The organism is Cellulomonas persica (genome assembly GCF_007989825.1).
Classification (GTDB): Bacteria; Actinomycetota; Actinomycetes; order Actinomycetales; family Cellulomonadaceae; genus Cellulomonas; species Cellulomonas persica.
Genome location: NZ_BJUA01000008.1, coordinates 113,118 through 170,788 on the forward strand (window position 1 = coordinate 113,118; position 57,671 = coordinate 170,788).

Annotated in this window: 47 protein-coding genes and 1 riboswitch (2 of these 48 cut by a window edge); of the genes, 25 read left to right on the forward strand and 22 right to left on the reverse strand. The window is 73.6% G+C overall.

The genetic code is table 11. The features are described from left to right. A protein-coding gene (locus CPE01_RS16425) for a CE1 family esterase (protein ID WP_222592899.1) crosses the window boundary here: on the forward strand, positions 1–246 show its 3' portion. The gene continues 1,026 nt to the left of window position 1, outside the view; only the last 246 of its 1,272 coding nucleotides appear in the window; its start codon lies beyond the left edge, outside the window; its stop codon occupies positions 244–246. A gap of 148 nt (positions 247–394) precedes the next feature. Here CPE01_RS16425 and CPE01_RS09715 read toward each other — a convergent pair whose 3' ends face one another. Next, the gene (locus tag CPE01_RS09715) at positions 395–1,156 is read right to left on the reverse strand and encodes an exonuclease domain-containing protein (protein WP_146806448.1); all 762 of its coding nucleotides are present in this window, start codon (positions 1,154–1,156) and stop codon (positions 395–397) included. A gap of 197 nt (positions 1,157–1,353) precedes the next feature. Between CPE01_RS09715 and CPE01_RS09720 the strand changes: the two genes are divergently transcribed. Next, on the forward strand, positions 1,354–2,478 hold the full coding sequence (locus CPE01_RS09720; protein WP_146806449.1) for a GuaB3 family IMP dehydrogenase-related protein: 1,125 nt from the start codon (positions 1,354–1,356) through the stop codon (positions 2,476–2,478). A gap of 107 nt (positions 2,479–2,585) precedes the next feature. Here CPE01_RS09720 and CPE01_RS09725 read toward each other — a convergent pair whose 3' ends face one another. The 5 genes from CPE01_RS09725 to CPE01_RS09745 form a co-directional block, all read right to left on the reverse strand. Next, positions 2,586–3,104, reverse strand: a complete 519-nt coding sequence (locus CPE01_RS09725; RefSeq protein WP_146806450.1) for a PH domain-containing protein — start codon at positions 3,102–3,104, stop codon at positions 2,586–2,588. 87 nt (positions 3,105–3,191) lie between these two features. Then, entirely contained in the window at positions 3,192–4,043 is an 852-nt protein-coding gene (locus CPE01_RS09730; protein WP_246783847.1) for an ABC transporter ATP-binding protein, read from the reverse strand. Beyond that, entirely contained in the window at positions 4,040–5,116 is a 1,077-nt protein-coding gene (locus CPE01_RS09735) for a FecCD family ABC transporter permease (protein WP_371861992.1), read from the reverse strand. The genes CPE01_RS09730 and CPE01_RS09735 overlap by 4 nt, the downstream gene beginning before the upstream one ends. Then, positions 5,113–6,168, reverse strand: a complete 1,056-nt coding sequence (locus CPE01_RS09740; RefSeq protein WP_146806451.1) for a FecCD family ABC transporter permease — start codon at positions 6,166–6,168, stop codon at positions 5,113–5,115. The genes CPE01_RS09735 and CPE01_RS09740 overlap by 4 nt, the downstream gene beginning before the upstream one ends. Beyond that, entirely contained in the window at positions 6,165–7,259 is a 1,095-nt protein-coding gene (locus CPE01_RS09745; RefSeq protein ID WP_146806452.1) for an iron-siderophore ABC transporter substrate-binding protein, read from the reverse strand. Before CPE01_RS09745 ends, CPE01_RS09740 begins: the two co-directional genes overlap by 4 nt. 278 nt (positions 7,260–7,537) lie before the next feature. Here CPE01_RS09745 and CPE01_RS09750 point away from each other — a divergent pair, with 278 nt between their 5' ends. Further along, positions 7,538–9,190: a succinic semialdehyde dehydrogenase gene (locus CPE01_RS09750; protein ID WP_146806453.1), complete on the forward strand. Its 1,653-nt coding sequence runs from the start codon at positions 7,538–7,540 to the stop codon at positions 9,188–9,190. Positions 9,191–9,288: 98 nt separating this feature from the next. Here CPE01_RS09750 and CPE01_RS09755 read toward each other — a convergent pair whose 3' ends face one another. The 3 genes from CPE01_RS09755 to CPE01_RS09765 are packed head-to-tail and all read right to left on the reverse strand — an operon-like array spanning position 9,289 to position 15,106. Beyond that, positions 9,289–10,500, reverse strand: coding sequence for an acetate/propionate family kinase (locus CPE01_RS09755; RefSeq protein ID WP_146806454.1), 1,212 nt, complete (start codon positions 10,498–10,500; stop codon positions 9,289–9,291). Then, positions 10,497–12,584 (reverse strand): phosphate acetyltransferase, encoded by a 2,088-nt coding sequence (gene pta / locus CPE01_RS09760; RefSeq protein ID WP_146806455.1) that lies wholly within the window; start codon positions 12,582–12,584, stop codon positions 10,497–10,499. Before pta ends, CPE01_RS09755 begins: the two co-directional genes overlap by 4 nt. A 53-nt stretch (positions 12,585–12,637) precedes the next feature. After that, positions 12,638–15,106, reverse strand: coding sequence for a phosphoketolase family protein (locus CPE01_RS09765; protein WP_146806456.1), 2,469 nt, complete (start codon positions 15,104–15,106; stop codon positions 12,638–12,640). A 260-nt stretch (positions 15,107–15,366) separates the two neighbouring features. Between CPE01_RS09765 and CPE01_RS09770 the strand changes: the two genes are divergently transcribed. From CPE01_RS09770 to CPE01_RS09780, 3 genes are all read left to right on the forward strand, one after another. Next, a complete protein-coding gene (locus tag CPE01_RS09770; protein WP_246783848.1) occupies positions 15,367–16,254 on the forward strand; it encodes an SURF1 family protein in 888 nt (295 codons plus the stop codon). 149 nt (positions 16,255–16,403) lie between these two features. Beyond that, on the forward strand, positions 16,404–16,823 hold the full coding sequence (locus tag CPE01_RS09775; protein ID WP_146806457.1) for a hypothetical protein: 420 nt from the start codon (positions 16,404–16,406) through the stop codon (positions 16,821–16,823). A 267-nt stretch (positions 16,824–17,090) separates the two neighbouring features. Further along, a complete protein-coding gene (locus CPE01_RS09780; protein WP_146806458.1) occupies positions 17,091–17,669 on the forward strand; it encodes a hypothetical protein in 579 nt (192 codons plus the stop codon). Between the two features lie 194 nt (positions 17,670–17,863). Here the strand turns inward: CPE01_RS09780 and CPE01_RS09785 are convergent, their stop codons facing one another. Together CPE01_RS09785 and CPE01_RS09790 are read right to left on the reverse strand one after the other, a co-directional pair. Continuing rightward, positions 17,864–19,603: an ABC transporter ATP-binding protein gene (locus CPE01_RS09785; RefSeq protein ID WP_146806459.1), complete on the reverse strand. Its 1,740-nt coding sequence runs from the start codon at positions 19,601–19,603 to the stop codon at positions 17,864–17,866. Next, entirely contained in the window at positions 19,600–21,486 is a 1,887-nt protein-coding gene (locus CPE01_RS09790; protein WP_146806460.1) for an ABC transporter ATP-binding protein, read from the reverse strand. The genes CPE01_RS09785 and CPE01_RS09790 overlap by 4 nt, the downstream gene beginning before the upstream one ends. A gap of 134 nt (positions 21,487–21,620) precedes the next feature. Here CPE01_RS09790 and guaA point away from each other — a divergent pair, with 134 nt between their 5' ends. From guaA to CPE01_RS17015, 3 genes are all read left to right on the forward strand, one after another. Beyond that, positions 21,621–23,207: a glutamine-hydrolyzing GMP synthase gene (guaA, locus tag CPE01_RS09795; protein ID WP_146806461.1), complete on the forward strand. Its 1,587-nt coding sequence runs from the start codon at positions 21,621–21,623 to the stop codon at positions 23,205–23,207. A gap of 35 nt (positions 23,208–23,242) precedes the next feature. Then, positions 23,243–23,677, forward strand: a complete 435-nt coding sequence (locus CPE01_RS09800; protein ID WP_146806462.1) for a DUF3817 domain-containing protein — start codon at positions 23,243–23,245, stop codon at positions 23,675–23,677. Positions 23,678–23,892: 215 nt separating this feature from the next. After that, positions 23,893–24,609, forward strand: coding sequence for a hypothetical protein (locus tag CPE01_RS17015; RefSeq protein ID WP_371861993.1), 717 nt, complete (start codon positions 23,893–23,895; stop codon positions 24,607–24,609). Positions 24,610–24,713: 104 nt separating this feature from the next. On the opposite strand, the gene CPE01_RS09810 is transcribed toward CPE01_RS17015, so the two are convergent. Together CPE01_RS09810 and CPE01_RS09815 are read right to left on the reverse strand one after the other, a co-directional pair. Further along, a complete protein-coding gene (locus CPE01_RS09810; protein ID WP_146806463.1) occupies positions 24,714–25,109 on the reverse strand; it encodes a hypothetical protein in 396 nt (131 codons plus the stop codon). Continuing rightward, the gene (locus tag CPE01_RS09815) at positions 25,106–27,070 is read right to left on the reverse strand and encodes a PspC domain-containing protein (RefSeq protein ID WP_307723691.1); all 1,965 of its coding nucleotides are present in this window, start codon (positions 27,068–27,070) and stop codon (positions 25,106–25,108) included. The genes CPE01_RS09810 and CPE01_RS09815 overlap by 4 nt, the downstream gene beginning before the upstream one ends. Between CPE01_RS09815 and CPE01_RS09820 the strand changes: the two genes are divergently transcribed. From CPE01_RS09820 to CPE01_RS09850, 7 genes are all read left to right on the forward strand, one after another. After that, the gene (locus CPE01_RS09820) at positions 27,069–28,457 is read left to right on the forward strand and encodes an ATP-binding protein (protein ID WP_146806465.1); all 1,389 of its coding nucleotides are present in this window, start codon (positions 27,069–27,071) and stop codon (positions 28,455–28,457) included. The genes CPE01_RS09815 and CPE01_RS09820 overlap by 2 nt on opposite strands. Continuing rightward, a complete protein-coding gene (locus CPE01_RS09825) occupies positions 28,454–29,125 on the forward strand; it encodes a LuxR C-terminal-related transcriptional regulator (protein WP_146806466.1) in 672 nt (223 codons plus the stop codon). The genes CPE01_RS09820 and CPE01_RS09825 overlap by 4 nt, the downstream gene beginning before the upstream one ends. An 82-nt stretch (positions 29,126–29,207) precedes the next feature. Then, entirely contained in the window at positions 29,208–29,552 is a 345-nt protein-coding gene (locus CPE01_RS09830) for a hypothetical protein (RefSeq protein WP_146806467.1), read from the forward strand. 88 nt (positions 29,553–29,640) lie between these two features. Beyond that, positions 29,641–31,218 carry a methyl-accepting chemotaxis protein gene (locus CPE01_RS09835; protein ID WP_146806468.1) on the forward strand — a complete coding sequence of 526 codons (1,578 nt, stop codon included), beginning with the start codon at positions 29,641–29,643 and terminating at the stop codon, positions 31,216–31,218. A gap of 22 nt (positions 31,219–31,240) precedes the next feature. After that, positions 31,241–31,723, forward strand: a complete 483-nt coding sequence (locus CPE01_RS09840) for a DUF456 domain-containing protein (protein ID WP_146806469.1) — start codon at positions 31,241–31,243, stop codon at positions 31,721–31,723. 81 nt (positions 31,724–31,804) lie between these two features. Further along, a complete protein-coding gene (gene pcrA / locus CPE01_RS09845) occupies positions 31,805–34,399 on the forward strand; it encodes a DNA helicase PcrA (protein ID WP_146806470.1) in 2,595 nt (864 codons plus the stop codon). 134 nt (positions 34,400–34,533) lie between these two features. After that, complete coding sequence (locus CPE01_RS09850; RefSeq protein ID WP_246783850.1) at positions 34,534–36,582, forward strand: acyltransferase family protein; 2,049 nt, start codon at positions 34,534–34,536, stop codon at positions 36,580–36,582. A 4-nt stretch (positions 36,583–36,586) separates the two neighbouring features. Here the strand turns inward: CPE01_RS09850 and CPE01_RS09855 are convergent, their stop codons facing one another. Beyond that, positions 36,587–37,108, reverse strand: coding sequence for a Clp protease N-terminal domain-containing protein (locus CPE01_RS09855; RefSeq protein WP_146806471.1), 522 nt, complete (start codon positions 37,106–37,108; stop codon positions 36,587–36,589). Further along, entirely contained in the window at positions 37,108–37,332 is a 225-nt protein-coding gene (locus CPE01_RS09860; protein ID WP_146806472.1) for an RNA polymerase subunit sigma-70, read from the reverse strand. Before CPE01_RS09860 ends, CPE01_RS09855 begins: the two co-directional genes overlap by 1 nt. Positions 37,333–37,445: 113 nt before the next feature. Here CPE01_RS09860 and CPE01_RS09865 point away from each other — a divergent pair, with 113 nt between their 5' ends. Then, on the forward strand, positions 37,446–39,575 hold the full coding sequence (locus CPE01_RS09865) for an ABC transporter ATP-binding protein (protein ID WP_246783856.1): 2,130 nt from the start codon (positions 37,446–37,448) through the stop codon (positions 39,573–39,575). Here the strand turns inward: CPE01_RS09865 and CPE01_RS09870 are convergent. From CPE01_RS09870 to CPE01_RS09880, 3 genes are all read right to left on the reverse strand, one after another. After that, positions 39,505–40,266, reverse strand: coding sequence for a hypothetical protein (locus CPE01_RS09870; protein ID WP_146806473.1), 762 nt, complete (start codon positions 40,264–40,266; stop codon positions 39,505–39,507). The genes CPE01_RS09865 and CPE01_RS09870 overlap by 71 nt on opposite strands. A 72-nt stretch (positions 40,267–40,338) precedes the next feature. Further along, positions 40,339–40,644: a type VII secretion target gene (locus CPE01_RS09875; protein ID WP_146806474.1), complete on the reverse strand. Its 306-nt coding sequence runs from the start codon at positions 40,642–40,644 to the stop codon at positions 40,339–40,341. Continuing rightward, positions 40,641–41,405, reverse strand: a complete 765-nt coding sequence (locus CPE01_RS09880; RefSeq protein WP_146806475.1) for a hypothetical protein — start codon at positions 41,403–41,405, stop codon at positions 40,641–40,643. The genes CPE01_RS09875 and CPE01_RS09880 overlap by 4 nt, the downstream gene beginning before the upstream one ends. A gap of 382 nt (positions 41,406–41,787) precedes the next feature. Between CPE01_RS09880 and sucC the strand changes: the two genes are divergently transcribed. From sucC to CPE01_RS09895, 3 genes are all read left to right on the forward strand, one after another. Then, a complete protein-coding gene (sucC, locus tag CPE01_RS09885; RefSeq protein WP_146806476.1) occupies positions 41,788–42,963 on the forward strand; it encodes an ADP-forming succinate--CoA ligase subunit beta in 1,176 nt (391 codons plus the stop codon). A 23-nt stretch (positions 42,964–42,986) separates the two neighbouring features. Next, positions 42,987–43,877 carry a succinate--CoA ligase subunit alpha gene (gene sucD / locus CPE01_RS09890; protein WP_146806477.1) on the forward strand — a complete coding sequence of 297 codons (891 nt, stop codon included), beginning with the start codon at positions 42,987–42,989 and terminating at the stop codon, positions 43,875–43,877. A 205-nt stretch (positions 43,878–44,082) separates the two neighbouring features. Further along, entirely contained in the window at positions 44,083–45,369 is a 1,287-nt protein-coding gene (locus CPE01_RS09895) for a cell division protein PerM (RefSeq protein WP_246783851.1), read from the forward strand. A gap of 19 nt (positions 45,370–45,388) precedes the next feature. On the opposite strand, the gene CPE01_RS09900 is transcribed toward CPE01_RS09895, so the two are convergent. Both CPE01_RS09900 and CPE01_RS09905 read right to left on the reverse strand, forming a co-directional pair. Then, the gene (locus tag CPE01_RS09900; RefSeq protein ID WP_146806479.1) at positions 45,389–45,958 is read right to left on the reverse strand and encodes an SLC5/6 family protein; all 570 of its coding nucleotides are present in this window, start codon (positions 45,956–45,958) and stop codon (positions 45,389–45,391) included. A 97-nt stretch (positions 45,959–46,055) separates the two neighbouring features. Beyond that, positions 46,056–47,012, reverse strand: a complete 957-nt coding sequence (locus tag CPE01_RS09905) for an NAD-dependent epimerase/dehydratase family protein (protein ID WP_146806480.1) — start codon at positions 47,010–47,012, stop codon at positions 46,056–46,058. A 145-nt stretch (positions 47,013–47,157) separates the two neighbouring features. On the opposite strand from CPE01_RS09905, the gene CPE01_RS16430 reads away from it, so the two are divergent. Beyond that, entirely contained in the window at positions 47,158–47,919 is a 762-nt protein-coding gene (locus CPE01_RS16430; protein WP_186811489.1) for a TetR-like C-terminal domain-containing protein, read from the forward strand. 3 nt (positions 47,920–47,922) lie between these two features. After that, positions 47,923–48,011: riboswitch (ZMP/ZTP riboswitch) on the forward strand. 31 nt (positions 48,012–48,042) lie between these two features. After that, entirely contained in the window at positions 48,043–49,677 is a 1,635-nt protein-coding gene (purH, locus tag CPE01_RS09915) for a bifunctional phosphoribosylaminoimidazolecarboxamide formyltransferase/IMP cyclohydrolase (protein WP_246783852.1), read from the forward strand. Positions 49,678–49,757: 80 nt separating this feature from the next. On the opposite strand, the gene CPE01_RS09920 is transcribed toward purH, so the two are convergent. Further along, a complete protein-coding gene (locus CPE01_RS09920) occupies positions 49,758–51,011 on the reverse strand; it encodes an NAD(P)/FAD-dependent oxidoreductase (RefSeq protein ID WP_146806482.1) in 1,254 nt (417 codons plus the stop codon). 415 nt (positions 51,012–51,426) lie between these two features. Here CPE01_RS09920 and CPE01_RS16435 point away from each other — a divergent pair, with 415 nt between their 5' ends. Continuing rightward, entirely contained in the window at positions 51,427–51,744 is a 318-nt protein-coding gene (locus tag CPE01_RS16435) for a DUF3017 domain-containing protein (RefSeq protein ID WP_186811490.1), read from the forward strand. 166 nt (positions 51,745–51,910) lie between these two features. Here CPE01_RS16435 and CPE01_RS09930 read toward each other — a convergent pair whose 3' ends face one another. Beyond that, positions 51,911–52,987 carry an aquaporin gene (locus CPE01_RS09930; RefSeq protein WP_146806483.1) on the reverse strand — a complete coding sequence of 359 codons (1,077 nt, stop codon included), beginning with the start codon at positions 52,985–52,987 and terminating at the stop codon, positions 51,911–51,913. 194 nt (positions 52,988–53,181) lie between these two features. Here CPE01_RS09930 and CPE01_RS09935 point away from each other — a divergent pair, with 194 nt between their 5' ends. Next, positions 53,182–54,399 (forward strand): NADP-dependent isocitrate dehydrogenase, encoded by a 1,218-nt coding sequence (locus CPE01_RS09935; protein WP_146806484.1) that lies wholly within the window; start codon positions 53,182–53,184, stop codon positions 54,397–54,399. A gap of 286 nt (positions 54,400–54,685) precedes the next feature. Next, positions 54,686–57,671, forward strand: partial view of a pullulanase-type alpha-1,6-glucosidase gene (gene pulA / locus CPE01_RS16760; protein WP_246783853.1) — the 5' portion only. The gene runs 4,055 nt beyond the window's last position; the window shows 2,986 of its 7,041 coding nt (coding positions 1–2,986); the start codon lies at positions 54,686–54,688; its stop codon lies beyond the right edge, outside the window.

The window sequence follows — 57,671 nt, forward strand, 5'->3', positions numbered from 1 at the left end:
TACCAGGGGGAGATCAGCGTGACCGCCGGTTCGGCCGGGGTCAGGGGCTGGACGCTCACCTGGGACCTCGCGGGCGGGCAGGGCATCTCGCAGCTGTGGGGCGGCGACCTGAGCGTGAGCGGGTCGCGCGCGACCGCCACGAACGCGTCCTGGAACGGTGCGCTCGCGCCGTCGGGCTCCACGACGGTCGGTTTCATCGGCACGGGTTCCCCGAGCACGCCGGCAGTGGCGTGCGCGGGCAGGTGACCGGCACAGGCTGACGCCGGCACCCGCACGGGACGCCGTCCGCGTCCGGGTCGGCGCGGGCGGCGACCCGCGGCGCGGACGGCGGCTCGTCAGCACGCGGCGGCAGCAGGGCCCCTTCCCGCCGGGCCCTGCTGCCGCCGCGCGCGTGTCAGGGCGTGGTGAGCACGGGCGCCGAGCCGGGCAGCGCCATGAGGGCGTCGAGCACGGACTGCGCCGCCTCGGCGGCCTTGCGGGCGTGGTAGGCAGCGCGCCAGGCCGCGACGGCGACGGCCTGCCGGTCGTGCAGCTCCTGCGGTCCGGCGGCGGCCAGCGCGGGCGACGCGGAGATGACGCGCTCGAGGACGTCGAGGGTCGCGAGCGCGTCGGCGTCGGCGGTGTGCAGCAGTCCGGTGACCACGTCGTGGTGCTCGCACAGGTCGACGAGCCGGCGCCCGCCCTCGCGCGTCGGGTCGGCCATGCGGTCGAGGACCATCGGGTCGAGCACCGGGCGCACCGCGCCACCGAGCCGCTGCGCGAGCGGGGCCCGTCCGTGGCGCTCGAGCTCGGCATCGAGCACCGCGAGGTCGAAGTCGGCGTTGTAGGCCACGAGCGCGCTGCCGCCCAGCAGCGCCGCCGCGATCTCGTCGGCGATCTCGTCGAGCGCCGGGCCCGGCTCGGCGCCGTGCGCCCGCACGTGCTCGGTCGTCAGCCCGTGGATCGCGCCCGCGGCCGCGGGGATCTCGATGCCCGGGTCGATCAGCCACGTGCGCACGTGGCTCCCGGTGGCGTCGCGTCGGACGAGGGCCGCGCTGACGACCCGGTCCCGGCGGACGTCGACGCCCGTCGTCTCCGTGTCGAAGCCGAGCAGGGGGACCTTGGCCCAGCTCGCCGCGTCCCACCGAGTTGCGTCCCGCCGCGCTGCGTCCCGCATTGCTGCGTCCCGCGTCGCTGCGTCCGTCGTCGTGTCCCGCGTCGCCGTGTCCCGACTCGTGCCGTTCATCGGCGCAGCATCCCACCGCGCGCCCACACCCGCGGCGCATCCGCACCGCGGTGCCCGGAACGTGTCGACCTGCGCCACGTGCCCGGCTCGCGCATCCGGTCCCGTCCGTCGCGCCGGTAGGCTCGGGGGTGAGCAACGAGATCGAGATCGGCCGTGGCAAGCGCGGACGGCGTGCCTACTCCTTCGACGACATCGCGGTGGTGCCCTCGCGGCGCACGCGTGACCCGCAGGACGTCTCCGTCGGCTGGCAGATCGACGCCTACCACTTCGACCTCCCGGTCGTGGCCGCGCCCATGGACTCCGTGATGAGCCCCGCCACGGCGGTCGCACTCGGGAACCTGGGCGGCCTCGGCGTCCTCGATCTCGAGGGCCTGTGGACCCGGTACGAGGACCCGACCCCGTTCCTCACGGAGATCGCGGCGCTCGACCCGGCCCGCGCGACGGCGCGCATGCAGGAGATCTACGCCGCACCGATCCAGCCGGAGCTCATCACCGCGCGGCTCAAGGAGATCCGGGCCGCGGGCGTGACGGTCGCCGGCGCGCTGTCGCCGCAGCGCACGCAGGAGCACTGGCGCACGGTCGTCGACGCGGGCGTCGACCTGTTCGTCATCCGCGGCACCACGGTCTCCGCCGAGCACGTCTCGGGCAACGCGGAGCCGCTCAACCTCAAGCGCTTCATCTACGAGCTCGACGTGCCCGTGATCGTCGGCGGCGCGTCCACGTACACCGCGGCGCTGCACCTCATGCGCACGGGTGCGGCGGGCGTGCTCGTCGGGTTCGGCGGCGGCGCGGCGCACACGACGCGCGTCTCGCTGGGCATCCACGCGCCCATGGCGACGGCCGTCGCGGACGTCGCGGCCGCGCGTCGCGACTACCTCGACGAGTCGGGTGGCCGCTACGTGCACGTCATCGCCGACGGGGGCGTCGGGCGCTCGGGCGACCTGGTCAAGGCGATCGCGTGCGGTGCGGACGCCGTGATGCTCGGTGCCGCGCTCGCGCGCGCCGACGAGGCGCCGGGCCGCGGCTTCCACTGGGGCCCCGAGGCGCACCACTCGCACCTGCCGCGCGGGGAGCGTGTCGAGGTCGGCACGTCCGGGACGCTCGAGCAGATCCTGTTCGGCCCGGGCCGCACCGCCGACGGCACGCTCAACCTCATCGGTGCGCTGCGTCGCGCCATGGCGACGACCGGCTACTCCGACCTCAAGGAGTTCCAGCGCGTCGAGGTCGTGCTCTCGCCGTACCAGCCGCGCTGACCTGTGACGGATCCGCCCCGCTGACCGACGGTCGGCGGGGCGGTTCTGCGTCTGGCGCGTCTGCGTCTGGCGGGTCTGCGTCGGGTGGAGCGTGTGCGGGTGCCGGCTCAGCGCGGCGTGGGCTCGTCGTCGTCCAGGCGGTCGTCGAGGCGCGCGTAGAGCAGCGCATGCACCTTCTCGACGCGCGGGATGTCGTCGAACTCCAGCGGGTCGTCGGACGCCGACTCGACGATCAGCGTCCCGGTGCGCAGGATCCGGTCGACCAGGCCGTGCCGGAACTGCACGCTGTTGATGCGCAGCACGGGGATGTCGATGCCCGAGCGCGTGATGATGCCCTGGCGGAACATCACGCGACGGTCGGTGATGACGAAGTGCGTCGTGCGCCAGCTGACGAACCTCACCACGAACCAGACGAGGGCCGCGAGCCACACCACGCCGATCCCGATGCCCACGACGGTCGCCGTCGTGTCGCTCACGGAGTCGCCGGTCGACCACAGCAGCCCCCACGCGCCGAGCGCGGTGGCGACGAGCAGGACGAGGCCCGGTCCGATGAGCGCCTTGATGTGCGGGTGCTTGTGCACCACGACCACCTCGTCGTCGGTCAGCACGTCCATCGGGTAAGCCACGGGTCCTCCTCGCGTCCGGTCACGCGCAGCATCCCACGTCGCGGGGCCGCGTAGGGCCGCTTGCCGCCGAACCGGTGAACGAGCAGGTCAGACGACGATCTCGCGCAGGCGTCGGGTCGTGCCGTCGCTCGCGTGGTGCCGCCCGACGGGCACGACGAGCGGCGTCCCGGAGACGGGATCGTCGATCACCTGCGCGGTCATGCCGAACACCTCGGCGACGAGCTCGGGGGTCACGACGTCCGCAGGAGCGCCCTGCGCGACGAGGCGTCCCTCGCGCAGGGCGACGAGGTGGTCGGTGTAGCGCGCGGCGAGGTTGAGGTCGTGCAGGACCATGACGATCGTCGTGCCGCGCGACCGGTTGAGGTCGGTGAGCAGGTCGAGCACGTCGACCTGGTGCGCGACGTCGAGGAACGTCGTGGGCTCGTCGAGCAGGAGCACGTCGGTCTCCTGCGCGAGCGCCATCGCGATCCACACCCGCTGGCGCTGGCCGCCGGAGAGCTCGTCGACGGGCCGGTCGGCCAGGTCGAGGATGTCCGTGGCGACGAGCGCGGTCTGCACCGCGGCCTCGTCCTGGGCGGTCCAGCGGCGGAACCAGCCCTGGTGCGGGTAGCGGCCCCGCCCGACGAGGTCCGCGACCGCGATGCCCTCGGGGCTCACGGGCGTCTGGGGGAGCAGGCCGAGCACGGTCGCGACCTCGCGCGAGCCGATCGCGTCGATCGGGGTGCCGTCGAGCAGCACGCGACCGGCCTTGACGCGCAGGAGACGCGCCATGGCGCGCAGCAGGGTCGACTTGCCGCACGCGTTCGCGCCGACGATCGTCGTGATCCGGCCGGCCGGGATCTCGAGCGTCATGTCGTGCACGACGACGCGGTCGTCGTAGCCGATCGTGGCGGCCTCGACCGCGAGCGTGTGCACCGCGCTGCGCGACGTGTCGTTCACAGGCTTCCTCCCGAACGGTTGGTCCTGGCCAGGAGCCAGAGCAGGTAGGGCGCACCGAGGACGCCGGTCACGACGCCGACCGGGAAGCGCGACCCGAGCAGGTGCTGACCGGCGAAGTCGCCGACGAGGACGAGCAGCGCGCCCACGAGCGCGGCGGGGACCAGCAGCGACCCCGTGCCGCGGATCAGCCGGTGGGCGATCGGCCCGGACAGGAACGCGACGAACGCGATGGGCCCGGCCGCTGCCGTCGCCACGGCGACGAGCGCGACCGCGACCAGGAGCAGCGACAGGCGCGCGCGGTCGGGTCGCACGCCGAGCGCGGCCGCGGTGTCGTCGCCGAGCTGCAGCGCGGCGAGGTGGCGTGAGAGCACGAGCAACGCGGGGACGAGCACGGCCGTCGCGAGCGCGAGCGGCCCGACCACGGGCCAGAACGCCGAGTTGAGGCTGCCGGTGAGCCAGCGCAGCGCCTCGTTCGCGTCGTACACGCCCGCGCGTGTCATGGCGTAGCTGATGACGGAGTCCAGCATCGCGCCCACGGCGATCCCGACGAGGATCAGACGAGCGCCCTGCACGCCGCGACGCCAGGACAGCGCGTAGATCGCGCCCGCCACCGCGACGCCCGCGACCACCGCGACGCCCGAGAGCGCAGCGCCGCTGAGCCCGAACGTCGTGATGGCGACCACGGCGGCGGCGCTCGAGCCCGCGCTGATCCCGATGATGTCGGGACTCGCGAGCGGGTTGCGCAGCATGGTCTGGAAGACGACGCCGCCCATGCCGAAGCCGATCCCGACGAGCAGACCGGTCAGCATCCGCGGCGTGCGCAGCGTGCCGATCGTGAAGCTCGCGCCGGGGACCTGCTCGCCGAGCAGCACCCGCAGCACGACGAGCGGGCTGTACGTGCGCTCGCCGACGCACAGGGTCACGACGACGACCGCGAGCAGCAGCACCGCGAGCGCAGTCAGCACGGCGCGCCGGCGGCGGGTGCGCGTGCGACGACCCGCGGCGACGAGCGCCCCGGGCGCCTCCTCGGGTGCCCCGCCCGGCGACGACGGCCGGTCCAGCACGGTGGTCACAGGTCACGCACCTTCTGCCGGCGGATGATCGCGATGAACACCGGTGCACCGAGCAGCGCGGTGACGATCCCGACCTCGATCTCCTGCGGCCGGGCGACGACGCGCCCGACGACGTCGGCGACCAGCAGCAGCGCGGCGCCCAGCGCGGCGGAGTAGGGAAGCAGCCAGCGGTGGCTCGGGCCGGTGTACCGGCGCGCGAGGTGCGGCATGACGAGCCCGACGAAGCCGATCGGCCCGGCGATCGCGACGGCTGCGCCGCACAGCAGGACCGTCGAGGTCGCGCCCACCGCGCGCACGAGCCCGAGCCGCTGCCCGAGCCCGGTGGCCACCTCGTCGCCCAGCGCGATCGCGTCCATGCCGCGTGCGCAGCCGACCGCGAGCACCGCCCCGACGACGAGGAACGGCACGACCTGGCCGATCTCGGCGAACGACGCGCGGCCGAGCGAGCCGACCTGCCAGAACCGGAACGTGTCGAGCACGTCGGTGCGCGTGAGCAGCACCATCGAGACCATCGAGACCAGCGCGGCGCTGGTCGCCGCGCCGGCGAGCGCGAGCTTGAGCGGCGTCGCCCCCTCGCGGCCCATCGAGCCGATCGCGTACACGAGCAGCGAGGCGAGCGCGGCGCCCAGGAACGCGACCCAGATGTACTGCGTGAGCTGCGACATCCCGAACCACGCGATGCCCAGCACGACGAACAGCGAGGCGCCCGAGCTCACCCCCAGCAGACCGGGGTCGGCGAGCGGGTTGCGGGTGAGGCCCTGCATCACCGCGCCGGCGAGCCCGAGCGCCGCGCCGACGAGCAGGCCGAGCACCGTGCGCGGGACGCGCGACTGCACGGCCGCCTGCGCGATGTCGTCGGTGTCGGGGTGCAGCACGCCCGCGACCACGTCGGACCAGCCGACGACGCGCGAGCCGAACGCGAGCGAGCACACGACCGCGACGGCGACCGCGAGCACGCACAGGACGAGACCCGTGACGCGCCGACGGTGCAGCGACCCGACCCGCCCCGGTGCGGGGCGGGTCGGGGTCGCTGCGGACGGCGCGAGGGTCATCCGACCTTCTCGGCCGCCGCCTGGAACAGGTCGAGGTAGTCGTCCAGCGCCCACGGGACGGACAGGATCGTCGGGCCGGACGTGGCCGCGGCGAGCGGCGTGGCGTCCGGGACCACCGCGACCGAGCCGCGCGCGACGGCCGGGATCTTGCTCAGCAGCGGGTCGGCCTGCAGCGCCGCGAGCGTGCTGTCGTCGCCGTAGGCGACCAGGACGTCGACGTCGGACAGCACGTCGGCCTGCTCGGCAGACAGCTCCACGTAGAACGCGTCCGTGTCGCTCGCGAGGTCGACGACCGACGGGGCGTCCGTCATGCCGAGGTCGTTGACGAGCTGCACGCGCGAGTCCAGCGGGGTGTACAGCGAGATCTTGCTGGCGTTCGCCTGGTCGATCCAGACGTATGCGAACGTCTTGCCCTCGATGTCGGGGCGCGCCGCGAGGCCCTCGGCGATCGTCGCCTCGACGTCGTCGATCAGCGCCTGCGCCTCGTCGGCGAGGCCGAGCGCCTGGCCGTCGATCAGCGCCATGTCCCGCCAGTTCGTGCCCCAGGCCGCGTTCGGGTACGAGACGGTCGGCGCGATGCCCTGCAGCGTCGTCCAGTCCTCCTTGGACAGGCCCGAGTAGGCCGCGAGGATCACGTCGGGCTCGGTGTTGGCGACCGACTCGAACGGGATGCCGGCGGTCTCGTCGAACAGCGTGGGCAGGTTCTCGTCCGTGCCGCCGATGGCCTCGAGCGCCTCGAACGTCCACGGCAGGACGCCGTCGGTGTCGTCGTCGCCGTACGTCGACTTCTGGATGCCGACGGGCACGATGCCGAGCGCGATCGGCACGTCGTGGTTGCCCCAGTTGACCGTCGCGACCCGCTCGGGCTTGGACTCGACCGTCGTCGCGCCGAACGTGTTCGGGATCGTGACGGGGAACAGGTCCGCGGCCGGCGCGTCCGCGGTGGGGGTGGACCCGCCGGCGGTGGCGTCGCCACCGGTGGGGCCGTCGGACCCGCACGCGGTCAGGGCGAGCGCCGTGGCGGCCACGACGGCGGCGTACTGCAGGGGACGCAGGGCGCGCCGACGGGCGCGCGGGAGAGCGGAGCTCATGAGGATCCTCACGGTGGGAAGCTGCTCGTGTCATCGGCCCGGCGGGGGCGGCCGGTCGGTCGTCGACCTCCGGCTCGTTCGCTTAGGCGAGCCTCACCTTAGTCCTGCTCGTCGTGCACGCCAACGTCGTCCGCGTCACACCGACGGCACCCGACGTCGCGGCTGCCGCCCTGGCGCGATGGCTTGCCCCGGGCGCCCGGCCGGGCCCGGCGGCGTCGCCCGATCGGGCCGCGGGGCGCCGCCGGGCCCGGACAGATCCCGCGCGTACCCTGGCGGGCATGGCTCAGGAACACGACGGTCAGCACGAGCAGCGACCCGCAGCCGAGCTCTTCGACCCCGAGACGGACCCGCTCGCCACCTACGTGCTCGAACCCGAGGACGTCGCGACGCTCCTGCGCCGGGTCGTCGCGTCGCCCGGCGCGAGCACGTCCACGTCGCACGCGCCGTTCACGGGCGCCCCGATCGCGGCGGTCCCGCTCTCCACGCCCGAGGACGTCGCGCGCGCCGCGCGCTCGGCACGCGCCGCGCAGCGCCTCTGGGCGGCCCGTCCGGTGCGTGAGCGCGCCGCCGTGCTGTCCGCGGTGCACGACCTCGTGCTCGAGCGGCAGAGCGACGTGCTCGACCTCATCCAGCTCGAGACCGGCAAGGCGCGGGTCTCGGCGTTCGAGGAGGTCGCCGACATCGCGCTCGTCTCGCGGCACTACGCGGCGCGCGCCCGCCGCTACCTCGCTCCGCGCCGCGTGCTCGGGACGGTGCCGGGGCTGACGAGCACGCGCGTCCTGCGTCACCCCGTCGGGGTCGTCGGCATCATCGCGCCCTGGAACTTCCCGCTGACGCTCACCCTGGGCGACGTGCTCCCCGCGCTCGTCGCGGGCAACGCGGTCCTGCTGCGACCCGACCCGCAGACCGCGCTGACCGCGCTGTGGGCCGCCGAGCTGCTCGAGGACGCGGGGCTGCCCGCGGGCGTGCTGCAGGTCGTCGTCGGCGACGGGCCGAGCATCGGCGGCGCGGTGATCGAGCACAGCGACCACGTGAGCTTCACGGGCTCGACGCGCACCGGTCGCGTCGTGGCGGCGAGCGCCGGCGAGCGGCTCGTGCCGGCGACGCTCGAGCTCGGCGGCAAGAACGCGATGTACGTCGCGGACGACGTCGACGTCGAGGTCGCGGCCGAGGGCGCCGTGCGCGCGTGCTTCGTCGGTGCGGGTCAGGTGTGCGTGAGCATCGAGCGGATCTACGTGCACCGTGACGTGTTCGACGAGTTCGCGGCCGAGCTCGCGCGCCGCACGCGCGAGCTGCGCCTGGGCACCGGGCTGGACTACCGCAGCGACATCGGCTCGCTCACGTCCGCAGCGCAGCTCGCGACCGTCGTCGAGCACGTCGAGGACGCGCTCGGCCTGGGTGCGCGGGTGCTCGCCGGTGGCGTGCACCGCAGCGACCTCGGCCCGTGGTTCTACGAGCCGACCGTCCTGGTGGACGTCTCGCCGCACGCGCGCCTGTTCCGCGAGGAGACGTTCGGGCCCGTCGTCGCGCTCTACCCCGTCGCGTCCGACGACGAGGCGGTCGCCGCCATGAACGACACCGAGTTCGGGCTGAACGCGAGCATCTGGACCGCCGACGCGCGGCGCGGTGCCGCGCTCGCGCGCCGTGTCCACGCGGGGTCGGTCAACGTCAACGAGGGCTACGTCGCGACGTGGGGCTCGCTGGGTGCGCCGCAGGGCGGGTGGGGCTCGTCCGGCATCGGCGTGCGGCACGGGCGCGAGGGCCTGTGGGAGACGACGAGGCTGCAGTCGATCGCCGTGCAGCACGGCGCGCACGGCGTGCTCGGGCTGCCGCCGATGGGGCTGCGCCGGCTGTTCGAGCTCGGCACCGACGTGTGGCCGCAGGTCTACACCGAGCTGCTGCGCGCGATGAAGGCCGCGCGTCTGCCCTGACGGGCGGCCGGCTCACGTCGGGCCTCGGCACGCGAACGGCGGACGGGCCGACCCGCAGAGGGGCCGGCCCGTCCGTCGTCAGGCGGGGGAGGGGACGGTCAGGGACGTCCGCCCGTGACCACGTCGACGGCCAGGCGCGCGATCGCGAGCTCCTCGTTCGTCGGGAACACGACGACCGTCGTCGGCGAGGAGTCCGTCGAGATGATCGTCGGCTCCTTCTTGCGGCCCGCGTTGCGCTCGAGGTCGATCTCGATGCCGAGCCGCTCGAGCCCCTCGCACGCACGAGCACGCACGATGTCGTCGTTCTCGCCGACCCCGGCGGTGAAGGCGATGACGTCCACGCCGCCGAGCACCGCCGTGTAGCCGCCGATGTACTTCTTGATCCGGTGGGCGTAGACGTCGATCGCGACCTTCGCGCCCGCATCGCCCTCCTCGACCAGCCGGTGGACCTCGCGCAGGTCGTTCTGACCGGTCATGCCCTTGAGGCCCGAACGGCGGTTGAGCAGGTCGTCGACCTCGTCGACGTCCATCCCCGCGTTGCGCATGAGGTGGAACGTCACGGCCGGGTCGATGTCGCCCGAGCGCGTGCCCATGACGAGGCCCTCGAGCGGCGTCAGACCCATCGACGTGTCGACCGCGTGGCCGTTCTTCACCGCCGACGCCGACGCGCCGTTGCCGAGGTGCAGCACGATCGTGCTCGTCTGCTCCACGTCACGCCCGAGGAACGCGGCGACCTCGTGCGAGACGTACTGGTGCGACGTGCCGTGCGCGCCGTACCGGCGGACGCTGTGCTTCTCGGCGACGTCGCGGTCGATCGCGTAGGACGCGGCCGCGGCCGGCAGGTGGTGGAAGAACGCCGTGTCGAACACCGCGACGTGCGGCACGTCGGGCAGCAGCGCGCGACCCACGCGGATGCCGGTCAGGTTGGCCGGGTTGTGCAGCGGTGCGAGCGGCGAGAGCTGCTCGATCTGGTGCTCGACGAGCGCGTCGACCAGGACCGGGCCGTCGAACACCGGGCCGCCCTGCACGACGCGGTGACCCACCGCGATCACGTTGGCGCGCGACAGGTCGGGGCCGACCGCCTCGAAGAGGCTCAGCACGCGACGCAGACCCTCGCCGTGGTCCGGGACGGGCAGCTCGCGCTCGGTGGTCGACGTCTGCGTGACGTGCTTGAGCGAGCCCACCTCCTCGCCGATCCGCTCGACGATGCCCCAGGCGATCGCCTCGCCGCCGACCGGGTCGACGAGCTGGTACTTGATCGACGACGAACCGGAGTTGACGACGAGGACGCTCGTGCTCTGGGTGGTCATGCCTGCTCCTCCTCGCCGGCCCGCTCGGCCTGCGCCTGGATCGCGGTGATCGCGACGGTGTTGACGATGTCCTGCACGAGCGCGCCGCGCGACAGGTCGTTGACGGGCTTGCGCAGACCCTGCAGCACGGGGCCGATCGCGACCGCGCCCGCGGACCGCTGGACCGCCTTGTAGGTGTTGTTGCCGGTGTTGAGGTCCGGGAAGACGAACACCGTGGCCCGGCCCGCGACGGTCGAGTCCGGGAGCTTGGTCTGGGCGACGGACGCGTCGACCGCGGCGTCGTACTGGATCGGGCCCTCGACCGACAGGTCGGGGCGACGCTCGCGGACGAGCGCGGTCGCGGCGCGGACCTTGTCCACGTCCGCGCCCGTACCCGACGCGCCCGTCGAGTACGACAGCATCGCGATGCGCGGCTCGATGCCGAACTGCACGGCCGTCTCCGCCGACGAGATCGCGATGTCCGCGAGCTGCTCGGCGGTCGGGTCCGGGATCACCGCGCAGTCGGCGTACACGAGCACGCGGTCCTCGAGGCACATGAGGAACGCGCTCGAGACGTTCGAGACGCCCGGGGCGGTCTTGATGATCTCGAAGCTCGGCTTGATGGTGTGTGCCGTGGTGTGCACCGCGCCCGAGACCATGCCGTCGGCCAGGCCGAGGTGCACCATCATCGTGCCGAAGTACGAGACCGACGGGACGATCTCGCGCGCCCGCTCGATCGTCATGCCCTTGTGCGCGCGGATCTTGGCGTACTCCGCGGCGAACCGGTCGACGTACTGCGGGTCGTGCGGGTCGATCACGTCGGCGCCGTCGAGCGTGAGGCCGAGCTCGGCCGCCCGCGCCCGGATCGCGCTCTCGTCGCCCAGGATCGTCAGGTCCGCGACGCTGCGCTGCAGCAGCGTCGAGGCCGCGCGCAGGATCCGGTCGTCGTTGCCCTCGGGCAGGACGATGCGGCGGCGGTCGGCGCGCGCCCGGTCGAGCAGCGTGTACTCGAACATGAGCGGCGTGACCACGTCGGGCTTGGCGACGTCGAGGGCCGCGAGCAGCGCCGGGCCGTCGACGTGCCGCTCGAACAGCGACAGCGCCGTGTCGACCTTGCGCTGCGAGTCGGCCGACAGCCGCCCGCGGGTCGAGGCGACCGTGCTGGCCGTGCGGAACGTCCCGAAGTCCGTCGCGATGATCGGCAGCCGGCTGCCGAGGCCCTCGACGAGCCGCGAGATCGTCTTCGACGGACGGAACCCGCCGTTGAGGATGATGCCCGCGAGCGTCGGGAAGCCGTCGGCCTGGTGGGCGAGCAGCAGGCCCAGCAGGATGTCCGAGCGGTCGCCCGGGGTCATGATGACCGCGCCGTCGGACAGGCGACCGAGCAGGTGCTCGATCTCCATGGCGCCCACCAGCATGTCGAGCACCTCACGCCCCAGCAGCGCGTCGTCGCCCGAGATCAGCGTGCCCTCGACCGACTCCATCAGCTGACGCATGGTCGGCGCCGAGAGCAACGGGCTCTCGGGCAGCGTCCACGTCGGCCGACCGATCGCGTTCTGCACGAGGCGACGCACGACGTCGAGCGCAGGCTGCGCGCACCGGTTCGGCACGACCGCCGCGACGTGCGCGTGGTTGACCGCGAGCTCGTTGATCGCGACCTCGACGACCTGCTCGATCTCGTCGGGACGGCGCTTGTTGCCGTTGACGACGAGGACCACCGGCGCGCCCAGGTTCGCCGCGATGCGCGCGTTGAACGCGAGCTCGGTCGGCGAGGCGACATCGGTGTAGTCGGTGCCGACGATGACGACCGCGTCGCAACGTCGCTCCACCGCGTGGAAGCGCGCCACGATCTGCGACAGCGCCTCCTCGGGGTTGTCGTGCACCTTCTCGTAGGTCGTGCCGATGCACTCGTCGTACGACAGGCCGACCCCGTCGTGCTCGAGCAGCAGCTCGAGCACGTAGTCACGGGCCTGGGTCGACCGCGCGACGGGGCGGAACACCCCGACGCGCTGGACGGTGCGGGCGAGGAGGTCGACGAGCCCGAGGGCGACCGTCGACTTCCCGGTGTCCCCCTCAGGGGAGGCGACATAGATGCTGCGTGCCACGGTGGGCGTACTCCAGTCCTGCTGGTCGTGCTGATGGGGCGGGCGGTGGCGTCCTACTCGTTGTCACCGCCCGTGAAGACGGTGGCGTCGACCTGCTCGGAGCTCGACAGGTCCTGCGCGTCGGGCCACACCCAGTCCCGCACCGACGGCAGGTCCTCGCCGTGCTCGCGCGTGTACTGGCGGGCCTCGAGGCGCGCGTCCACCATGCGCTGACGCAGCCCCGCCTGCGAGGCGCGCAGCCAGTGCACGTGGTCGATCACGTCGATCACCAGGTGGAACCGGTCGAGGTCGTTGAGCATCACCATGTCGAACGGCGTCGTGGTCGTGCCCTCCTCCTTGTACCCGCGCACGTGCAGGTTCGCGTGCCCGTTGCGGCGGTACGTGAGGCGGTGGATCAGCCACGGGTAGCCGTGGTACGCGAAGACGATCGGGCGGTCCGCGGTGAAGATCGTGTCGAACTCCGCGTCCGTCAGACCGTGCGGGTGCTCACGCGCGTCCTGCAGGCGCATGAGGTCGACGACGTTGACCACGCGCACCTTGAGCTGGGGCAGCTCGCGGCGCAGGATGTCGACGGCCGCGAGCACCTCGAGCGTGGGCACGTCGCCCGCCGCGGCCAGCACGACGTCGGGCTCCTCGTCGGGCGCCTCCGAACCCGCCCACTCCCAGATGCCCAGCCCGCGCGTGCAGTGCGCGACGGCCTGGTCCATCGTCAGGAAGTTCGGCGCGGGCTGCTTGCCGGACACCACCACGTTGACGTACTGACGGCTGCGCAGGCAGTGGTCGTACGTGCTCAGCAGCGTGTTCGCGTCCGGCGGCAGGTACACCCGCACGACCTCGGCCTTCTTGTTGACCACGTGGTCGATGAAGCCGGGGTCCTGGTGGCTGAAGCCGTTGTGGTCCTGACGCCAGACGTGGCTGGACAGCAGGTAGTTCAGGCTCGCGATCGGCCGGCGCCACGGGATGTCGTTCGTGACCTTGAGCCACTTCGCGTGCTGGTTGAACATCGAGTCGACGATGTGGATGAAGGCCTCGTAGCTCGTGAACAGGCCGTGGCGCCCGGTGAGCAGGTAGCCCTCGAGCCAGCCCTGGCACTGGTGCTCGGACAGCATCTCCATGACGCGCCCGGCGCGGGCCAGGTGCTCGTCGACCTCGGGGCTCTCGAAGTCCGCGTTCCACTGCTTGTCCGTGACCCCGTAGACGGCCTGCAGACGGTTCGACGCCGTCTCGTCCGGGCCGAAGATCCGGAAGTTGTCGGGGTTGCGGCGGATGACCTCGGTCAGGTACTCACCGAGCACGCGCGGCGCCTCGGAGATCGAGCCGCCCGGCGTCGGCACGTCGACCGCGAAGTCGCGGAAGTCCGGCAGCCGCAGGTCGCGCAGCAGGATGCCGCCGTTCGCGACCGGGTTGGCGCTCATGCGCAGGTCGCCGGTCGGGGCCAGCGCACGGATGTCCGGGTCGAGCGCGCCGGTCGCGTCGAACAGCTCGGCGACCCGGTAGGACGCGAGCCACTGCTCGAGCACCTCGAGGTGCTCCGCGGTGTCCCGCGCGTTCGCGAGCGGCACCTGGTGCGCGCGCCACGAGCCGGTCGTCTTCTTGCCGTCGATGTAGTCCGGACCGGTCCAGCCCTTGGGGGTGCGGAAGACGATCATCGGCCACTGCGGACGGCTCACGTCGCCCTGGGCCGCGCGCGCCTTGATCGCGGCGATCTCGTCGAGCACCTCGTCGAGCATCGCCGCGAACCGGCGGTGCACCTCGGCGATCGGCTCGTCCTGGTCGTAGCCGCCCTCGAAGAAGAACGGCTTGTGGCCGTACCCGACCATGAGCGCACGCAGCTCGTCGTCGCTGATGCGGTCCAGCACGGTCGGGTTGGCGATCTTGTACCCGTTGAGGTGCAGGATCGGCAGCACGACACCGTCCTGCGCGGGGTTGACGAACTTGTTCGAGTGCCAGCTCGTCGCGAGCGGGCCGGTCTCGGCCTCGCCGTCGCCGACGACCGCGGCGACCAGCAGGTCGGGGTTGTCGAACGCCGCGCCGTACGCGTGCGACAGGGCGTACCCGAGCTCGCCGCCCTCGTGGATCGAGCCCGGCGTCTCCGGGGCGACGTGCGAGGGGATGCCACCCGGGAACGAGAACTGCTTGAACAGGCGGCGCAGGCCCTCCTCGTCCTCCGTGATGTCGGAGTACGTCTCGGAGTAGGTGCCGTCGAGGTAGGCGCTCGCGACCAGGCCGGGCCCGCCGTGACCGGGGCCCGTGACGTAGATCGTCGACTGGCTGCGCTCCGCGATCGCGCGGTTGAGGTGCGCGTACAGGAAGTTCAGGCCGGGCGTCGTGCCCCAGTGGCCGAGCAGCCGGGGCTTGACGTGGTCGCGCGTGAGGGGCTCACGCAGCAGCGGGTTGTCCAGCAGGTAGATCTGCCCCACCGACAGGTAGTTGGCAGCACGCCACCACTTGTCGATACGGTCCAGCGTCGCGTCGTCGATCGCCGTGCCGCTGCCTGACTGCCATGTCGTCGTGGTGCTCATATCGCTCCCCGTGTCGTCCCACGGTCGCGCCGCGGGTGGTTCGAGCCGGTTCCAGCCAACCCTGCGAGCAGCGCAGCCCGTGGGACGTCCTACCCAGGGTGCAGGCGCCACTGTTCATACAACCGCATGTGGCCGTGTCACGCTCAGCGAGATCTTCGCAGGTCACGGCCGTTTCCCGGCGGCGGGCGCCCGGCACGGCGCGGCGGGTGTGACCTTCGTGACGCCCCGTCGTCTCCCGCCTGGCGGGTTACCGTGGTGACGTGCCCGAACGAGCCCCCGTGACCGCGCCAGACGAGGCCGCGCACCCGGCCCCGGACACGTGGTCCGTGCGGGCGGCCGGCGAGCCGACGACCATGCTCCGCGCCGCCGTGCGACCCAGGATGCTCGTCATGGCGCTCCTGCTCGCCGCGGCCGCCACGGTGTGCGGGCTGCTCGGCGCGTGGCAGCTCGACCGCGCCGAGGTCCGCGGCCACCGCGCGCAGGCCGAGCACGACGCGCAGGTCGTCGCCGCGACCCCCGTGCCGCTGGGCGACGAGCTGAGCCCGCAGACCGCGTTCCGCGGCGAGCTCGTGGCCCGCAAGGTGTCGGTGACCGGCACGTACGAGGCTGCCGGCCAGGTCGTCGTGCCGGAGCGCGTGCACGAGGGCGAGGTCGGCTACCTGGTGCTCACGCCGCTGCGCGTGAGCGACGCCGGCGGTGCGCAGGGCGCGCAGGCGGCGGGCGCCGTGCTCCCCGTCGTGCGCGGCTGGGTCGCGTCGCCCGACGAGGCCGACGAGCCTCCCGCCGGCACGGTGGCTGTCACCGGCTACCTGCAGGCGTCCGAGCAGGCCGCCCAGCAGGCCGCCGACGGCGTGCGCGACGGCCGGGCCACAGCGATCTCGTCGGCCGAGCTCGTGGGGGAGTGGGGTGGGCCGATCTACTCGGGCTACCTCGTGCTCGTCGACTCCGAGCCGGCGCAGGGCGCCACGCTCGCGCTGCTCGACCCGCCCCGCACGCCAGGCTCGGGTCTCAACGTGCAGAACCTCGCCTACGCCGCGCAGTGGTGGATCTTCGGCGGGTTCGCCGCGGCGCTGTGGCTGCGGATGGTCCGCGACGAGGCGCGGGGCCGCCCGGCGGCCGGGGTTCCACCGGCGACCCCGAGCGCGTAGCAGCATGACGGGCGCGGCCTGCGCGGCCTGACCTGCGCGTGACCGGGATCTTCCTGGGGCGAGACCGTCGTGCGACACGGCCGTTGGTGCGACGATGCACCCGGGGGACGCCGGCCGCCGGAGGCCGGCACAGCGACAGGGAGACGACGATGCTCGCGCAGGGGACCTACGACGCCGACTACATCGCAGACTGCCGGGCTCAGGTCGAGTCCGAGATCGCGGCGTTCGACATCGCGCGATCCGACAGCGACGTCGACGACACCGCGCTCGACGACCTCGAGGTGAGCTACTTCGCCGCGCTCGTGCTCGCGCTCGAGATGCGCTTCGTGCACCGGCTGCGCGCCAAGGAGGGCAACGACGGCAACGCGCTCAACGAGGTGCGCCTGCTGGCCCAGTCGCTCATGGCGAACGGCGGCCGGATGGTCGAGGACCCGAAGGTCGCGCTCGACCCGCAGCGCACCGTGCTGCACACGCGTCCGGGTGAGGACATCGTCGTGCGCTACGACGACTTCGTGCGCCTGTCCCGCGCGTTCTTCGCTGAGATCGAGGCCCGCTACGTCGCCGACTGACGCGGTGCGCCGGGTGGCGATGCGTTCGCTCTGAGCGAACATGCGCCCGGTGCGCGTTCCGCTCCGGGGAGTGCCGCGCGTAGCGCGTCTGCGGTGTCACCGGCCACAGGAGCCGGCGACCGGCGCCACTGCCCAGGCGTCCGTCGGCATTCGGGTGATGGTGAGCAAACCGCCCAGAGCGTGCCTTTCTGTCCTGCCAGACTGCCCGGGCCGGGGGGTGGCCCTCCTGCAGCGCCCGACGCCGGGCGAGACACGAAGGGTGAGCGGATGACCAGGAGAATGTGGTTCCGAGGCCTCGCGACCGCGGTGGTTGCGGCTACCGCGATCGCAGTCAGCGTCCCGGCAAGCGCCTCGACGCGGCTGAACGACGTCCAGTGGGGCAAGGCGTGCACGAGTCGTGACTTCTACGCCACCGTGAGCGCCAACGCCGAGCCGGACGGTCAGCCCAAGATCGACCTCGTGGGCCTCAAGTTCGGAGCTCGGCTCGACCTGTTGTGCGGCGGGGTCACGAAGGTCTGCATCCAGGGGCGCGTCACCGGCACGTCGTCGGCTCTCGGTTGGGCCGGATCGACGCCGTTCGGCGGGCTCCCCCTCGCGTTCGCGAGCTCGAGCATCTCGGGGCTCACGACCAAGACGCCGGTGTTCAACGGCACCTCGTGCTACAGCACGTCGAGCAGCACGTTCACCAAGTCGATCACGCTCGCGTCGGAGCAGGGGTACGTCTTCACCGGTGGTCGGGTGAAGCTGAAGCAGGTCAAGATCGAGTCGCGGGCCTACGTGGTGGTCAGTGGCGCGACGTACTACACGCCGTGGGCGAGCCAGACCTACTCCAACCCTCTCGTCTGATCTCGTCGAGCCCGCGCCGGCAAGCCCTCCCGGGCGGCTCGGCGTCACGTGGGTGGGTCGGCGCGAGCGCCGACCCACCCACGTGGGCCGAGGGCGATGCTGGGTACCACGACCTGTCGGCCACGGCCTGACCGCCGGTCAGTGGTCGTGCCGCGCAGCAGCTCCCGCTGACGAGTTGCAGGTCGCTCGCCCGTCTAGCTCGCGTCGTGCTGCCACGAGCGCCAGAGCGCCGCGTAGTCGCCGCCCGCCGCGACGAGCTCGTCGTGCGGGCCGATCTCGGTGATCAGGCCGCCGTCGACCACGGCGACGCGGTCGGCGTCGTGCGCAGTGTGCAGGCGGTGCGCGATCGCCACGACCGTGCGACCCGCGAGCACGCCGTTGAGCGAGCGCTCGAGGTGCCGCGCGGCCCGCGGGTCGAGCAGCGACGTCGCCTCGTCCAGGACCAGCGTGTGCGGGTCGAGCAGCACGAGCCGCGCGAGCGCGATCTGCTGGGCCTGCGCCGGCGTGAGCGGGGCACCGCCCGAGCCGATCTCGGTCGCGAGGCCCTCGGGCAGCGCGGCCACCCAGCCCCACGCGTCCACCGCCTCGAGCGCACGCCGCAGCGACTCCTGCGACGCGTCCGGGTCCGCGAGCCGCAGGTTGTCCGCGACCGTGCCGACGAACACGTGGTGCTCCTGGGTCACGAGCGCGACGTGCCCGCGCAGCTCCTCGAGCGGCAGGTCGACGAGCGGCACACCGCCCACGCTGACCGTCCCGCCCGTGGGCGGGTGGATGCCGGCCAGCATGCGGCCGAGCGTGGACTTGCCCGCGCCGGACGGACCGACCACGGCGAGCCGCTCACCCGAGCGCAGGTCGAGGTCGATGCCGTGCAGCACGTCGTGGCCCTCGCGGTACGCGTAGCGCAGCTCGCGCGCCGTGACGTCCTCGTCGACCGGGGTGCCCTCGCGCGCCTCGCGGTCCGGCTCCACGAGCCGGATGCCGACGATGCGTGCGAGCGAGGTCGCCGCGACCTGGATCTCGTCGAGCCAGAAGATCAGGTCCCAGACCGGCCCCGACACCTGGTACGTGTAGAGGACGATCGTCGCGACGACGCCCAGCGACACATGACCCTGCGAGACGAGCCAGCCGCCCCACAGCAGCACGGCGACGGGCGCGGCGGTGAACGCGAAGTCCACGCCCGGGAACAGCCCGGTGCGCAGGTTGAGGGTGACGCGCTCGGCGTCGAACGCCTCGCGCAGGTCATCCTCGACGCGGGCCTCGCGGCGCGGGCCCATCCGCAGCGCGTCGACCGTGCGCGCGCCCTCGACCGACTCCGTGATGGTGCCGTTGAGGGTCGCGTACGCGGCGGACTCGCGCAGGTAGGCAGGCGTCGCGCGGCGCAGGTACCAGCGCACGACCGCGAGCATGACCGGCACGCCCACGAACATCGCGAGCGCGACGAGCGGGGACAGCACGACGCACGCGACCACCGTCAGCGTGATCGTCACGATCGCGACGATCACGCGCGGCACCCCGAAGCGCACCGCGTTCTGCAGCTTGTTGACGTCGTTCGTCGTGCGGGCGACGAGGTCACCCGTGCCCGCCCGCTCGACCGTCGACAGCGGCAGCGACGTCACCGTCTCGATGAACTCCTCGCGCAGATCGGCGAAGACCATCTCGCCGAACAGCATCGAGCTGCGCTGCGCGAACCGCGTGAGCACGGTCTGACCGAGCACCGCGCCTGCGCCGAGCGCGACGAGGCTGTTGACGTAGCCGGTCGTCGTGCCGTCGGCGACCGCGTCGACGAGCCGGCCGAGGATCCACGGCCCGGCCAGGCCGAGGATCGCGGCGCACGTGTGCAGCACGGCGATGCCGCTCAGCGGCCGGCGGTGCGCGCGCAGGAGGTGGAGCGCGTACGCACGGACCGTCGCCGCGTCGGCGATGGGCAGCTTCACGACCGTCCTCCTCTCGTCTCGGTGGTCCCGGCGGTCTGGCCGTCGAGCTGACCGTTCATCAGGGCGTCGAACGCCTCGTCGGCGATCGGGTCGTCGCGCGTCACGTCGGCGTGACTCGTCACCAGCGCAGGGACGCCGTGGGGCGGCGTCTCGTCGTCCAGGTGACGTTCCACGACGCGCCGGTACGCGGTGCCCTGCTCGTCCGGGCGGGCCAGCAGCTCGGCGTGCGTCCCGGTGGCGACCACCCGGCCGTCCACCAGGAGCTGCACCTCGTCGACGTGGTCGAGCACGAGCGGCGACGCCGTCACGATCAGCGTCGCGCGTCCCCGGCGCTCGCCGGCGAGCCGGGCCGCGATGCGCGCCTCGGTGTGCGCGTCGACCGCGGACGTCGGCTCGACCAGCAGCAGGATCTCCGGGTCGAGCAGGAGCGCACGTGCGAGCGCGACGCGCTGGCGCTGACCGCCCGACAGGGACCGCCCCTTCTCCGGGATCTCACCCGCGAGCCCGTCCGGCACGGAGTCGAGCACGTCGTGCGCGTCCGCGAGCGCGATCGCGCGCAGCAGACGCTCGGCGTCGCCCGGGCCGTGCACGTCGAGCTCGTTCGCGAGCGTGCCCGAGAACAGGTGCGGCGTCGCCTCGGCGAGCAGGATGCGCTCGCGCACGACCTGCTTGTCGAGCTCGGCCAGCAGCACGCCGCCCAGGCGCACCGGTGTGTCGACCTCGGCCTCGTCGTCGAACCGGCCCATGCGCGTGGCGACCGCCGCCGACTCGTCGGGGTCGGCACAGACCAGCGCGCTGACCCGACCGGGCCGGACCGTCACGCCCGACGTCTCGTCGACCAGCGGCACCCCTGCAGGGGGCGGCGCCTGCGTGCCCGGGCGCGCGCCCGTGGCCGGCACCACGCGCAGGACGTTGAGCACCTTGCCCGCGCCGACGTGGGCGCGCGTCGCGGACTGCACCGTGTACGTCATCTGCTGGACCGGCCACGCCAGGAACGCGGCGAAGCCGTACGCCTGCACGAGCTGCCCCGGGGTGATCTCGCCCGTGACGGCCAGGTGCGCGCCGTACCAGATGAGCACCACGACGAACGCGCCCGGCAGCAGCACCTGCAGCGCGTCGAGCCAGGACTGCGTGACCGCGACGGCCTCGCCCTTGCGCCGCACGAGCTGCGACTGCTCGCGGTAGCGGGCCGTGAACACGCCCTCGCCGCCGATCCCGCGCAGGATGCGCAGGCCCGAGACGGTGTCGGAGCCGAGCGTCGTGAGCCGGCCCGACGCCTCGCGCTGCGCCGCCTGGCGGCGCTGCAGCGGCTTGACCAGCGCCGCGATGCAGATCGTGACGGTCGGCAGGCCGAGCACGACGATCAGGCCGAGCGACACCGAGGTGCGCAGCATGACGAACGCCGCGATGCCGTACGCCACGATCGAGCCGATGAAGCGCGGCAAGGTGTGGAAGATCTCACCGATGCGCAGCGCGTCGTTCGCGACGGCCGAGACGACCTCACCCGTCGGCAGCTCCGCGGTGATGGTGTGTCCCGAGCGGGCGACGCGGCGGCCGACGAGCTGGGACGCGGCGAACGAGGCCCGCAGCCAGTTCTCGACGTCGAAGCGGTGGCCGATCGCCGACGCCGCGGCCGAGATCACGCCGAGCCCCGCGAGCGCACCGGCGGCCCGCACCAGGTCCGAGCCGAACCCGTGCGCGAGGCCGGAGTCGATCGCGTGGCCGGTCACGTACGGCAGCGCGGCCTGGCACGAGAACATGAGGACGCCGAGCAGGACGCCGGCGGTGAGGATGCCCCACTGCCGGCGCGCCTGCCAGAGCAGGTACGCCACGGGCCCCGTCAGAGGCGGGGTACCCGGGTCAGCCAAGGGGAGGGATCGCACTCGTTCCACGTTACGGGCGGGTACTGACACGGCTCGACTGCTTTTCGCCGGTCCGGCCGAGAGTCGCTACGAGGCCGGTGCGCAGCAGGTGGACGGCGGCCGGAGCAGCGGGGTGCGGCGACTACCCTGGGGGGGTGACTCAGACGCCTGAGCAGCCGACAGCTCACCGCCCGGTCCTCGTCGTCGACTTCGGCGCGCAGTACGCCCAGCTCATCGCGCGCCGCGTGCGCGAGGCGAACGTGTACTCCGAGATCGTCCCGCACACCGCGAGCGTCGACGCGCTGCTCGCGAAGGACCCCGCCGCGATCATCCTCTCGGGCGGTCCGTCGTCCGTGTACGCCGACGGCGCCCCGTTCGTCGACCCCGCGCTGTTCGAGGCGGGCGTGCCGGTCCTGGGCATCTGCTACGGCTTCCAGGCCATGGCGCAGGCGCTCGGCGGGACGGTCGCGCAGACGGGGGTGCGCGAGTACGGCGGTACCGCGGTCGAGGTGACCGCGTCCGGCACCGTGCTGGCGGGCAGCCCCGAGCAGCAGACCGTGTGGATGAGCCACGGCGACGCGGTGCACGCCGCGCCCGAGGGCTTCGACGTGCTCGCGACGAGCGAGGGCTCGCCCGTCGCCGCGTTCGAGAACCGCGAGCGTCGCCTGTTCGGCGTGCAGTGGCACCCCGAGGTCAAGCACTCGCCGCTCGGGCAGAAGGCGCTCGAGAACTTCCTCTACTCCGGCGCGGGCCTGACGCCCGACTGGAACCCGGGCAACGTCATCGCCGAGCAGGTCGAGCGCATCCGCGCGCAGGTCGGCGACGCGCGCGTGGTCTGCGGGCTGTCCGGCGGTGTCGACTCGTCCGTCGCGGCCGCGCTCGTGCAGCGCGCCGTCGGTGACCAGCTGACGTGCGTGTTCGTCGACCACGGGCTGCTGCGCGCGGGCGAGGCCGAGCAGGTCGAGAAGGACTTCGTCGCCTCGACGGGCGTGCGGCTCAAGGTCGTCGACGCGCGTGCGCGGTTCCTGCAGGCGCTCGCGGGCCACACCGACCCCGAGACCAAGCGCAAGATCATCGGTCGCGAGTTCATCCGCGTGTTCGAGGACGCCGCGCGCGAGGTCGTCGCCGAGTCGGGCGAGTCGGGCTCCGAGGTCAAGTTCCTGGTCCAGGGCACGCTGTACCCGGACGTCGTGGAGTCCGGCGGCGGCGAGGGCGCGGCGAACATCAAGTCGCACCACAACGTGGGCGGTCTGCCCGACGACCTGCAGTTCGAGCTCGTCGAGCCGCTGCGCACGCTGTTCAAGGACGAGGTCCGCGCGGTCGGTCTCGAGCTCGGCGTGCCCGAGGCGATCGTGTGGCGCCAGCCGTTCCCCGGCCCCGGCCTGGGCATCCGCATCATCGGCGAGGTCACCGCGGAGCGGCTCGACGTGCTGCGGGCCGCGGACGCGATCGCCCGCGAGGAGCTCACGAAGGCCGGGCTCGACCGCGAGATCTGGCAGTGCCCCGTGGTGCTGCTCGCCGACGTGCGCTCGGTCGGCGTCCAGGGCGACGGCCGCACCTACGGCCACCCGATCGTGCTGCGGCCCGTGTCGTCGGAGGACGCCATGACGGCCGACTGGACCCGCATGCCGTACGACGTGCTCGCGACCATCTCGACGCGCATCACCAACGAGGTGCCCGAGGTCAACCGTGTCGTCCTCGACGTCACGAGCAAGCCGCCGGGCACGATCGAGTGGGAGTGACGGCCGGAGTGGGGGACGTGGGGAAGGACCAGGACGTGACGACGGACGCTCAGACGCCGACAGGCCCCGCCACGCCGACCGGCCCCGCTGCGCCGACCGGCACTGCCACGCCCACGGCGTGGAGCCGCAAGGCGCGGGGTGCGGTGACGCGTTACCGCGTGCTGGCGTGGATCACCGGGACGATGCTGCTGCTGCTCTGCGTCGAGATGGTGCTCAAGTACGTCGTGCACGCCGACGACGTCGCGGCGACGTTCGCGTGGATCCCGTTCGCGCACGGGTGGATCTACGTGGTCTACCTCGTGACGGTGTTCGACCTGTGGGCGACGATGCGCTGGACGTTCGGGCGGCTGGTCACCATGGCGCTCGCGGGCGTCGTGCCGGTGATGTCGTTCGTGCTCGAGCGCCGCGTGCACGCGCAGGCGCTCGCGCGCGTGGAAGCCGCCGAGGCCGCGCCGCCGGCCGTCGGCTGACCCGACCCCCGGCGCGCACCGCCACCCCTCTCGCGTGAGCACGCACGGGCGGCGCCGACGCCCGCGCGACGCGCCGGGAACGTCCCGGAAGGCCCGTGCGCGTGCGGTTCGTCCCCAGATCGCTACAGTCGACCTGCAGGAACGTTCATGCGCACGGCGCACGGCCCCTGCACCCGTCGGGTGACCGGGGATCGCTCGAGAGAGGGGAACCGCACGTGGCGACCACTGCAGGTAAGCGCGGAGCTCGGGGGCTCGGCCTCTGGGTCATCGTCTTCGGGATCCTGTTCATCGTGGCCGGTGCGGTCACGTGGGGTCTGGTGGCGAGCAACCTCGCCGCCGAGAAGATCACCGTCTCCGACGACGCCTCGGCCTTCCAGGGCCAGCTCGTCGACACGCCGTGGGAGGCGTGGGTCCAGGCCGACATCATCAACCACCATGCGCTCGACGCCTCGGGCGGCAAGACCTACGCCGAGCTGGACCGTGAGGACCCGACGCGCGAGACGATGATGACCGCGTCGTTCCTGAGGGCGTCGCTGTTCACCTCGGTCGTCGCCTTCGGCGTGGCCCTGCTGGTCGTGGGCATCGGGGTGGTCCTGCTGCTCATCGGCTTCGCGTTGCGACGCCTGAGCCCGGTCGACGTCGACGACACCGTGGTCCGGACCGACTCGGCAGGACCCGCGCCGGTCGCGGCCCCCGTCGCGGCGCCCGCTCGGCCCGTGACCGCAGCCCCGGTCACGACGGCAGCTCCGGTCACGACGGCAGCGCCCGCGGCGCCGCCGGCCACCACGCCGCCTCCGACGACGGCACCTGCGACGACCGCGGTGCCGCCCACGACGACGAGCACGACGGCCGCCCCGCCGCCGTCCGCCCCGCCGTCGCACGTGGCGCCGGACCCTGTGGTCGACCCGGACCGCGACGAGCCGCGCGCCTGACGGCCCGGCTCCGGTCTGCGCCGACGCCGCCGACGCCGCCGACCTGAGCACGCACGAGGGCCCCTCATCCCGCCGGTGGATGAGGGGCCCTCGTGCGCGTGCGGTCAGCGGCGGCGACGAGCGCCCGAGACGATCGAGCCGACGAGCAGCGCGACGCCCGCACCGGCGACCAGCACGATGGCCGCGACGTCGACGTCGATGTGCCGCCCACCGGCCCAGGCGAGCACGCCGACCCCCAGGACCGCGAGGACCAGGCCCCACACGACGGTCCCGACGCGCGGTCCGCGCTCGGGCCGCTCGACCGGGGCGACGGGCGCCGGGTCGTGCGTGGCCGGTGCCGAGGACGACTGCGTGGTCGGCGCCGCGTCGTGCGCCGGCAGGTCCGTCAGCGTGGGCGCGGTCGGACCGTCGGCGGGCTGTGCTCCCGGCTCGGCGCCGAGGACCTGCGTGCGGTCGTCGTCCCCGGAGGCTCCGGTCGTGGGCTTCGGTTCGGTGCTCATGAGTTCTCCCGGGTGATCGTGACCTCGCCGGCGCCGACGGAGACGTCGAGCGACAGCTGAGCGCCGCCCGCCTCGCTCGCGTCGTCGCGGAAGGTCGTGTCGTCCATGCGGACACCGCTCGCGCTCTTGTACGCGCCGTCGACGTCCCACACGACCTTGCCGAGCCCGACGCGCACGGTCGCCTCGACCGCGGCGTCCTCGGGGACGACGATCTCGACGCGGCCTGCCCCGACGGAGACGGGGATCTGCAGCAGCTCGTCGGTCACGGGGACGTCCGACAGGTCGAGCACGGCCTCGCCCGCACCGAAGTGCAGACCCTCGGCCGCGTCGGCCCGCGTCGTGACGAGCACGGGCTGGTCGGCGCGGTGGATGCCGCCGTCGTCCCACGTCCAGTCGCGGTGGGTCGTGACGCCCGCGGGGAGCGAGACGAGCAGCGCGACGATCGCGAGGAACCCGAGCGAACCGCTCGTGCGGCCGCGCAGACCGGAGACCACGATGCCGACGCCCGCGAGCACGGCGGTCACGCCGAGCGTCGTGAGCAGGACCGGGCCGTCGAACGTGCCCGCGCGCTCGGCCGCGAGCAGGCCCGCGAGCGTGAGCAGCGAGAGCGCGACGACGATGCCGGTGCTCGTGGCACCGGGGCCCCGCCTGCGCGGCGGCTGGGGGCGCGGGGGAGCGGTCGGCGCGGGACGCGACGCGTACGCGGTCGGGCCCGGGCCGTACGGGGCACCGGCCGGGGGAGTCCCGTAGGTCGGGTGTCCGTAGGTCGAGCCGGCGTAGGCCTGAGGCTGGGCGGGCGCGCCGTAGGAGGACGTGGACGGCGGTGCAGTCGAGGCCGTCGCGTACGCGGGTCCGGTGGCGGTCGCGGACGCGTAGGGGGCGCCGGGCCCGTACGGCGTGGTGCGCGCCGCGCCCGACGAGGCGGGCGTGCCGTACGGCGGCACGGCACCCGGACCGTAGGGCGTCGCGGGACCGTGCGGCGCGCCCGGGTGCGGCGGGCCGCTCGGCGTGCGGTGGCGCGAGATCAGGACGGGCACGGCGATGACGACCGCCACGATGAACGCGAGCCACAGCAGACCGGACAGCACGCCGGACACGCCGTGCGCCCAGCCGGGGCCGGCCACGCCCCACCAGCCGTCGCCGCGGCCGAGGCCGGTGACGAGCAGCGCGGCGACGCCGAGGATCGCGATGTCGAAGCGCCCGGCGAACAGCTCCTCGGCGTGGATGCGGCCGTCCCGCCGTTCGGGCAGCAGCGCCCAGCCGAGCGCGTAGGCCACGGCGCCGACCCCGGACAGCAGCGTCGCGACGACGAGGAGGCCGCGCACGATCAGGGGGTCGATGCCGAGACGCTCGGCCACGCCCGCGCACACGCCGCCGACCCATCGGTCGTCCGACCGCACGACGCCGAACCGGCGGATCGAGCCGAAGAAGCCCGCTCCGCTCGGCGTCGGCGCCGGACCGAACCCGGCCGGACCAGGCCCAGCGGGACCAGGCCCAGCGGGACCAGCACCAGCGGGACCAGAGCCCGAGGGACCGGAGCCCGCAGGGCCCGAGCCGGTAGGACCGGAGCCCGTAGGACCGGAGCCCGCAGGGCCTGGAGCCGCGGGGCCCGAACCGGCGGTGCCGGGGGCAGCCGGGTCGGCGGTCGCCGCACCGGGCGTCGGGGTCTCGGCGCCCGCCGGGCCGGACGCGGGGCGCTCGTCGGACGACGACGCCGGGGCGCTCGTGGCGTCCGGCGTCGGGTCCTGCGGCTGCCCCGGACCAGGAGTCGTGGGTGGGGTCGTGTCGTTCATACCGACGATCGTGGCGTGCCGCGCCCCCGCGGCGACATCGGGTGCCCCCCTGACTCGACCCTGAACCTGGCTCCACGGACCCCTGGTCCTCACCCTGGAAGTCCGCCGGACGGCCCGTTCGCCGTGCCCGCACGGCGCGATGACGTGTGACGATGCGGGTGTGGACATGACCGCCCAGCCGAACCTGCACCCGGGTGCCGGTCCCGTGCGCGCGCCTCGCGGGGCGTTGCGCCGGCCCGAGCGCGGGCGCTGGTTCGCGGGCGTCGCCTCCGGTGTCGCGGCGCACCTCGGGCTTCCGCTGCCCGCGGTGCGGGTCGCCTTCGTCGTGCTGACCGCGCTGGGTGGCGTCGGCGTCGTGCTGTACGCGTTCTGGTGGCTGACCGTCCCGGTGGGTGACCCGTGGGGTGCGGCCGCGGCCGCACGGCCGAGCGCGCTGTCGCGGATCGCGAGCCGGCCCACCGACGCCGAGCGCCCGTCGCGCCGGTGGCCCGTCACGGACATCGCGGTCGGCGTGCTGCTCGTCGCGGTCGCCGGCCTGCTCGTCGCGCTGCGCGAGGACCAGCTCGACGCGGGGTGGGTGCTCCCCGTGCTCGTCGTGCTGGCCGGTGCGGCGCTCGCGTGGAGCCAGCTCGACGAGGTCGCGCGCGGCCGGCTGCGCAGCCGGGCCGGCGGACGCACGCCGTCGTCGGTCGTGCGGCTGCTCGGCGGTGTGGTGCTCGCCGGCGTCGGCGTGCTCCTGCTCGTCGGGCAGGCGACCGGTCCAGGGGTGGACGCTGCGACGTTCGCGCAGTCCGTCGTCGCCTCGATCGCGGTGCTCGCGGGCGTCGCGGTCGTCGTCGCGCCGTGGTGGCTGCGTCTGTGGCGCGCGCTCGCGGACGAGCGGGCGGCCCGCGCGCGCGAGTCGGAGCGGGCGGACATCGCGGCGCACCTGCACGACTCGGTACTGCAGACGCTCGCGCTCATCCGCGCACGTGCGGACGACCCCGCCGAGGTCGCGCGGATGGCCCGCGCCCAGGAGCGCGAGCTGCGCGAGTGGCTGTACGACGACCGCCCGGCCCCGGGCACGTCGCTGGCCGCCCAGCTGCGGGACGTGGTCGCCGAGGTCGAGGACTCGCGCTCCGGGCCGGGCGGCGAGCCGGTGGCCGTCGAGGCGGTCGTCGTCGGCGACCGCGTGCCCGACGAGGCGACCGCGGCGCTGCTGCAGGCGACCCGCGAGGCGTTGGTCAACGCGGTCGTGCACGGCCGCCCGCCGGTCTCGCTGTACCTCGAGGTGGGTTCCGACGAGGTCGAGGTGTTCGTCAAGGACCGCGGCGACGGGTTCGACGTGGACGCGATCGGGCCGGACCGGTTCGGCGTGCGGGAGTCGATCATGGGGCGCGTGCGGCGGCGCGGCGGGACGGCGAAGGTGACGAGCCGACCGGGCCAGGGCACCGAGGTGCACCTGTCGATGCCGTTCGTCGCGATCCCGCAGGTCGCGGTCGAGCAGGTGGCCCCCGAGCAGGACCCGTCGGTCGCGCCCCAACCGGCGCCCGGGACGGTGGAGGAGGAGCGATGACGCAGCAGGTGCCGGCCGTGCCGGCCGTCGACGTGGTGCTGGTGGACGACCACCACCTGTTCCGGACCGGGGTACGCGCGTCGCTCGACGACCGCGTGCACGTCGTCGGCGAGGCCGCGAGCGTCGACGAGGCGGTACGCGTCGTGCGCACGCTGGCGCCCCCGGTGGTCCTGCTCGACGTGCACCTGCCGGGCGGCGACGGCGGTGGCGGTGCCGAGGTCATCCGCGCGTGCGCCGACCTGACGGGCACGCGGTTCCTGGCGCTGTCCGTGTCCGACGCGGCCGAGGACGTGGTCGCGGTGATCCGTGCCGGAGCGCGCGGGTACGTGACCAAGGCAATCGACGGCCCGGCCCTGAGCGACGCGGTCCGGCGGGTCGCCGACGGCGACGCGGTGTTCTCGCCGCGACTCGCGGGCTTCGTGCTCGACGCGTTCGGCGCCGCTGCCGGCGACGTCGCGACGGGCGACGACGAGCTCGACCGGCTCAGCGCGCGCGAGCGCGAGGTGATGCGGCTGATCGCGCGCGGGTACACCTACCGCGAGGTCGCCGCCGAGCTGTTCATCTCGATCAAGACGGTCGAGACCCACGTGTCCGCGGTGCTGCGCAAGCTGCAGCTGTCGAGCCGGCACGAGCTGACGCGGTGGGCCGCGGCGCGGCGGCTGCTCTGACCGACGGGGGTGCTCGACCCTGGCGCCCTGACCTCGGCCGTCGGGGCATCGGGACCGGGTGACCTCCCGTACCCTGTGCGGCATGGAGCTGCTGAAGAACCTGCTGGTCGTCCTGCACCTGCTCGGGTGGGCCGTCGTGCTCGGCGGCACCCTGGTGAACATGCGCACGCCCAAGATCGCCCAGGGCGTGCTGCACGGGGCGCTCACCGCCCTCGTGACCGGCATCCTCATGGTCGGCGTCATCGAGATGGGCGACCTGTACGAGCCCAACCAGATCAAGATCGCCGTCAAGCTGCTCATCGCGCTCGCGGTGACCGCGCTCGTCGTCGTCGGCCAGCGCCGGCCCGAGAAGGTGACGACCGGCTACCTCGGCGCGATCGCCGGGCTGACGGTCGTCAACGTGGCCGTCGCCGTGCTCTGGCGGTGACCTGCGGTGTCCCCCGATAGGGGACTCATCACCGGCTGAGCCCGACCGATAGGGCGTGGGACACGTCCCCCGGCGCCCGGAGCCAGCCATGCGCATCTCTTCGATGTCGATCGTCCAGAAGCTCGCTGCCCTCGTCGTCCTCACGGCCGTCGGTCTGGCGGCACTGACCGTGACCGCGGTCGTGCGCGCGGAGCACCGGCTCATGGCCGAACGCCGGGCGGCGGTGCAGCAGGTGGTCGAGGCGGCGCTGGGGGTCGTCGAGCGGTACGGCGCGCTCGCGAGCTCGGGCGACCTCAGCGAGACCGCCGCGCAGCAGAGCGCGATCGACGTGATCTCCGGCATGCGCTACTCGGGCGACGAGTACTTCTGGATCAACGACATGACCCCGACGATGGTCATGCACCCCGTGAAGCCCGAGCTGGACGGCACCGACCTGTCCGGTCAGGTGGACCCCGACGGGACGCAGATCTTCGTCGAGTTCGTGGACGTGGTCCGGTCCGAGGGCGCCGGGTTCGTCGCCTACCAGTGGCCCAAGCCGGGCGCGGAGGACCCGCAGCCGAAGGTCTCCTACGTCACGGGCTACGAGCCGTGGGGCTGGGTGCTCGGCTCGGGGGTCTACGTCGACGACGTGCGCGCGACCGCGCTGGCCGACGCGCGTGGCCTGTTCGGCGCCGGGGCCGCCGTGCTGGTCGCCGTCGCGGTCGTCGGGTTCGCCGTGTCACGGTCGGTCGTGCGTCCCGTGAACGAGGCGACGCGGGCGCTGACCGACGGCGACGCAGGCGCTCGCCTGCCGGTCGGGTCCGGGCGCACCGAGCTCGACCGCCTCGCGATCGCGCTCAACACCACGCTCGACCGCTCGGCGTCGGTCGCGTCCGACGTCGACTCCGCGTCGCACGAGCTGCTCGCCGCGGCCGAGCGCCTGGTCTCCTCGGGCGACGAGCTGGGCGACGCCGCGGCCGACGCCGCCGCGCGCACGAGCGAGGCGGGCGTCTCGGCACGCAGCGTGAGCGAGGGCATCGACACCGTGGCCGCCGGGACGCACCAGATGGGCGCGTCGATCGGTGAGATCGCCGCGAACGCGGCCGAGGTCGCGCGGATCGCCGCGCACGCCGTCGAGGCCGCCGGACGCACCAACGAGACGGTCGCGACGCTGGGCGAGTCGTCCGCCGAGATCGGCTCGGTCGTCAAGGTCATCACCTCGATCGCGGAGCAGACGAACCTGCTCGCGCTCAACGCCACGATCGAGGCCGCGCGCGCCGGTGAGGCGGGCAAGGGCTTCGCGGTCGTCGCCGGCGAGGTCAAGGAGCTCGCGTCGGAGACGGCCCGGGCGACGGGCGACATCGCCCAGCGCGTCGAGTCCATCCAGGAGGCCGTCGCCCGCGCGGCCGCCGAGATCGGCCAGATCACCGAGGTCATCGCCAAGATCAACGACTACCAGACGACCATCGCGGGCGCCGTCGAGGAGCAGACGGCGACGACGAACGCGATGGCCGCCGCGGTCACCGAGGTCGCCGAGGGCGGACGTCGCGTGGCGTCGGTGCTCGAGGACGTCGGCGCCGCGACCGCGCGCACGAGCGGCGAGATCGAGACCATCCGGTCCGCGGCGCACGAGCTCGGGTCGACGTCGCACCGGCTGCGCGAGACCGTGGGGGCGCTCGCCGTCTGACCCGTCACGCTAGGGTCGCGGCGTGAGCGGGGTCGCGGAGGTCGTCGTCGGGCTCGTCGTGCTCGTCGGGCTGTTCGGTGTCGTCGTGCAGGTGCTGCCGGGCGCGGTGCTCGTCGCGGGCGCCGTGGCGGTGTGGGGCGTCGTCACCGGCGGGACGGTCGGCTGGACCGTGGTCGCGGTCGCGGTGGTCGCGACGCTCGCCGCGGCCGTCGGCAAGTACCTGCTCGCCGGTCGGCACCTCAAGCGCGCGGGGGTGCCGAACAGCACGCTCGTGTGGGGCGGGCTCGCCGGTGCCGTGCTGTTCTTCGTGATCCCCGTCATCGGGCTGCCGATCGGGTTCGTCGGCGCGACGTACCTCGCGGAGTGGGTGCGCGTGCGCGACCCGCGCGCCGCGCGCGCGGCGACGGTCGCCGCGATGCAGGCCACGGGCCTGTCGATCCTCGTCGAGCTCGCGGGCGCGATGGTCGTCACGCTCGCGTGGCTCGTCGGGCTCGCCCTCACGTGACGTCCCGCGCCCCTGGGCGCGCGTGACGCCGCGCGTGCGTCGTCCGTCCGTGTGGGCGGGGGGACCTAGGCTGGGCGGGCCATGACGTCGCTCTTCGATCACCTGCCTCCTGCTGTCGGCGCCTCGGGTGCCTCCCTCGGTGCTGCCTACGGCGCGGCGCTCGGTACGGGCCGCGGCACGGCCGCCGCGCGCTCGCACACGGGCGAGTCCTCGGGGCTCCCGCTCGTCGTCGCCCCGCGCGCAGACGTCACCGACGAGCCGGACGACGACGCTCGTCGTGCCCGCCGCGAGCAGGACGAGTCCGAGCGCGCCGCCCGTGCGGACGCGCTGCTCGAGGGGCTCAACCCGCAGCAGCGTGAGGCCGTGCTGCACCACGGCGGCCCGCTGCTGATCGTCGCGGGCGCCGGTTCGGGCAAGACGCGCGTGCTCACGCACCGCATCGCGTACCTGCTCGCGACGCGGCGGGCGCGCGCGGGCGAGGTCCTGGCGATCACGTTCACGAACAAGGCCACCGCCGAGATGCGCGAGCGGGTCGGCGGGCTCATCGGGCCGGCCGCCGCGGGTCGCATGTGGGTCTCGACGTTCCACTCCGCCTGCGTGCGCATCCTGCGCCGCGAGGCGGCCACGCTCGGGATGCGCTCGAGCTTCTCGATCTACGACTCGGCCGACTCCCAGCGCCTGCTCACGCTCGTCGCGCGCGAGCTCGACCTGGACCCGAAGAAGTACCCGGCCAAGGCGCTGGCCTCGAAGATCTCCGCGCTCAAGGACGAGCTCGTCGACCCCGAGTCGTTCGCAGCGACGTCGGGCAGCGGCAACGACTTCGACGCGGCGCTCGCGCAGGTCTACACGCGCTACCAGGCTCGGCTGCGTCAGGCGCACGCGCTCGACTTCGACGACCTCATCATGACGACGGTGCACCTGCTGCAGGCGTTCCCGGCGGTCGCCGAGCACTACCGGCGGCGGTTCCGGCACGTGCTCGTCGACGAGTACCAGGACACCAACCACGCGCAGTACGTGCTGGTGCGCGAGCTCGTCGGGACCGGCGACGGCGACGTGCCGCGCGGTGAGCTCACGGTCGTGGGCGACGCCGACCAGTCGATCTACGCGTTCCGCGGTGCGAACATCCGCAACATCCTCGAGTTCGAGGCGGACTACCCCGACGCGCGCACGATCCTGCTCGAGCAGAACTACCGCTCGACGCAGACGATCCTGTCCGCCGCGAACGCGGTCATCAGCAAGAACCCGGGCCGCAAGCCCAAGCGGCTGTGGACCGACTCGGGTGCGGGCGCGCAGATCGTCGCGTACGTCGCGGACGACGAGCGTGAGGAGGCTCGGTTCGTCGTCGAGGAGATCGACCGGCTGGGTGACTCCGCGGGCGTGCGGCCCGGGGACGTCGCGATCTTCTACCGGGCGAACGCGCAGTCGCGGGTGATCGAGGACGCGCTCGTGCGCGTCGGGCTGCCGTACAAGCTCGTCGGCGGCACGCGGTTCTACGAGCGGCGCGAGATCAAGGACGCCATCGCGTACCTGCGCGCGGTCGCGAACCCCGACGACGACGTCAACCTGCGGCGCATCCTCAACGTCCCCAAGCGCGGGCTGGGGGAGCGCTCGGAGGCGATGGTCGCGTCGTTCGCCGAGCGCGAGCGCATCTCGTTCGGGGCCGCGCTCGAGCGCCTCGACGAGGTCCCCGGCCTCGGCACGCGGGCCGTCACGGGGCTGACTGCGTTCGTCGAGCTCATGTCCGGGCTGCGTGCGCTGGCCGCGACCGCGGGCCCGGCCGAGGTGCTCGGCGCGGTGCTCGACCGCAGCGGCTACCTCGCCGAGCTGCGCGCGAGCGAGGATCCGCAGGACGGCTCGCGCGTCGAGAACCTCGCCGAGCTGCACGCCGTGGCGACCGAGTTCGAGCAGAGCGACCCCGACGGCGACCTCGCGGACTTCCTCGAGCGCGTCTCGCTCGTCGCGGACTCCGACCAGATCCCGACGCCCGACGGTGGGGACGGCGACGCCGACGACAAGCCGGACCCGGGTGTCGTCACGCTCATGACGCTGCACACCGCGAAGGGGCTCGAGTTCCCGGTGGTGTTCCTGACCGGCATGGAGGACGGGACGTTCCCGCACATGCGGTCGCTGTCCGACCCCGACCAGCTCGCCGAGGAGCGGCGCCTCGCGTACGTGGGCCTGACGCGTGCCCGCGAGCGGCTGTACATCTCGCGCGCCGCGATCCGTACAGCGTGGGGCGTGCCGAACGAGTTCCCGCCGAGCCGCTTCCTCGGCGACCTGCCCGACGAGCTCATCGACTGGCGCCGACGCGAGTCCTCGACCTCGCAGCTGCGCGGCGGGTGGGGCTCGGGCTTCGGGTCGGGCGGCCGGGGGTCGTCGGGCGGCTACGGCACGAGTCGTGCGGGCTCCGGCGGGTACGGCAGCGGTGGGCGTGAGGCGCGCGAGCAGCGGCCGGCGCTGCCCTCGACCGGCGCGACGTTCGGCTCGGCCACGCCTCGTCCCGCTGCGGCGATCCCGCAGCTCGAGATCGGCGACCGGGTCACGCACGACGCGTACGGGCTGGGCTCGGTGGTCGCTCTCGAGGGCACCGGCCACAACGCCGTCGTGAAGGTGGACTTCGGGACCGAGGGCACCAAGCGGCTCCTCCTGCGGTTCTCGCCCGTCACGAAGCTGTAGCCGCGGCCTCACACGAACGGGGCACGGCGCCCCCGCGAACGTGTGCCCGGTTCGTACGAACCGGTGTGTCCTGCCGGGGCCCCTCCGGGGGGCCCTTAGCGTGGTCCCATGAGCCAGCGGAACGAGGTGCACCGGTGACGACCACGTCCTCGCGTGCCGCCTCCGGCGCGGGCGTCGCCACGGACTCCCGGCTCGCCGGGGGCACTGTGCCCACGGACTTCGAGGCGATCGTCCATCCCGGCTCTGAGCAGGGCGAACGCGCCCCGCGCGAGCGTCCGGTCCGGCACGAGGGCCGCATCCGCGGGCTCGACGGGCTGCGCGCGATCGCGGTGCTCGCCGTGATCGCCTACCACCTGTGGCCGGGCGCGGTGCCGGGCGGGTTCCTCGGTGTCGACGTGTTCTTCGTCGTCTCCGGGTTCCTCATCACCACGCTCCTGCTGCGGGAGATGACACGCGAGGGCGGGGTGAGCCTCGGCGGCTTCTGGAAGCGGCGCGCGCGGCGACTGCTGCCCGCACTCGTGTGCGTGCTGCTCGTCGGCACGGTCGCCGCCCGCCTGGTCGAGACCGACCTGCTCGTCGGCGTGCGCCGGCAGTGGCTCGGCGCACTCACGTTCTCCACCAACTGGCTCGAGATCAGCGCGGGGACCAGCTACTTCGACCAGACCGCGCCCGAGCTGTTCCAGCCGTTCTGGTCGCTCGCGATCGAGGAGCAGTTCTACCTGCTGTGGCCGCTCGTGCTCATCGGGCTCGTGCTCGCCGCGGGTGCGCTCCGGATGCGGTCGGGCGCGCGGGTGATCGCCGTCCTCGTCGCTGCCGGTGGTCTCGCCAGTGCCGTCGCCATGGCGCTCCTCTACTCGCCCGGCGCCGACCCGACGAACGTCTACTACGGCACCGGCACCCACATGTTCGGCCTGCTCGCGGGAGCGGCCGTGGCGATCGCCGCGAGCGGGCGCGCGCGCCTCCTGCCCGACACCGCCTGGGCGCGTGCCGTGCCGTACGTCGCGCTCGTCGTCCTCGTCGGCCTCGGCGCCACGATGGCCGCGGACAGCACGGCGACGTACCGCGGCGGCATCGCGCTGGGCTCGCTGGCGGCGCTCGTACTCGTGGTCGCGTGCGCGCAGGAACGGCCCGCCGGGCTCATCCGGGCGCTCGAGCTGCGGCCCGCCGAGTGGGTGGGCGAGCGCTCGTACGGCCTGTACCTGTGGCACTGGCCCGTGATCCTCGTCGTCGGGGCGACGTTCGGCGACGCGCCCGGATCGACGCTGTGGTGGCGCACGCCGCTGGTCGCCCTGCCCATCACCTTCCTGCTCGCCGCCGCGAGCCACCGGTTCGTCGAGACGCCCGTGCGTCGCGAGGGCTTCCGTGCCGTGGCGCGTCGGGCCCTCGCCGCGCTGCGCGGCCCGCGCCCGAGCGCGCGGGTCGCCGCGGTCGCGGTCGCCGTGCTCGCGCTCGGCGCGGTCGTCTCGGTCGCCACTGCGCCGGCGGTCTCCTCGACGCAGCGCGCGATCGAGGCGGCCCTCAAGGAGATCGCCGACCGCGAGGCGCGCGCGGGCGAGGACGCGCCGAAGGGCACGCCGACCGGCGCGGCCACGCAGGCCCCGACCACGGCCCCGACGGACGCCCCGACGAAGGCGCCCACGCAGGCACCGCCGAGCACGCCGTCAGCACCGGCGCAGGGCGGCGCGGCCGTGATCGACGGCGCCGACGTGATCGGCTTCGGTGACTCCGTCCTGTCGGCCGCCGCTCCCACGCTGTACGACGCGTTCCCGAAGATCGCGATCGACGCCAAGCCCATCCGCAAGTGGCTGGACGTGCCCGAGCTGGTGCGCGCCGCCGAGAAGGCCGGCCAGCTGCGTCCCGTGGTCCTGCTCGACTTCGGGACGAACGGCGGGTTCAAGTTCGACGGCTCGATGGAGGCCTTCGAGGAGACGCTCGACATCATCGGGCCCGACCGCCAGGTCGTGATCTACACGATCGTCGGCATCAGCTACTGGGTCGAGGACGCGAACGCCGCGATGGTCGACGCCGTCAAGGGCCGGCCCAACGTGCATGTCGTCGACTGGCACCGGTACATCAGCAAGCACTCCGGGCTGCTGCACGCCGACAAGACCCACCCCAACATGAAGGGCGTCGTCGCGTACGCCGACCTGCTGCGCGAGGAGCTGACGAAGCTCGCGTCGTGAGGGCTCAGGCCGCCTGGGCCCACGCCGCGCTCACGGCCTCGCGCACCGCGTCGTCGCGCAGCCCGAGCGAGCTGAGCACGGCACGAGCGCCGGACTCGGGCGCGCGCACGGCCGCGAGCAACAGGTGCCCGCTGTCGATGCGGCGCCGTCCCGTGCGGATGGCCTCGCGCAGCGCGAGCTCGAGCAGCTTCTTGGCGTCGGGCGCGAATGCTCGCGGTGCCGTGCTCGGCGTCGCATCGAGCGCTCCGGCGCCGAACGTGGCCTCGACCTGCGCGCGGATCGCGTCGAGGTCGACGCCGATCGAGGCGAGCGCCTCGTCGTCGAGCCCCTGCCGGGCACGGACCGCCGCGGCGAGATCGTCGGGGTGCACGCCGAGAGCGGCGAGCGCGTCGTGCGCGGGGCCCTCGAGGCGGGCCGCGGCGAGGAGGACGTGCTCGGACGCGATCCGGTCGGCGCCGAGCGCGCCGGCCTCCGCGGCCGCGTGGGTGACGGCCTCGCGTGCGTCCTGCGTGAATCGTTCGAACATCAGCGCACCACCTTGTCGGACTTCCCGTACTTCTTGTGGACCGCCTGCCGGGTGACCCCGAGGCAGTCCGCGATCTGCTGCCAGGACCAGCCGAGGCGGCGGGCACGTTCGACCTGCAGCGTCTCGAGCCGGTCGGCGAGCGTGCGCAGCGAGCGCACGGCGCGCAGGCCTTCGGCGGGCTCCGCGGAGCCCGCCGCTGTGAGGAGAGCGTCGGTCCCGGTCATGGTGTCAATGTAGGTTGACAGCGTCGACGATGTCAACCGACATTGACGCGCCGCGCGGCGATGGTGGCAGCACTGCGGTCGGGCGCACGCCGCTCTACCGTGGCCGCATGAGCATGGGTGGCGGGCCGGGCGTACGCGGCCACGGCATGGGCCGTCCCGTCGACGAGGCCGCGCAGCGCCGGCTCAACGCGCAGGCCCCGCCCGTCCCGCAGCTCGGCCGCCGCGTCGTCGCGCTGTTCCGGCCCTACCTCGCGCGGATCGTCGTCACGGGCGTCATCGTCGTGGCGTCCGCCGCGATCGCGGTGATCCCGCCGCTCGTCGTGCAGCGGATCTTCGACGACGCGCTGTTCCCGGCCGACGGGACGGGACCCGACCTCGACCTGCTCGTCGGACTCGTCGTACTCATGATCGGGCTGTTCCTGCTGTCCGCAGCGCTCGGCGTCACGCAGACCTGGCTCACGTCGACGGTCGGCAACCGCGTCACCGGGGACCTGCGCGTGCGGCTGTTCGAGCACCTGCAGGCGATGGAGCTGGGCTTCTTCACGCGCACCAAGACCGGCGTGATCCAGTCGCGGCTGCAGAACGACGTCGGCGGCGTCGCCGGTGTGCTGACGAACACCGTCACGACGATCCTCGGCAACGCCGTCACGGTCGTGGCCTCGCTCGTCGCGATGCTCCTCATCGACTGGCGCCTGACGCTCGTCGCGGTCGTGCTCATGCCCGGCCTCGTCGTGGTGCAGCGCCGCGTCGGGCAGGCGCGGGCGCGGATCGCCGCCGAGACCCAGGAGTCGCTCTCCGAGCTCACGTCGATCACGCAGGAGACGTTGAGCGTGAGCGGCGTCCTGCTGTCCAAGTCGTTCAACCGGCAGGCTGCCGAGTCCGCGCGGTACCGCGCGGAGAACGACAACCAGGTCCGGCTGCAGGTGCGCCGCGCGATGAGTGGCCAGGGGTTCTTCGCCGTCGTCCAGGTGCTCATGGCGAGCGTGCCCGCGGTCGTCTACCTCGTGTCGGGCTGGCTCATGCAGGGCGACGGCGCGACGATCACCGCGGGCACGGTCGTCGCGTTCACCACCGTGCAGGCGCGACTGCTCGGCCCGCTGATCGGCCTCATGCGGGTGGCGCTCGACGTGCAGACGTCACGCGCGCTGTTTGCGCGCATCTTCGAGTACCTCGACCTGACGCCCGTGATCGAGGACGACCCCGCCGCGATCGACGTCGCTCAGGCGCCCGGGCCGCTCGGTCGCGTCGAGTTCCGCGACGTCGTCTTCCGGTACCCCGACGCCGCCCCGGACGCGCGCCCGACGCTGGCCGGCATCAGCTTCACGGCCGAGCCCGGGCGGCACGTCGCGTTCGTCGGACCGTCCGGCGCGGGCAAGACCACCGTGCTGTACCTCGCGCCGCGGCTGTACGAGGCCTCCGACGGCCAGGTGCTGTTCGCCGGCGAGGACGTCCGGCGCCTCACGCAGGCGTCCGTGATCGAGAACGTCGGGATCGTCTCGCAGGAGACGTACCTGTTCCACGCGACGATCCGCGAGAACCTCACGTACGCGAAGCCCGACGCGACGGACGAGGAGATCGTCGCCGCGTGCCGTGCTGCGAACATCCACCACGTCATCACCGGCTTCGTGGACGGCTACGACACCGTCGTCGGCGAGCGCGGCTACCGGCTGTCGGGCGGCGAGAAGCAGCGCATCGCGATCGCGCGCGTGCTCCTCAAGGACCCGCCGGTGCTGCTGCTCGACGAGGCCACCTCAGCGCTCGACACCGTCTCCGAGCGGGTGGTCCAGGAGGCGCTGGACAACGCGGCCCGCGGGCGTACGACGCTGTCGATCGCGCACCGGCTCTCGACCGTCATCGCGGCGGACACGATCCACGTCGTCGAGGCGGGCCGGATCGTCGAGTCCGGCACGCACGCCGATCTCGCCGCGGCCGGCGGGCTCTACGCCGAGCTCGCTGCGCAGCAGCTCGCGGCGTCGCGCATCCTGGAGGAGGAGTCGCAGCCGCCGGCGGACCATCCCGACCGGCGCGCCGACCGGGCGCCGCTCGACGACCGCGCCGACGAGGTGCTGGACGACGAGGTCCCGCTCGACGTCCCGGACGACGAACGCATCGCCGACGCGACGGGAGGCCCGCTCCTCGACCGAGCGGTGCTCGGTGGGCAGCCCGGCCCGGTCATGCCGTCCCCGCCGGCCAGTGGCCGTGCGGGAGCGACGTCTGCGAACGGGCCGCGCCCGTCACGTTGACCAGCGCGAGCGCCGCCGCGCCCTGCGCTGCGGTGAACGCGGCGACGGCGGACACGACCATGCCGGTGTTGACCGCTGCCTCCTCGACGATCACGAGCAGCCCGGCCCAGGAGAGCACCACCGATCCGAGCGCGGCGATCGCCGCGACCATCGCGGTCAGGAACTTGGCGAGGATGACACCGAGCGCCACGTAGAGCGCGAGGCCGGCGGCTGCGCACGCGCACAGCGACGCCGCGACGACGCCCGAGACGGACTGCACCTGCGCGGCGGCGGGGGACTGGCCCGCGACCGCCGCGCGGTAGGTCGACGCCGCCTCGCCCGTCCAGGTGAGCGGAGCGCGCAGCGCGTTCGGGTGCGTCGTCGCGGCCACGCCCGAGACAGGAGGTCCGACCTCGGTGACCCACTCGAAGGCGCGCACGAAGAACAGGGCGGGCGCGGCCGCACCCTCGAGCAGGTCGCCGAGCGTGGCGAGCAGCTCGCGCCCGAGCTCCTGGAGCCGGTCCGCGCACCAGGTCAGGCCGTCGGCGAGGAGGCCGGGCACCCACCACTGACCGAGGGTGTCGTCGAGCGTGGGCGTGATCTGCGCCATGCGCGCGGTCAGGGCTCGCATCCCGGAGCGCAGCTGCTCGATCGTCGCGTCGTAGGTGGCGGGGCTGAACCCGCTCGGGTCGAACCGGCCGGTGTCGAGCACGGAGGTCTCCTTCTGGACGGTGGGGTGACGCGGGGGGTGGTGCGCGGCAGGAGGCCGTCGGCGGGCGTGCGCTCAGTAGGCGCCCGCGACGTGCGCGGAGACCTCCTCGTCGCGCCGTTCGTACGCGTCGGCGTTGGCGCGCAGCGCCCTGGCGACCTCGGACATCACCACCGCGCCCTCACGGCACCGCGCGGCGACGTGCGCGACCGCGTGTCCGTAGGCGTCACGCATGACGAGGAACACACCCGCCTGCAGGGCGCTCATGCTCAGGGACTCGGTGACGTCGGCGACGCCGGCGAGCGTCGAGCCCTGCTCGTCCCACGTCCGCGCCTCACCCCGCAGCGCTCGCAGGACGACGTCGAGCGCGCCCTCGCTCATGAGCGTTCGTGCGCCGCGACGACGCGCCCACCGCTCGCGCTCAGCGGGTCCGCGGTCAAGGCCCGCAGGTGCGTGAGCACCTCGGCGAGGAGCTCGTCGGAGACCGCGGGGGCCTCGTGCTCCCGTCGTCGGGCCAGGTCCTGCACCGCGGCCTGCACGGCGGCCGAGAGCAGCGTGGTCAGTGCGGCAGCGCTCGCCTTCGCGACGCGAGGCCCGTGCAACGCGACCGCGACGATCCCGCCGCGTCCGACCGTGACCTCCACGTCGCCGTCGAGCTCACGACCGACGCCGAGCGTGGCTCCCAGCTCGGTCGCGGACGCGTGCGACGCGGCGGCCAGGGACGAGATCGCGATCTCGGCGAGCTCGTCGAGAGGACGGGGAGTGCCCGCGGAGGGCGCCCGGCGCGCAGCGTCGGGCACCGCGTGCGTTGCGGCGGTGCGGACGCCGGGCTGCCGCGTCCGGCGCGCGGCGGCCTCCTGCAGCGCCGCGCGTGCCTGCGCGTCGAGGTCACGCGCCGCGGCCCTCCCGGCGTCGACGACCGCGCGGGCGAGGGTCTGCGGCGTGGCGCGAGCGTCCCAGCGGTCGGCGACGAGCACGCGCGTCGGCGTGCCGTTGCGGTCGAGCACGACGCCCGCGAGGCGGTCGACGTCCCATGCCGTCGTCTCGTACGGAAGGCCCTCTCGCACCCGGTGCACGGCACCCGCGACGTCCGCCGCGCTCCCTGCGACACCCGTGGGCGTCGCGTCGATCCGGTCGGACATGTGTGGCCTCCCTGCCTGTGCCTGCCGCGCGACGTGCGGCGGACGTGCCGCGTCGTCGTGCGTCGTGCTGTTCTTGTACTCGCCGTGCGTGGCGGTCGACTGCCGAGACCCGACCGCCGAGACCCGACCGTCGGTGCGCCGGTGGCCTCCGCGGTTGTCCCGCGAACGACAGAAACGGACACTAGAGCCCGATCCGGACGTTTCGCAGGCGATCTCACGGACTTGTGGACGTCGAGGAGTCACCCGGTCCGGATCTCTCGATGTGAAGAGATCCACATCTCTCGATGTGAAGAGATCTCGTGCAGACGGCTAGCATCGATCCGCAGCACACGGCCGCACCGAGGCCGCCGACGCGCGGCCGACGAGAGGAACTGGGACCACAGTGGACCTGTTCGAGTACCAGGCACGGGACATCTTCGAGAAGCACGGCGTACCGGTGCTCGGTGGCATCGTCGCCACGACACCGGACGAGGCGCGCGCCGCGGCCCAGACGCTGCTGGGGGACACCCCGGGCGTCGTCGTCGTGAAGGCGCAGGTCAAGACCGGCGGCCGCGGCAAGGCGGGTGGCGTCAAGCTCGCGCGCTCCGCCGACGAGGCCGCCGAGCAGGCGTCGCAGATCCTCGGCATGGACATCAAGGGGCACACCGTGCACCGCGTGATGATCGCCGCGGGCGCGAAGATCGCCAGCGAGTTCTACTTCTCCCTCCTGCTGGACCGCGCCGAGCGCCGCTACCTCGCGATGTGCTCGGTCGAGGGCGGCATGGAGATCGAGCAGCTCGCGGTCGAGCGCCCCGAGGCGCTGGCCAAGGTCGCGGTCGACCCGCGCGTGGGGATCGACCAGGCGAAGGCCGACGAGATCGTCGCCGCCGCCGGGTTCGACGCCGCGATCGCCGGCAAGGTCGCCGACGTGCTGCAGAAGCTGTGGGTCGTGTACCGCGACGAGGACGCGACGCTCGTCGAGGTCAACCCGCTGGTGCTGACCGAGGACGGCGACATCGTCGCGCTCGACGGCAAGGTGTCGCTCGACGCCAACGCGGACTTCCGGCACGCGGACCACCTCGAGCTCGAGGACGCCGCCGCGGCGGACCCGCTCGAGGCGCGCGCCAAGGAGAAGGACCTCAACTACGTCAAGCTCGACGGCGAGGTCGGCATCATCGGCAACGGCGCGGGGCTCGTCATGAGCACGCTCGACGTCGTCGCCTACGCCGGCGAGAAGCACGGCGGCGTCAAGCCCGCCAACTTCCTCGACATCGGCGGCGGCGCGTCGGCCGAGGTCATGGCCGCCGGTCTGGACATCATCCTGACCGACCCGCAGGTCAAGTCCGTGTTCGTCAACGTCTTCGGCGGCATCACGGCGTGCGACGCGGTCGCCAACGGCATCGTGGCGGCGCTCGAGATCCTCGGCGACGAGGCGAGCAAGCCGCTCGTGGTGCGCCTCGACGGCAACAACGTCGTCGAGGGCCGCCGGATCCTCGCCGACGCGAACCACCCGCTGGTCACGCTCGCCGACACGATGGACGGCGGAGCGGACAAGGCCGCCGAGCTCGCGAACGCCTGAGACGACGAGAGAGAGCAACTGACATGGCGATCTTCCTCACCGAGGCCAGCAAGGTCATCGTCCAGGGCATGACCGGGTCCGAGGGCACCAAGCACACGACGCGCATGCTCGCGTCCGGCACGAACGTCGTCGGCGGCGTGAACCCGCGCAAGGCCGGCACGAGCGCGTCGTTCCCGCAGGGCGAGGGCACGGTCGACGTCCCCGTCTTCGGCTCCGTGACCGAGGCCATCGAGGCCACGGGCGCCGACGTGTCCGTGATCTTCGTGCCGCCGGCTCACACCAAGGGCGCGGTCATCGAGGCTGTGGACGCGGGCATCCCGCTCGTCGTCATCATCACCGAGGGCGTCCCGGTCGCCGACACCGCTGAGTTCTTCGCCTACGCGCAGGACAAGGGCGTGCGTCTCATCGGCCCGAACTGCCCCGGCCTGATCAGCCCCGGGAAGTCGAACGTCGGCATCATCCCGGCGGACATCACCGGCCCCGGCCGCGTGGGCCTGGTCTCCAAGTCCGGCACCCTGACCTACCAGATGATGTACGAGCTGCGGGACTTCGGGTTCTCGTCGGCGGTCGGCATCGGCGGTGACCCGATCATCGGCACCACGCACATCGACGCGCTCGCCGCGTTCGAGGCGGACCCGGACACGGACGTCATCGTGATGATCGGCGAGATCGGCGGCGACGCCGAGGAGCGTGCCGCCGAGTTCATCAAGGCGCACGTGACCAAGCCGGTCGTCGGCTACGTCGCGGGCTTCACCGCGCCCGAGGGCAAGACGATGGGCCACGCCGGCGCGATCGTGTCCGGCTCGTCGGGCACGGCGCAGGCGAAGAAGGAGGCCCTCGAGGCCGCGGGCGTCAAGGTCGGCAAGACGCCGTCCGAGACCGCCGCGCTGGCGCGCGAGCTGCTCTCCGCCTGACACCCGTCACGACGAACGCGCCGTCCCGGTCCGCCCGGAGCGGCGCGTTCGTCGTTCGCCGGCGCATGCGACGTTCGCCAGGGCGGCCCGGTGCCATCGTGTCCCCGCGCACCGGGATGTGAGGGACTCGTGAGGATGCGTCGGATGTCGGGACGCGCCGGGCGGCGTGCCGGGTTCCGGGTGCGCGTGCGGCGACGATGAGGCGGTGAGTGTCCTGACCGGTGAGCGCGACCGCCCGCGCACGCGCCCCGGCGCCGCGCCCGGCCGCAACGGACGCTCCTCCGCGTTCTTCGTCAGCGCGCTCGACGGCTCGCCCCGCTGGGTCGCGGGTGCCCTCGCGGCGCTGCAGGGCGCTCTGCTGTCGCTCCTCGTCGTCGTCCTGCCGGCGGTCGCCGCCTACGTCGCGACGTCGGCCGACCCGGCGAACGAGGGCGTCGAGTGGTTCCGCTCGGTCGTCGTCGGGACGAGCCTGTGGGTCGCCGGGCACGGCGTGCCGCCCGACGTGGCGGGCGCCCAGGTCACGCTGGTCCCGCTCGGGATCACGCTGCTCGCGGTGTTCACGTCCTGGGCGTCGGCGCGGCGGTCCGGGGTGGTCGAACGCGCGGCGTTCCTGTCGGGGACCGTCACGTACGCGCTGGTCGTCGCGGTGCTGGGCGCGCTCGTCGGTGGTCCGGCCGCGGGGCTGCGCGGGCTCGTCGGTGGCGCGCTCGTCGGCGGGACCGGGATCGCCGCGGGGTTGCTCGCGCGGCCGGAGGCCCCGCCCTGGCGCGAGCTCACGCGGCCCGTGCACGGGCGGCTGCCCGTCGTGATCGCGACCGCGGTCGAGGCCGCCACCGTCGCGTTCGCCGCGCTCGTGCTCGTCGCCGCGTTCGTCGTGACCGCCTGGGTGCTCGCGGGTCGCACGACGATCGTCGCGATCGCCGAGGCGCTCGGCGTCGACCTGCTCGGTGGGGCGGTGCTCGCGCTCGCCGAGCTCGCGTTCGCACCGGTGCTGGTCGTGTGGGCGATCGCCTGGGTCGCCGGGCCCGGGTTCGCCGTGGGTGAGGGCTCGCACTTCGCCGTCGACACGATGGCGGGCGGCACGCTGCCGGCGGTGCCGATGCTCGGCGCGCTGCCGGGTGCGGACCTGACCGGCGGGCCCTCGTTGCTGGCGCCGCTGCTCGTCGTCGCGTGCGGCGGCGTGGCCGGCTGGTACCTGCACCGGGGGCTGCGCTCGCGCGACGGGCTGCGCGCCTGGAGCGCGACCGCGGCGTGCCTCGCGACGGCCCTGCTGACCGGCGTGGCCGTGGCCCTCGTGGTCCTGCCCGCGTCCGGCGGGATCGGCCCGGGGCGGATGTCCGAGATCGGTGCACCCGCCCTGCTCGTCGGCGGATACGTCGCGCTCGAGATGCTCGTCGGCGCGCTCGTCGTGGTGGTCCCCGCCGACCGCCTGCTGCGCGCCGCCACCGTGCAGGCGATCCGGCGCGGGTGGGGGCGGCTGCGACGGTCCTAGCTCCCGGCCGTGCCGGCGCCTAGCGCGGGGTGCGGCTCTGGAGCCACTCGTCGACCGACTCCTTGAACTGCGTCTCGCACTCCTGACGCGCGCTGATGGTCAGCGCACCGGCGAGGCACTCCTGGCGGTCCAGGTACAGCGGCCACATGAGGGCCATGGCGCTCGAGACGACGAGCCAGAACGCCGCGAGCCCCACGCCGCCGATGAGCATCCCGGTGAGCGCGCCGCGCACGCGCGCCCGGACGGCTCGCACGAGTGCGCGCGCGCCGACGACGAGCGCGAGCACGGTGAAGGCCAGGCCGGCGGCCTGCCACGGGACCGGGAACGAGCTCGTGAGCACCGCGGCGAGCATGAGAGCCGCGAACGTCCGGGCGCTGCGGGTGATCGCGGCAACCTGCTCGGGGTCGGGTGCCGGGGTCTCGTGCGGCGGGGGAGCGACGGGGCGCTGCGCGGGCGGCAGCCCCCAGCCCGCCCGGGGTCCCTGCTGCTGCGCGGGGCCCGGCTCGGGGTCGTCGCGCTCGTGGGTGCCGCTCGCGGGCGCCGCGCCGTGGGTCGGCCGGTCGTCCGGCGGCGCGTAGGGGTTGCTCACGCACCCATTCTCGCCCAGGCGTCCCACACGTGCCGCAGCCCACCGCGCACCGGCGGCGCCGTGGCGTCCACCTCCTGCCAGCGGGCGTTCGCGGGTGTCAGCGGGTCAGGTGGGTGCGCCACCAGGACACGGTCTCGTCGACGATCTCGTCCCAGGGCGTCGGGGACAGTGCCAGGAGCGACTCAGAGGCGGTCGAGTCCATCTCGAACGGCTCGACGAACTGGTAGCGGGTGCGGTGCACCTCGCGCAGCACGGGCGAGACGACGCCCGCCGCAGCGAGCACGGCACCGGGCACCGGGGCGATGCGGGGCACGGCCGTCCCCGCCCGGGCGGCGAGGCGGGAGGCGAGCTCGCGGTAGGTCAGGGGCGGGTTCGTCGGCGCCAGGACGGGGCGTCCCCAGGCGGCGTGCGTGCGTGCCGCGGCGGCCATCGCGGCGACCATGTCGGGCAGGTAGGTCCACGAGTGCGGCTGGTCCGGGTCGCCGATCGGGCGCGCGGTGCCGCCGCGCAGCACGGGCCGCAGCAGTCGGTCGCCCGCGTGCGCGTCGCCGGTCGCCAGCGGGCCGAGGTAGTCGGACGCGCGTACCTCGGTCGCGCGCACGTCGCCCGCCGCCGTGCGCGCCGCCGTCTCGTGCCACATCGCGGCGCGCACGCGACCTTTGGCCTCGGTGCTGGACAGCGGTGTGTCCTCCCGCATGACGCCGCTTCCGGCGCCGTAGCCGTACAGGTTGGCCGCCACGACGAGCACCGCACCGGTCGCCTGCGCGGCGTCCAGCGCGGCGCGGTGCAGGCCGGGCCACGCGGTCGGCCACCGGTCGTAGCGGGGGTTGGCGCACTGGTGCAGGGCGACGGCGCCGTGGGCCAGTCGGGCGAGGGTCCGGGCGTCCGAGGCGTCGGCCGCGACATGCGTCCACGGTCCGGGTACGGCGGGGCGCGTCCCACCCTCGGTCCCGCCGGACCGGGAGATGACGAGGACCTCGTGCCCGTGCGACGTGAGCAGCCGGGCGAGCGACGTGCCGACCGGCCCTTTGCCGATGATGACGTGACGGGGCATGGGTGCTCCTGGACGACGGGCTCCGACGACGGTCGGAAGCGTGAGCGGTGCTCTCGAATGAGATCAATGCTCACGCTTGGCGCCGACGCCGTCAAGAGCGGCGATCACATTGATGAGCACTGCTCGCGTCAGGCATCATCGGGCGATGAGCCCGGACGCCCCCACGACCCCACGCGCGCGGGCCCGTGCGGCCTTCCGGGCCGACCTGCTGGCCGCCGCGCGTGCGCGGATCGCCGCCGAGGGCGCCGCGCAGCTCTCGCTACGGGCCCTGGCGCGCGACCTGGGGGTCGCCTCGTCCGCGGTGTACCGCTACGTCGAGTCGCGCGACGCCCTGCTGACGCTGCTCATCGTCGAGGCCTACGACGAGGTCGCCGACGCGTGCGAGCGCGCCCTCGCCCACGCCGCCGCGAGGTCGGCGACACCGGGGCAGACCTGGCTCGCGGTGGGCCGGGCGTTGCGCAGCTGGGCGGTCGAGCACCGCCACTCCTACGAGCTCATCTACGGCACGCCCGTGCCGGGGTACGCCGCGCCCCGGGACACCATCGCGCACGCGACGCGTGTGTGGGCCGCTCTGGCGACCCCGCTCGTCGACGCGCACGCGCGCGGCGAGCTGGGTCCGTCCCCGGCCGACGGTCGCAGCGACGGCCTGGTCGCGCCGCTGGCGATCGAGCTCGCGCGCAGCCTGCCCGGTGCCGGCGGCCCGGCTACGGCGCAGGCCGGCTCGTCCGAGCAGGTCGCGGCGCTCGTCGTACGGTCCTGCACGCTGTTCGAGGCCCTGCTCGGTGCCGTCGCCGCCGAGCTGTTCGGCCACCTGACGAACGTCGCCGCCGACCCCGCACGGGCCTTCGACATCACGCTCGCGAGCGTCGCAGCGGGAGTCGGGTTGCGCGTGGAGCTCGAGGGCTAGACTCGTCACGGCCGTGACTGGCGAAGGTGGGACCGACCACCGGGGAGCGGCTGAAGTGCCCCTGCAGTGCACCGCCCGCCTGGGTGCCTGGGTCCCACCTCGATGCCGACCCAGGAGTGTGCCGTGAGCGCTGTCCCTCCCGTCCCCAGCACCCAGCTCGACCCGGCCTCTGACGAGACCCGCCGCCCCGTGCGCCGCGCGCTCGTCTCCGTCTACGACAAGACCGGGCTCGTGACGCTCGCGACCGAGCTGCACGCCGCGGGCGTCGAGCTCGTCTCGACCGGCTCGACCGCCGCGACGATCGCCGCCGCGGACATCCCGGTGACGAAGGTCGAGGGCCTCACCGGGTTCCCCGAGTGCCTCGACGGGCGCGTGAAGACGCTGCACCCGCGCGTGCACGCCGGGATCCTCGCGGACACGCGCCGGCCCGAGCACCTCGCGCAGCTCGACGAGCTCGGCATCGAGGCGTTCGAGCTCGTCGTCGTCAACCTGTACCCGTTCACGCAGACCGTCGCGTCGGGCGCCGGTCCCGACGAGTGCGTCGAGCAGATCGACATCGGGGGGCCGTCGATGGTCCGCGCGGCGGCGAAGAACCACCCGAGCGTCGCGGTCGTCGTCGACCCCGCCCGGTACGAGGACGTGGCCGCTGCCGCGGCGGGCGGCGGGTTCACGCTCGCGCAGCGCCGGCTGCTCGCGGCGGAGGCGTTCGCGCACACCGCGGCGTACGACATCGCGGTGTCGGGCTGGTTCGCGAACGCGTACGCGCCCGACGAGCAGGCGCTCGAGTCGGGCTTCGGCGCGCTCGTCGGCGCGCAGTGGACGCGCGGCGAGGTGCTCCGGTACGGCGAGAACCCGCACCAGTCCGCGGCCCTGTACCTGTCCGAGGCGGGCCGCGCCGGTCAGGGCCTGGCCGGCGCCACGCAGCTGCACGGCAAGGCGATGAGCTACAACAACTACGTCGACGCGGACGCCGCGTGGCGCGCCGCGCACGACCACGGCGACGCGGCCACCGTCGCGATCATCAAGCACGCCAACCCGTGCGGGATCGCGGTCGGGGCGGACGTCGCGGACGCGCACGCCAAGGCGCACGCGTGCGACCCGGTGTCCGCGTTCGGCGGCGTGATCGCGACGAACCAGCGCGTGACGCTCGCCGCGGCGGAGCAGATCGCACCGGTGTTCACCGAGGTCGTCGTGGCGCCCGCGTTCGACGACGACGCGCTCGCGGTCCTCACGCAGAAGAAGAACATCCGGCTGCTCGTCGTCGACGCTCCCGAGGCGCCGATCGTCGAGATGCGTCCGGTGTCCGGCGGCCTGCTGCTGCAGCACGTCGACCGTGTCGACGCGGCGGGCGACGACCCGGCCACGTGGACGCTTGCGACGGGCGAGGCCGCCGACGACGCGACGCTCGCGGACCTGGCGTTCGCCTGGCGTGCGGTCCGCGCGGTGAAGTCCAACGCGATCCTGCTCGCGGACGACGGCGCGTCGGTCGGCGTGGGGATGGGGCAGGTCAACCGGGTCGACTCGTGCCGCCTCGCGGTCGAGCGCGCGAACTCGGGCGGCGCCGAGCGCGCGCGGGGCGCGGTCGCGGCCTCCGACGCGTTCTTCCCGTTCGCGGACGGCCTGCAGGTCCTGCTCGACGCGGGTGTGCGCGCGGTGGTCCAGCCGGGTGGTTCGGTGCGCGACGAGGAGGTCATCGAGGCCGCCCGCGCCGCGGGGGTCACGCTCTACCTGACGGGCACGCGCCACTTCGCGCACTGACGTCGCTCGCCGCGACCGCGGCACCGAGGCCTGACCGACCGCGAGCCTCGTCCCCGCGCGGGACGGGGCTCGCGGCCTGCTCAGGCGCGCAGCGGCAGGTCGGGGTCGGCCGCGCGCGTGCGTGCCAGGACGGGCAGCTCCGCCGCGGTGAACAGGCGCCGGGCCGCGCCGACGTCGCGCGGTCGGTCGACGGTGAGGACGGCGCTGAGCGTGTCCGCCCCCGGGCGGTACCACAGTGCGCTCCAGCCGCCGCCCGCGGCCGCGTCGCCGCGCAGCACGACCTCGTCGCCCGGAGCGGGCTGGCCGAAGAGCGTGAGCTCACGCCCGAGCTGCGTCGAGAACACGTACGGGGCCCGGTCGGCGCGCGCTGCGGTCGCGCCCGGGTCGAGCAGGTCGGCGACGAGCTCGGCCGGGTCACGCAGCGCGCCGTCCCAGTGCCCGCCCGGCACCCAGCCGTGCCGGTGCGAGCGGCGCAGCGTCACGTCGCCGACCGCGCGCACGTGGCGCGGCGCGCCGAGCACCGCGAAACCCTCGTCCACCCGCAGCGCGCCGTCGGTCTCGCGCGGCAGCGCGTCACCGAGCCAGGCGGTGGCGGGCCGCGCGCCGACGGCGGCGAGCACCACGTCGGCCCGCAGCGTCGTCCCGTCGGTGAGCCGGACGCCGTCGTCGTCCACGGCGGCCACCTGCCGCCCGGTGAGCAGCCGGACGCCGTGCTCGCCGTACCAGGGCACCGTCAGCGCGCCGACCTGCGCTCCGAGCGCGGCGGCGAGCGGCGTGGGCGCGGCCTCGACCACGGTGACGTCCACGCCCGCACGCGCCGCGACACCCGCGACCTCCGCGCCGATCCAGCCCGCACCCACGACGACGAGCCGGTCGCCCGGGCGCAGCGCGGCGCGCAGGTGCTCGGCGTCCGCTGCGGTGTGCAGCGTGCGCGCGGCGGTCCAGGCGGGCGGCCGGGTCGCGTGCGCACCGGTCGCGACGACGACTGCGTCGGCCGTGACGTCGCCGGCGTCCGTCAGGACGGTGGCACGGTCAGGGTGCACGACGAGGCCGCGCGCGGGTCGGTCGAGGTGCACCTCGTCGGCCTGGGACGTGATGTCCGTGCCGACCTCGTCGGCGAGCCACGCGGGCGCCACGCGGTCGAGCAGGTGCTTGGACAGCGGGGGCCGGTCGTACGGTGGTACGCCCTCGGCACCCAGCACGACGACGCGGCCCGCGAACCCGGCGTCACGCAGCGCCGCGACGGTCTGCGTCGCGGCCAGCCCGGCCCCCACGACGAGCACGGACTCCGGGACGGCGGCGGGCGACGGCGATCCGGGGGGCGTGGGGCTCACCCGGCAACGGTAGTCTCAGCGGTCGGGAGGCGGGATGGTTCACGAACGTGTGCACGGCCACGTGCACCGGGACGCGACGCAGCGCTCGGGGCAGGGTCCGACGCTGCCCGAGACGTCGACCCCGCGCCCGCCCGGTCCTGTGACCTCGGCTGCCGTGCCGGTCGCACCTCCCGCGCTCACCCCGATCCCTGCGCGGTCGATGGCCTGGCCTCCGGTGAACCAGCCGCCCACCGCTCAGGCGCGCCCGGCTGAGCGGCGCACCCCTGAGCCCCGCCCCGTTGAGCCCTACCCCGCTCAGGCCCGCCCCGTTGAAGCCCGCCCCGCTGAGCAGCCGCCGGCCGGCGCGCCCTCCGTCGCCTCGGGGCCGGCCGCCGCTCCGGACGCCGGGGTCACCGCGGCCGCACCCGCCGCGGACGTGCCGGCAGCCGAACGGCCCCTGGACCCGCGCGCGATCGCGCGCGCCTCGCTGCAGGCGTCGCGCAACGCGTCGCTGTGGTGGACGTGCGGCGGCGTCGTCGTCGCGTGCGTCGTCGCGCTGGTGGCGGGCACCGCGGCCGGGGCGTGGGTGCTGTCCACGCTGCTGGCGGCTGCGGCCGCGGTGCGCGCGGTCCGCCCCGCGCCGGGTCCGGTCGCGCTCGCGGTGCGATCGCGCGCCGTCGACGTGACGATCCTGTGCTTCCTGGCGGTGTCGATCGCGGTGCTCGCGGCGCTGCTGCCCACGCCCGAGATCTGAGCGTCGGGCACGGACCCGGCCCGAGCGCGACGACGCGCCGCGCGCTCGACGCGTCGCCCGAAGCCGGTCACTCGCACCACGACGCCGCGCAGGGAGAGCTCCCCGCTCGGAGACGACGAAGGGGCCCGGGACGACGTCCCGGACCCCTTCGCGTGTCGTCAGCGGATCAGCGCTGGGTGTCCACGACGACGACGTCCTCCTGCGTGACGTAGACGTCGTCCTCCTCGAGCAGGTTGTCCTGGTCGACGGGCTCGGCCGCGAACGCGCGGTAGACGATGCCCGCGAGCGCGGCACCGAGGAACGGACCGACGGCGAACACCCACAGCTGCTTCCACGCCCACGACTCGGAGAAGATCGCCGCGGCGAACGAGCGGGCAGGGTTGAGCGAGCCGTTGGTCGCGGGGATGGTCACGAGCAGCAGGACGGCGAGCGCCACGCCGATCGCGACGGGCGCGAGCCCCTTGGGCGCGCGGCGGTCGGTCGCGCCGAGGATCACGCCGACGAAGATGCCGGTCGCGACGAGCTCGAGCACGAGCGCGGCGAACAGCGTGAACTCGGCGGTGCTCGCGCCGCCGGTGCCGCTCTGGACGAGCGTGTTGAGCGGCGAGTGCTCGCCGTAGCCGTTGGCGACGCCGGAGAAGAACTCGCGCACGCCGCTCTTGCCGAGGGCCTCGGGGAGGGTGGACGGGACGGCGATGAAGATGACCGCCGCGCCGAGCGCGCCGCCGACCAGCTGCGCGAGCCAGTAGGGGAGCAGGTCCTTCCACGACGTGCGGCCCGCGAGCGCGGCGCCGAGCGTCACGGCCGGGTTGAAGTGGCCGCCGGAGACGTGGCCGACGGCGGCCGCGGCCGCGAGCACCGCGAGGCCGAAGCCGAGCGCGACGCCGAGGGCGCCGCCGCCGATCGAGCCGAGGGCCGCGTACATCGCGACGCCGAGGCCGACGAGGACGAGCACGAACGTGCCGAACACCTCGGCTCCGAGGCGTGCCGCCAGGCTGGGTCCCTCCACCACGACGGCTCCGGCCGGGATGACGTACGCGTCGTAGTCGGGCTCCGCCGCGGCGGGCTCGGGGTCGACGGGCGTGGCGGGCGCGGCGGGTGCGGCAGGCTCAGCGGGCGCAGCGGCCGTGACCGGCTCCGTGGGCTCGGGCGTCGACGCGGTGGTCGCGGGCTCCGTGGTGGGGTCCGCCGGAGGCTGCGTGCCCTGCGGGTCCGGCGTGCCGGCGGTGTTGTCCTGGGACATGGCGGTCCTGTCGGTCGGTTCGAGTGGTTCGCGGGCCAATATGCCAGGCCCAACCCTGTGCCGCGGGTGCTGTGAGGCACCAAAATCGGTGACGACGGCCGTCGGACGTGACCAGCCTCGCGGTCGTTCGCCCGGGGAGATCTCTCGATGTCGAGTAATCTTGGCCCGGCCCCGTTCCCAGCAAGGAGTTCCGCATGGCGAAGATCAAGGTTGTCGGCCCGGTCGTCGAGCTCGACGGCGACGAGATGACGCGCATCATCTGGCAGTTCATCAAGGACCGCCTGATCCACCCGTACCTCGACATCGACCTGCGGTACTACGACCTGTCGATCGAGAACCGTGACGCGACGGACGACCAGGTGACGGTCGACGCGGCGCACGCGATCAAGGAGCACGGCGTCGGCGTCAAGTGCGCGACGATCACGCCCGACGAGGCGCGCGTCGAGGAGTTCGGCCTCAAGAAGATGTGGCTGTCGCCCAACGGCACGATCCGCAACATCCTCGGCGGCGTGGTGTTCCGTGAGCCGATCATCATCTCGAACATCCCGCGGCTCGTCCCGGGCTGGAACAAGCCGATCATCATCGGCCGTCACGCGCACGGCGACCAGTACAAGGCGACCAACTTCAAGGTCCCCGGCGCGGGCACGCTCACGCTGACGTTCGAGCCGGCGGACGGCTCGGAGCCGATCCAGCAGCAGGTCGTGACGTACCCGGAGGCGGGCGGCGTCGCGATGGGCATGTACAACTTCAACGAGTCGATCCGCGACTTCGCGCGTGCGTCGTTCGCGTACGGCCTGCAGCGCGGGTACCCGGTGTACCTGTCGACGAAGAACACGATCCTCAAGGCGTACGACGGCGCGTTCAAGGACATCTTCCAGGAGGTGTTCGACGCGGAGTTCAAGGCGGACTTCGACGCCGCGGGCCTGACGTACGAGCACCGCCTGATCGACGACATGGTCGCCGCCGCGATGAAGTGGGAGGGCGGCTACGTCTGGGCGTGCAAGAACTACGACGGTGACGTGCAGTCCGACACGGTCGCGCAGGGCTTCGGCTCGCTGGGCCTGATGACGTCGGTCCTCATGACCCCGGACGGCAAGACGGTCGAGGCCGAGGCGGCGCACGGCACGGTGACGCGTCACTACCGCCAGCACCAGGCGGGCAAGCCGACGTCGACGAACCCGATCGCCTCGATCTTCGCGTGGACGGGCGGCCTCAAGCACCGCGGCAAGCTCGACGGCACCCCCGACGTCACGCGCTTCGCCGAGACGCTCGAGGACGTCGTCATCACGACGGTCGAGAGCGGCAAGATGACGAAGGACCTCGCGCTCCTCATCGGTCCGGAGCAGCCGTGGCTCACCACGGAGGAGTTCCTCGCGGCGCTCGACGAGAACCTCGCGGCGCGCCTGGGCTGACCCCCGCAGCGACGTCGACGGCGCCCTCCCCGCACCGGGGAGGGCGCCGTTCGTCGTCCCGGGGCGGTTCGGTGGGGGCGACCTGGGTGGCTTTGGGGCGGTTGGTCACGGGTCGGACACGACCCTCGCAAACTCTTGCTGCAACTTGCCGTAAGCCAGTACGTTGCCGCCAGTCCGTCGACGCCGCTGTCGCCGGAGCCCCGCGAGTGCGATCGACCGCAGCGAACGACTCGCGGGGCAGCCCACCGCATGCCCGCGCCCCGCGCGGAGACGAAGGAGTCGCCGCATGTCCAGCGTCCTCGCGCGAGCCCGTCGCCCCCTGGCGGCGCTCACCGCCTCCGTCCTCGCCCTCGCGGGCGCGCTCGTCGTCCAGCAGGCGGCGTCCGCGGCCGACGAGACCACGTACACGCTCGTCGGCGACCTGCAGTCCGAGATCGGCTGCCCGGCCGACTGGGACCCCGCGTGCACCGCGGGCGACCTCGACCCGGTCGACGGCAGCGCGGGCCACTACGCGACCACCGTGACGCTCCCCGCGGGCAGCTACGAGTTCAAGGTCGTCGCCGACCACGCGTGGGGCACCGCGTACGGCTTCGCCGGGTCGAGCGACGCGGGGGCCGCGAACATCCCGCTCGTGCTCGCGGGCAGCACGCGCCTGCAGGTCGACTTCGACCTCGCGACCGGCCGCACGTCCCTGACACCGCTCGACCTGCAGACCGAGGCCGAGCAGGACGCGACGCCGGTCGCCCCCGTGCGTCAGCCGGGGTCGGGCGAGCAGTTCTACTTCGTCATGACCGACCGGTTCGCGAACGGCGACGCGAGCAACGACCGCGGCGGTGTGACGGGTGACCGGCTCACGACAGGCTTCGACCCCGCCGACAAGGGCTTCTACCAGGGCGGTGACCTCGCCGGCCTGCGCGGCAAGCTCGACTACATCAAGGGACTGGGCACGACGGCCATCTGGCTCACGCCGTCCTTCACCAACAAGTACGTGCAGGGTGCGGGGACCGACGACGTCTCGGCCGGCTACCACGGCTACTGGGTCACGGACTTCACGTCGATCGACCCGCACTACGGCTCGAAGGCCGAGCTGGCGGAGCTCATCGACGACGCGCACGCGCTCGGCATCGACGTGTACTTCGACATCATCGCGAACCACACGGCGGACGTGATCACGTACGCCGAGGCGCCGCAGGCGGGCTCCGACCCGTACCCGTACGTGTCGCAGGCCGACGAGCCCTACACCGACGCCGACGGCGACGCGTTCCTGCTCGCGGACGTCGTCGGCCGGACGTTCCCCGAGCTGGACCCCGCGACGTCGTTCCCGTACACCCCGGTCGTCAGCGAGGAGGAGGCGGACGTCAAGGTCCCGGCCTGGCTCAACGACCCGACGCTGTACCACAACCGCGGCAGCTCGACGTACGCGGGGGAGTCCTCGACGCTCGGTGACTTCGGCGCGCTCGACGACCTCATGACCGAGAACCCGGTCGTCGTCGACGGCATGGCGCAGATCTTCTCCGACTGGGTCGACTTCGGGATCGACGGCTTCCGGATCGACACGGTCAAGCACGTGAACATGGAGTTCTGGCAGTCCTGGACGCAGCAGGTCATGGACCACGCGCGCGCCACGGGCAAGGACGACTTCTTCATGTTCGGCGAGGTCTACGACGCCGACGCGACGAAGACCAGCCCGTACGTCCGGAACACCGACATGAGCTCGGTGCTCGACTTCGCGTTCCAGTCCGCGGCGTCGGGCTACGCGGGCGGTGGCTCCGCGAAGAGCCTGTCGGGGCTGTTCGCGTCTGACGACTACTACACGACCCCGGACTCGAGCGCGTACGCGTTGCCGACCTTCCTCGGCAACCACGACATGGGCCGCATCGGGTACTTCCTGGCCGGCAAGGACGCGGCGGAGCAGCGCGACGTGCTCGCGCACCAGCTCATGTTCCTCACGCGCGGCCAGCCGGTCGTGTACTACGGCGACGAGCAGGGCTTCGTCGGGACGGGCGGCGACAAGGACGCGCGGCAGTCGCTGTTCGGCACGCAGGTCGACTCGTACGCCGACCAGGCGCTCATCGACGGCACGCCCCTCGGCACGGGCGACCACTACGGCACGGACGGCACGCTGTACGAGGCGATCGCCGAGCTCGGTGCGCTGCGCGCCGACCACCGAGCGCTGGTCGACGGCGCGCAGGTCGAGCAGTCGGTCGCCGACGGCACGGGCGTGTACGCGCTGTCGCGCGTCGACCGCGACGAGCGGGTCGAGTACCTGGTCGCGGTGAACAACGCGACGACGACGAAGAGTGCGACGTTCTCGCCGCTGAGCCCCGACGCGACGTTCGAGGCGCTGTACGGCGCGACCGGCTCGGTCGTCGCGGACGGCGACGTCGAGCTCACGGTCCCGGCCCTGTCGGCCGTCGTGTACCGCGCGACGAGCCCGCTGCCGGCGCGTGCGAGCGCGGTCGACGCGACCTTCGTCGGCACGCCCGGCCTGCCGGTCACCGCGCTCGAGGAGCTCGCGGTCACGCTCGACGAGGAGGCCTACGCCGAGACCACGTTCGACTACCGCGTCGCGGGCGACGACGAGTGGATGACGCTCGGCACGTCCGACACGGGCCGTCCGCGCGTGTTCCACACGACGGCGGGACTGGCAGCGGGGGCGCTCGTCGAGTACCGCGCGGTCGTGCGGGACGCGAGCGGCAACGCGTCGGTTGCCACGACGTACGCGACCGTCGGCGAGGGCTACGGCCCGGGGACGCCCGTCGTCGCCGACGCCGAGAGCATCGTGACGATCCCCGGCGAGCACAACTCCGAGATGGGCTGCAGCGCCGACTGGCAGCCGACCTGCACCGCGGCCGAGCTCACGCTGCAGGCCGACGGCCGCTGGTCGGGCACGTTCACGCTGCCCGCAGGCACCTACCAGTACAAGGCCGCGGTGGGCGCGGCGTACTACGAGCAGCAGGGTGCCGAGAACGGTGCCTGGCACGAGAACTACGGCGAGGACGGGGTCAAGAACTCCCCGGCGGGGAACATCACCTACACGGTGACCGACCCCGACCGGCCGGTGACGTTCTGGTACGACCCGTCGACGCACCGCGTCACCAACGACGCCGCGGGCGCGGTCTACACGGTCGCGGGCAGCTTCCAGTCCGAGCTCGGCTGCGCCGCGGACTGGAGCAGCACGTGCCTGACGGGGCTGCTCGCCGACCCGGACCGCGACGGCGTGTGGACGTACACGACCTCGGCCATCCCGGCGGGCTCCTACGAGGCCAAGG

Coding starts and splice junctions, on each gene's coding strand:
- sucD (WP_146806477.1), top strand. CDS start 42,987: ATGGCGATCTTCCTCACCGAGGCCAGCAAGGTCATCGTCCAGGGCATG.
- CPE01_RS09745 (WP_146806452.1), bottom strand. CDS start 7,259: ATGAGCTCCGCTCTCCCGCGCGCCCGTCGGCGCGCCCTGCGTCCCCTG.
- CPE01_RS09740 (WP_146806451.1), bottom strand. CDS start 6,168: ATGACCCTCGCGCCGTCCGCAGCGACCCCGACCCGCCCCGCACCGGGG.
- CPE01_RS09825 (WP_146806466.1), top strand. CDS start 28,454: ATGACGCAGCAGGTGCCGGCCGTGCCGGCCGTCGACGTGGTGCTGGTG.
- CPE01_RS09810 (WP_146806463.1), bottom strand. CDS start 25,109: ATGAGCACCGAACCGAAGCCCACGACCGGAGCCTCCGGGGACGACGAC.
- CPE01_RS09820 (WP_146806465.1), top strand. CDS start 27,069: ATGACCGCCCAGCCGAACCTGCACCCGGGTGCCGGTCCCGTGCGCGCG.
- CPE01_RS09930 (WP_146806483.1), bottom strand. CDS start 52,987: ATGTCCCAGGACAACACCGCCGGCACGCCGGACCCGCAGGGCACGCAG.
- CPE01_RS16430 (WP_186811489.1), top strand. CDS start 47,158: ATGAGCCCGGACGCCCCCACGACCCCACGCGCGCGGGCCCGTGCGGCC.
- pcrA (WP_146806470.1), top strand. CDS start 31,805: ATGACGTCGCTCTTCGATCACCTGCCTCCTGCTGTCGGCGCCTCGGGT.
- CPE01_RS09765 (WP_146806456.1), bottom strand. CDS start 15,106: ATGAGCACCACGACGACATGGCAGTCAGGCAGCGGCACGGCGATCGAC.
- CPE01_RS09715 (WP_146806448.1), bottom strand. CDS start 1,156: ATGCGGGACGCAGCGCGGCGGGACGCAACTCGGTGGGACGCGGCGAGC.
- CPE01_RS09880 (WP_146806475.1), bottom strand. CDS start 41,405: ATGTCCGACCGGATCGACGCGACGCCCACGGGTGTCGCAGGGAGCGCG.
- CPE01_RS09750 (WP_146806453.1), top strand. CDS start 7,538: ATGGCTCAGGAACACGACGGTCAGCACGAGCAGCGACCCGCAGCCGAG.
- CPE01_RS09755 (WP_146806454.1), bottom strand. CDS start 10,500: ATGACCACCCAGAGCACGAGCGTCCTCGTCGTCAACTCCGGTTCGTCG.
- CPE01_RS09835 (WP_146806468.1), top strand. CDS start 29,641: ATGCGCATCTCTTCGATGTCGATCGTCCAGAAGCTCGCTGCCCTCGTC.
- CPE01_RS09815 (WP_307723691.1), bottom strand. CDS start 27,070: ATGTCCACACCCGCATCGTCACACGTCATCGCGCCGTGCGGGCACGGC.
- CPE01_RS09775 (WP_146806457.1), top strand. CDS start 16,404: ATGCTCGCGCAGGGGACCTACGACGCCGACTACATCGCAGACTGCCGG.
- CPE01_RS09905 (WP_146806480.1), bottom strand. CDS start 47,012: ATGCCCCGTCACGTCATCATCGGCAAAGGGCCGGTCGGCACGTCGCTC.
- CPE01_RS09855 (WP_146806471.1), bottom strand. CDS start 37,108: ATGTTCGAACGATTCACGCAGGACGCACGCGAGGCCGTCACCCACGCG.
- CPE01_RS09780 (WP_146806458.1), top strand. CDS start 17,091: ATGACCAGGAGAATGTGGTTCCGAGGCCTCGCGACCGCGGTGGTTGCG.
- CPE01_RS09830 (WP_146806467.1), top strand. CDS start 29,208: ATGGAGCTGCTGAAGAACCTGCTGGTCGTCCTGCACCTGCTCGGGTGG.
- CPE01_RS09865 (WP_246783856.1), top strand. CDS start 37,446: ATGGGTGGCGGGCCGGGCGTACGCGGCCACGGCATGGGCCGTCCCGTC.
- CPE01_RS09935 (WP_146806484.1), top strand. CDS start 53,182: ATGGCGAAGATCAAGGTTGTCGGCCCGGTCGTCGAGCTCGACGGCGAC.
- CPE01_RS09875 (WP_146806474.1), bottom strand. CDS start 40,644: ATGAGCGAGGGCGCGCTCGACGTCGTCCTGCGAGCGCTGCGGGGTGAG.
- CPE01_RS09860 (WP_146806472.1), bottom strand. CDS start 37,332: ATGACCGGGACCGACGCTCTCCTCACAGCGGCGGGCTCCGCGGAGCCC.